The 49,541-nt window shown below is 66.0% G+C and carries 46 protein-coding genes; 28 read left to right on the top strand and 18 right to left on the bottom strand.

All coding sequences use genetic code 11. The annotated features are described in order from the left end of the window. The first annotated feature begins 438 nt into the window (after nucleotides 1-438). Nucleotides 439-594, top strand: coding sequence for a hypothetical protein (locus CXY79_RS15865; protein ID WP_158250211.1), 156 nt, complete (start codon nucleotides 439-441; stop codon nucleotides 592-594). 574 nt (nucleotides 595-1,168) lie between these two features. Here the strand turns inward: CXY79_RS15865 and CXY79_RS02720 are convergent. The 4 genes from CXY79_RS02720 to CXY79_RS02705 all read right to left on the bottom strand — a co-directional run bounded on the left by CXY79_RS02720 (nucleotide 1,169) and on the right by CXY79_RS02705 (nucleotide 5,725). Continuing rightward, nucleotides 1,169-1,900 (bottom strand): YqjF family protein, encoded by a 732-nt coding sequence (locus CXY79_RS02720; RefSeq protein ID WP_104099625.1) that lies wholly within the window; start codon nucleotides 1,898-1,900, stop codon nucleotides 1,169-1,171. A gap of 152 nt (nucleotides 1,901-2,052) precedes the next feature. Beyond that, entirely contained in the window at nucleotides 2,053-3,498 is a 1,446-nt protein-coding gene (locus CXY79_RS02715; protein WP_158250210.1) for a flotillin family protein, read from the bottom strand. Between the two features lie 132 nt (nucleotides 3,499-3,630). Further along, nucleotides 3,631-5,019 carry a LuxR C-terminal-related transcriptional regulator gene (locus CXY79_RS02710; protein WP_199186712.1) on the bottom strand — a complete coding sequence of 463 codons (1,389 nt, stop codon included), beginning with the start codon at nucleotides 5,017-5,019 and terminating at the stop codon, nucleotides 3,631-3,633. 439 nt (nucleotides 5,020-5,458) lie between these two features. Then, nucleotides 5,459-5,725, bottom strand: a complete 267-nt coding sequence (locus CXY79_RS02705; protein WP_104099622.1) for a hypothetical protein — start codon at nucleotides 5,723-5,725, stop codon at nucleotides 5,459-5,461. 566 nt (nucleotides 5,726-6,291) lie between these two features. On the opposite strand from CXY79_RS02705, the gene CXY79_RS16345 reads away from it, so the two are divergent. Then, on the top strand, nucleotides 6,292-6,435 hold the full coding sequence (locus tag CXY79_RS16345) for an SHOCT domain-containing protein (protein WP_134342495.1): 144 nt from the start codon (nucleotides 6,292-6,294) through the stop codon (nucleotides 6,433-6,435). Between the two features lie 48 nt (nucleotides 6,436-6,483). On the opposite strand, the gene CXY79_RS02700 is transcribed toward CXY79_RS16345, so the two are convergent. Both CXY79_RS02700 and zapE read right to left on the bottom strand, forming a co-directional pair. Continuing rightward, nucleotides 6,484-7,755 carry an ammonium transporter gene (locus CXY79_RS02700; protein WP_104099621.1) on the bottom strand — a complete coding sequence of 424 codons (1,272 nt, stop codon included), beginning with the start codon at nucleotides 7,753-7,755 and terminating at the stop codon, nucleotides 6,484-6,486. Between the two features lie 213 nt (nucleotides 7,756-7,968). After that, nucleotides 7,969-9,018, bottom strand: coding sequence for a cell division protein ZapE (gene zapE, locus CXY79_RS02695; protein ID WP_104099620.1), 1,050 nt, complete (start codon nucleotides 9,016-9,018; stop codon nucleotides 7,969-7,971). A 181-nt stretch (nucleotides 9,019-9,199) separates the two neighbouring features. On the opposite strand from zapE, the gene CXY79_RS02690 reads away from it, so the two are divergent. The 3 genes from CXY79_RS02690 to CXY79_RS02680 are packed head-to-tail and all read left to right on the top strand — an operon-like array spanning nucleotide 9,200 to nucleotide 11,385. Continuing rightward, a complete protein-coding gene (locus tag CXY79_RS02690) occupies nucleotides 9,200-10,102 on the top strand; it encodes a sulfurtransferase (protein WP_104099619.1) in 903 nt (300 codons plus the stop codon). Between the two features lie 60 nt (nucleotides 10,103-10,162). Continuing rightward, entirely contained in the window at nucleotides 10,163-10,600 is a 438-nt protein-coding gene (locus tag CXY79_RS02685) for a SufE family protein (protein WP_104099618.1), read from the top strand. Further along, nucleotides 10,597-11,385, top strand: a complete 789-nt coding sequence (locus CXY79_RS02680; RefSeq protein WP_104099617.1) for a dihydrofolate reductase family protein — start codon at nucleotides 10,597-10,599, stop codon at nucleotides 11,383-11,385. Before CXY79_RS02685 ends, CXY79_RS02680 begins: the two co-directional genes overlap by 4 nt. On the opposite strand, the gene CXY79_RS02675 is transcribed toward CXY79_RS02680, so the two are convergent. Continuing rightward, nucleotides 11,306-12,490, bottom strand: a complete 1,185-nt coding sequence (locus tag CXY79_RS02675; protein WP_158250209.1) for a S9 family peptidase — start codon at nucleotides 12,488-12,490, stop codon at nucleotides 11,306-11,308. The genes CXY79_RS02680 and CXY79_RS02675 overlap by 80 nt on opposite strands. A 111-nt stretch (nucleotides 12,491-12,601) precedes the next feature. Here CXY79_RS02675 and CXY79_RS02670 point away from each other — a divergent pair, with 111 nt between their 5' ends. The 4 genes from CXY79_RS02670 to CXY79_RS02655 all read left to right on the top strand — a co-directional run bounded on the left by CXY79_RS02670 (nucleotide 12,602) and on the right by CXY79_RS02655 (nucleotide 17,830). Further along, nucleotides 12,602-13,192: a DUF3000 domain-containing protein gene (locus CXY79_RS02670; protein WP_104099615.1), complete on the top strand. Its 591-nt coding sequence runs from the start codon at nucleotides 12,602-12,604 to the stop codon at nucleotides 13,190-13,192. Further along, nucleotides 13,185-14,381, top strand: a complete 1,197-nt coding sequence (locus CXY79_RS02665) for a ribonuclease D (RefSeq protein WP_104099614.1) — start codon at nucleotides 13,185-13,187, stop codon at nucleotides 14,379-14,381. Before CXY79_RS02670 ends, CXY79_RS02665 begins: the two co-directional genes overlap by 8 nt. A gap of 75 nt (nucleotides 14,382-14,456) precedes the next feature. Further along, complete coding sequence (locus CXY79_RS02660; RefSeq protein ID WP_104099613.1) at nucleotides 14,457-15,662, top strand: thiolase family protein; 1,206 nt, start codon at nucleotides 14,457-14,459, stop codon at nucleotides 15,660-15,662. Further along, nucleotides 15,659-17,830 (top strand): 3-hydroxyacyl-CoA dehydrogenase NAD-binding domain-containing protein, encoded by a 2,172-nt coding sequence (locus CXY79_RS02655; protein WP_104099612.1) that lies wholly within the window; start codon nucleotides 15,659-15,661, stop codon nucleotides 17,828-17,830. The genes CXY79_RS02660 and CXY79_RS02655 overlap by 4 nt, the downstream gene beginning before the upstream one ends. Before the next feature lie 482 nt (nucleotides 17,831-18,312). Here the strand turns inward: CXY79_RS02655 and dxs are convergent, their stop codons facing one another. From dxs to dut, 5 genes are all read right to left on the bottom strand, one after another. Then, a complete protein-coding gene (gene dxs, locus CXY79_RS02650) occupies nucleotides 18,313-20,265 on the bottom strand; it encodes a 1-deoxy-D-xylulose-5-phosphate synthase (RefSeq protein WP_104099611.1) in 1,953 nt (650 codons plus the stop codon). A 110-nt stretch (nucleotides 20,266-20,375) separates the two neighbouring features. Beyond that, nucleotides 20,376-23,225, bottom strand: a complete 2,850-nt coding sequence (gene acnA, locus CXY79_RS02645) for an aconitate hydratase AcnA (RefSeq protein ID WP_104099628.1) — start codon at nucleotides 23,223-23,225, stop codon at nucleotides 20,376-20,378. 217 nt (nucleotides 23,226-23,442) lie between these two features. After that, a complete protein-coding gene (locus CXY79_RS02640; protein WP_104099610.1) occupies nucleotides 23,443-24,240 on the bottom strand; it encodes a DUF3159 domain-containing protein in 798 nt (265 codons plus the stop codon). Nucleotides 24,241-24,251: 11 nt separating this feature from the next. Beyond that, complete coding sequence (locus CXY79_RS02635) at nucleotides 24,252-24,881, bottom strand: DUF3710 domain-containing protein (RefSeq protein ID WP_104099609.1); 630 nt, start codon at nucleotides 24,879-24,881, stop codon at nucleotides 24,252-24,254. Further along, the gene (gene dut, locus CXY79_RS02630; RefSeq protein ID WP_104099608.1) at nucleotides 24,878-25,354 is read right to left on the bottom strand and encodes a dUTP diphosphatase; all 477 of its coding nucleotides are present in this window, start codon (nucleotides 25,352-25,354) and stop codon (nucleotides 24,878-24,880) included. The genes CXY79_RS02635 and dut overlap by 4 nt, the downstream gene beginning before the upstream one ends. 38 nt (nucleotides 25,355-25,392) lie before the next feature. Between dut and CXY79_RS02625 the strand changes: the two genes are divergently transcribed. Continuing rightward, nucleotides 25,393-25,848: a DUF3093 domain-containing protein gene (locus CXY79_RS02625; RefSeq protein ID WP_104099607.1), complete on the top strand. Its 456-nt coding sequence runs from the start codon at nucleotides 25,393-25,395 to the stop codon at nucleotides 25,846-25,848. 6 nt (nucleotides 25,849-25,854) lie between these two features. Here the strand turns inward: CXY79_RS02625 and CXY79_RS02620 are convergent, their stop codons facing one another. Continuing rightward, a complete protein-coding gene (locus tag CXY79_RS02620) occupies nucleotides 25,855-26,148 on the bottom strand; it encodes a DUF4193 domain-containing protein (RefSeq protein WP_104099606.1) in 294 nt (97 codons plus the stop codon). 196 nt (nucleotides 26,149-26,344) lie between these two features. Between CXY79_RS02620 and sepH the strand changes: the two genes are divergently transcribed. Both sepH and CXY79_RS02610 read left to right on the top strand, forming a co-directional pair. Beyond that, nucleotides 26,345-27,496 (top strand): septation protein SepH, encoded by a 1,152-nt coding sequence (gene sepH / locus CXY79_RS02615; protein WP_104099605.1) that lies wholly within the window; start codon nucleotides 26,345-26,347, stop codon nucleotides 27,494-27,496. Between the two features lie 88 nt (nucleotides 27,497-27,584). After that, nucleotides 27,585-28,625: an aromatic acid exporter family protein gene (locus CXY79_RS02610; protein WP_199186711.1), complete on the top strand. Its 1,041-nt coding sequence runs from the start codon at nucleotides 27,585-27,587 to the stop codon at nucleotides 28,623-28,625. 247 nt (nucleotides 28,626-28,872) lie between these two features. Here CXY79_RS02610 and CXY79_RS02605 read toward each other — a convergent pair whose 3' ends face one another. Next, complete coding sequence (locus CXY79_RS02605) at nucleotides 28,873-29,436, bottom strand: YceI family protein (RefSeq protein ID WP_104099603.1); 564 nt, start codon at nucleotides 29,434-29,436, stop codon at nucleotides 28,873-28,875. 201 nt (nucleotides 29,437-29,637) lie between these two features. Between CXY79_RS02605 and CXY79_RS02600 the strand changes: the two genes are divergently transcribed. Next, nucleotides 29,638-30,300 carry a hypothetical protein gene (locus CXY79_RS02600; protein ID WP_134342492.1) on the top strand — a complete coding sequence of 221 codons (663 nt, stop codon included), beginning with the start codon at nucleotides 29,638-29,640 and terminating at the stop codon, nucleotides 30,298-30,300. A gap of 269 nt (nucleotides 30,301-30,569) precedes the next feature. Here CXY79_RS02600 and CXY79_RS02595 read toward each other — a convergent pair whose 3' ends face one another. After that, nucleotides 30,570-31,667 carry a glycoside hydrolase family 3 N-terminal domain-containing protein gene (locus CXY79_RS02595; RefSeq protein ID WP_104099601.1) on the bottom strand — a complete coding sequence of 366 codons (1,098 nt, stop codon included), beginning with the start codon at nucleotides 31,665-31,667 and terminating at the stop codon, nucleotides 30,570-30,572. A gap of 96 nt (nucleotides 31,668-31,763) precedes the next feature. Between CXY79_RS02595 and CXY79_RS02590 the strand changes: the two genes are divergently transcribed. From CXY79_RS02590 to CXY79_RS16835, 7 genes are all read left to right on the top strand, one after another. Then, nucleotides 31,764-32,525, top strand: a complete 762-nt coding sequence (locus CXY79_RS02590) for an oxygenase MpaB family protein (RefSeq protein WP_233191175.1) — start codon at nucleotides 31,764-31,766, stop codon at nucleotides 32,523-32,525. Nucleotides 32,526-32,574: 49 nt separating this feature from the next. Further along, nucleotides 32,575-33,078: an Lrp/AsnC family transcriptional regulator gene (locus CXY79_RS02585; protein ID WP_104099599.1), complete on the top strand. Its 504-nt coding sequence runs from the start codon at nucleotides 32,575-32,577 to the stop codon at nucleotides 33,076-33,078. Between the two features lie 110 nt (nucleotides 33,079-33,188). Further along, on the top strand, nucleotides 33,189-34,361 hold the full coding sequence (pdhA, locus tag CXY79_RS02580) for a pyruvate dehydrogenase (acetyl-transferring) E1 component subunit alpha (protein ID WP_104099598.1): 1,173 nt from the start codon (nucleotides 33,189-33,191) through the stop codon (nucleotides 34,359-34,361). Further along, nucleotides 34,358-35,371, top strand: coding sequence for an alpha-ketoacid dehydrogenase subunit beta (locus tag CXY79_RS02575; RefSeq protein WP_104099597.1), 1,014 nt, complete (start codon nucleotides 34,358-34,360; stop codon nucleotides 35,369-35,371). The genes pdhA and CXY79_RS02575 overlap by 4 nt, the downstream gene beginning before the upstream one ends. Then, a complete protein-coding gene (locus CXY79_RS02570; protein WP_104099627.1) occupies nucleotides 35,371-36,810 on the top strand; it encodes a dihydrolipoamide acetyltransferase family protein in 1,440 nt (479 codons plus the stop codon). The genes CXY79_RS02575 and CXY79_RS02570 overlap by 1 nt, the downstream gene beginning before the upstream one ends. An 805-nt stretch (nucleotides 36,811-37,615) precedes the next feature. After that, nucleotides 37,616-38,458, top strand: a complete 843-nt coding sequence (locus CXY79_RS02565) for a phosphatidylinositol-specific phospholipase C/glycerophosphodiester phosphodiesterase family protein (RefSeq protein WP_104099596.1) — start codon at nucleotides 37,616-37,618, stop codon at nucleotides 38,456-38,458. A 1,529-nt stretch (nucleotides 38,459-39,987) separates the two neighbouring features. Continuing rightward, nucleotides 39,988-40,242 carry a GNAT family N-acetyltransferase gene (locus tag CXY79_RS16835; protein ID WP_369827926.1) on the top strand — a complete coding sequence of 85 codons (255 nt, stop codon included), beginning with the start codon at nucleotides 39,988-39,990 and terminating at the stop codon, nucleotides 40,240-40,242. On the opposite strand, the gene CXY79_RS02545 is transcribed toward CXY79_RS16835, so the two are convergent. Both CXY79_RS02545 and CXY79_RS02540 read right to left on the bottom strand, forming a co-directional pair. Next, nucleotides 40,197-41,393 (bottom strand): Fic family protein, encoded by a 1,197-nt coding sequence (locus CXY79_RS02545; RefSeq protein ID WP_104099592.1) that lies wholly within the window; start codon nucleotides 41,391-41,393, stop codon nucleotides 40,197-40,199. The two genes, CXY79_RS16835 and CXY79_RS02545, sit on opposite strands and share 46 nt — an antisense overlap. 567 nt (nucleotides 41,394-41,960) lie before the next feature. Next, entirely contained in the window at nucleotides 41,961-44,189 is a 2,229-nt protein-coding gene (locus CXY79_RS02540) for a malate synthase G (RefSeq protein ID WP_104099591.1), read from the bottom strand. Nucleotides 44,190-44,377: 188 nt separating this feature from the next. Here CXY79_RS02540 and CXY79_RS02535 point away from each other — a divergent pair, with 188 nt between their 5' ends. The 7 genes from CXY79_RS02535 (at nucleotide 44,378) to CXY79_RS15860 (ending at nucleotide 48,312) form a co-directional block, all read left to right on the top strand. Further along, the gene (locus tag CXY79_RS02535; RefSeq protein ID WP_104099590.1) at nucleotides 44,378-45,730 is read left to right on the top strand and encodes an MFS transporter; all 1,353 of its coding nucleotides are present in this window, start codon (nucleotides 44,378-44,380) and stop codon (nucleotides 45,728-45,730) included. A 364-nt stretch (nucleotides 45,731-46,094) separates the two neighbouring features. Next, complete coding sequence (locus CXY79_RS16130; protein WP_199186713.1) at nucleotides 46,095-46,469, top strand: alcohol dehydrogenase catalytic domain-containing protein; 375 nt, start codon at nucleotides 46,095-46,097, stop codon at nucleotides 46,467-46,469. Then, nucleotides 46,459-46,779, top strand: coding sequence for a zinc-binding dehydrogenase (locus CXY79_RS16125; RefSeq protein ID WP_198411570.1), 321 nt, complete (start codon nucleotides 46,459-46,461; stop codon nucleotides 46,777-46,779). Before CXY79_RS16130 ends, CXY79_RS16125 begins: the two co-directional genes overlap by 11 nt. A gap of 65 nt (nucleotides 46,780-46,844) precedes the next feature. Beyond that, nucleotides 46,845-47,078, top strand: a complete 234-nt coding sequence (locus tag CXY79_RS16830) for a helix-turn-helix domain-containing protein (protein WP_369827925.1) — start codon at nucleotides 46,845-46,847, stop codon at nucleotides 47,076-47,078. Further along, nucleotides 47,075-47,446, top strand: coding sequence for a cupin domain-containing protein (locus tag CXY79_RS16825; protein ID WP_369827924.1), 372 nt, complete (start codon nucleotides 47,075-47,077; stop codon nucleotides 47,444-47,446). Before CXY79_RS16830 ends, CXY79_RS16825 begins: the two co-directional genes overlap by 4 nt. Next, complete coding sequence (locus tag CXY79_RS02515; protein ID WP_104099588.1) at nucleotides 47,439-48,176, top strand: B3/4 domain-containing protein; 738 nt, start codon at nucleotides 47,439-47,441, stop codon at nucleotides 48,174-48,176. The genes CXY79_RS16825 and CXY79_RS02515 overlap by 8 nt, the downstream gene beginning before the upstream one ends. Beyond that, nucleotides 48,169-48,312 (top strand): hypothetical protein, encoded by a 144-nt coding sequence (locus CXY79_RS15860; RefSeq protein ID WP_158250208.1) that lies wholly within the window; start codon nucleotides 48,169-48,171, stop codon nucleotides 48,310-48,312. The genes CXY79_RS02515 and CXY79_RS15860 overlap by 8 nt, the downstream gene beginning before the upstream one ends. A 115-nt stretch (nucleotides 48,313-48,427) precedes the next feature. Here the strand turns inward: CXY79_RS15860 and CXY79_RS15855 are convergent, their stop codons facing one another. After that, entirely contained in the window at nucleotides 48,428-48,595 is a 168-nt protein-coding gene (locus CXY79_RS15855) for a hypothetical protein (RefSeq protein ID WP_158250207.1), read from the bottom strand. A 399-nt stretch (nucleotides 48,596-48,994) separates the two neighbouring features. Here CXY79_RS15855 and CXY79_RS02510 point away from each other — a divergent pair, with 399 nt between their 5' ends. Further along, nucleotides 48,995-49,294 carry a hypothetical protein gene (locus CXY79_RS02510; RefSeq protein WP_134401591.1) on the top strand — a complete coding sequence of 100 codons (300 nt, stop codon included), beginning with the start codon at nucleotides 48,995-48,997 and terminating at the stop codon, nucleotides 49,292-49,294. Nucleotides 49,295-49,541 lie beyond the last annotated feature (247 nt).

The raw sequence follows: 49,541 nt of genomic DNA, 5'->3' as shown, positions 1-49,541 counted from the left end.
CAGCCCCAGCCCCAGCCCCAGCCCCAGCCCCAGCCCATGATTGTGCCACTGGGGTCTCGCTGGGTGAGCAGCCGGAACCAATTCGACGGAGATTCTCCGGAAAAACGGGATTTCCAAACGATTTAGGGCCGATTTTGACAAAATCTCCGTCGAATTCGTTCGGGAGAGCCTGCCGCTCTCACGCTGCCGACGACAACGCTCATGAAGTCCGCGCTGTGTCAGACCGCGTTGAGTCCGCGTAACGCGGCTTGACGGTTGCGGTCGACTCCATGCGCGAGCATGCGCACGAGATGTCGATCGTGGGGCTGCACCCGGGAGAGTGCGACCCAGGCGACATCCTCGGCGCAGGTGGTCGGGCCGGGGGCTTCCCCGATCGGACCGGCCCCCTCCGATCAGGGCCGCGCCGATGACCAGCAGCACTACGCTCATGATCGTGGCATGGTGGCGCACCAGGAGGTCGACGGTTCGGTCGGAGCCGAGCGGATGACCCTGGCAGGCTCGCTCACGAGCCTGCGCCCCGTCGGCGACGTCCACTCACGTAAGCCGCCGCCGCGGTGCAACACCCGCCAACCGGTCTCGCTCGTCAGCGCATGACAGCCCGCAGACAGACGTGCCAGATTGTCGTGCGCGGTCAGCCCATCGAACTATCAATCCAGGGAATGCTCGATATCGCAGTTTGCGACCGACCGTTTGCAGCCTGGAAACCGGCAGGTTTGACCCACACCCGCAGGAACCGTTTCGGGTCTTACGGCACCATCTACCGGTCGCGGCCGACCAAGAGCACCGCCCCCGCCTCCGGACGCACCAGAATCCGGGTGAAGCTCGGCACCCGACCGCGATCCGCCGGGCCGTCTCCGCGGCGATCGGACCGCAGCGCCACCTTCTCAGCACGGTCGTAGAGCGTCCGCGACGCCATGCCGCGGGGCCTGGTACGTCAACTTCGACGCCGGCAACCTGCCTGCCGAACGCAGAACCTCCACCTCGAACGCCGGCCTCACCTCGTCGGCACCGACCACGCCTGAACGATCACCACCCTCGCATGCTGACAACTGATCTCACCCGACTCCAACGCGGCGCGGGCCAGCCCGAAGCGACGCGCGCCTCGACCGGTTCCGCCCGCCGAGCGAACGCCCCGTCCTACCTTGCCTCGATAGCGTCGGCCCGCGACTCAGCCGGCGGCGCCGAACCAGGTGGTGACCCCGGGCGAATACAGCACGGAATCCGGCTCGCGTCCGGCCAGCCCGGGGAACCCCGCCACGGCGAGCAGGGTGTCGTCAAGGCTCACCAGTTCGGCCTCGAAGAGCTCCCACGGCTCATGGTGGTTGCGCAGGTGCACCGTGCGGCCACGCGTACGGGTGAATAGAGCCCAGCGGGCGGTCAGGAAATCGGCGAGCGGGTCGCCGACGACCGGGCGGGCAGTCGGCCGCACCACGATCTCGGTGTGCGCCCCGGCGGCCAGGTGTCGGCGCGCGGTGTAGCGGTATTCCCCCGCCCCGACCTCAAGCTTGGTGCGGGACCACATGTACGGGATCGAGAACAATGCCCGGGCCGCCAGCACAGCCGCCAGCCGGGAGGCCTCCAGCGAGACGAAGACCACGCCGCGGTGCCCGTTCGCATCCACCGCGTACAGGCGCACGTTCACCTCAACGAAGGTGCCGAAGTAGGGAATGGGCGGACTGCCGAAGACGGTGGCCCGGTCCAGCACGAACGGGATCAGCCCAACCCAGCTAGCGCCGTCGAATTCGTCGGGCACGAGACCGTCCGGCAGCAGCGGAGCCACGAGAGCGGCGTCCACGCGCCAGTGCACGAATATCAGATTCGACCAGCGCTGGCTCGAGGACGCTCGCCCGGCCAGCAGGGGCGCAACGGCCGAGACCGGGTCCATCGCGGCATCCGTCATCTGGAAATCTCCCCTTGTTCCCGAGCCCATGCGGACCGGACTGCGGCATTCTGTGAACATCAACGCTACTCGCACCGGGACCAGGTCGACGCCCTCGAAATGCGAGCGATCCAGGCGCGAAGGCCTGAATCAGCGTCCGACCTGACTGCGTGCTATGCCTCGACGGCCGGCGCGGCCAGAGCGCTGTCGACGTCGGCCTGCTGGGCGGTCGTGAGTGAGGCCTGTGGCTTGGCGGTTTTGGTCGCGGCCGCTCCGACAGCGGCTCCACCGACGAGGTTGCCGAGCAGTTCCCGGATGCCGATACCCATGGTCGACTTGAGCACGCCGTCGACCTCGGTGATACCGGAAGCGACATTCTTGGTCAGTTGGCTGGCGCCATCCGTGGAGATGACCGTCAGGTTGTCGATGTTCGACATCGGAGCGGCCAGCTCGCGGGCGATCTCGGGCAGCATTTCCACCATGCGAAGCTGGATCAGCGCCTCACTCTGCTCGGCGACGGCCTCGGCGGACAGCCGGGTAGCGGTCGCCTCAGCGGTACCGCGGGCGAGGATGGCGTCGGCCTCGGCCTGCCCCTCCGCGCGGAGGGCCTCGGCGTTGGCGATGCGGCTGTCGCGGTCGGCGTTCGCGCCGGCCACGGCGGCCTCCGCCGCCGCGATGGCGGTCACCCGGATGCGGTACGCCTCGGCGTCGGCGATCGCGTTGACCTCGGACTCAAGCTCGGCCTTGCGGAGAGATGCGCGCCGCTGGGCGGTGAGCTCCTGCTCCTGAACGATGGCCTGCTGGGCCTTGGCCTCGGCCAGCGGCTTGGCCGCGGCGGCTTCGGCGGCGGCCTTGTCGGTGTCCAGCTGCAGCGCCGCTTTTCGAAGTGCGAGCGTGTTCTGGGCCTCGGCGATGGCCTGCTCGGCCAGAATGGCGGCCTCCTGTGCCTCCCGGTTGGCCGCGTGCTCGGCAACCTCGGCCTGGCGCCGCACCTTGGCCTGCTCGGCGCGTCCGAGGTCCCGGATGTAGTCGTTCTCGTCAGTGATGCCCTTAATCTCGAACGAGTCCACGTCGACGCCCTGGTTGGCCAGGGACTCCCGGGCGGTCGCCAGCACCGAGGAGCCGAGCTCGTCGCGCTTCTGGATGATGGTCATCACGTTCGTGCCACCGATCGACGACCGCAGGGATCCCGACAGTACTTCCTGTGCGAAGCCGTCGATGTTCTTGTCCTGGCCGAGAAACCTCTGCGCGGCGGCACGAATGGCGGCCGGGTCGTCGCCGACCTTCACAATGGCGACTGCTTCCACGGTGAGGGTGACGCCGTTCTGGTCCTGGGCGACGGCCGTGATCTCGATCGCCCGGCTGCGCAGGCTGATCTTGAACGCCTTCTGGAAGAACGGGGTGATGAACACGCCCTGGCCGTGCACGACGCGTTGCCCGGATTCCTCCAGCGTGGCGCCGTCGACGATGGTCTTCTTCGATTTCTTGCCGGTGATGATCAGGGCTTCGTCCGGCCCGGCGTTCTTGTAGACGCTCTTGGCATAGAACAGGCCGATCAGGAAGACGACGATACCCAGCATGATGAGACCGGGGATGGGGCTGAGCAGGAATTCAAACATGGGGTCCTTCCGTTCCGCCGGCACGAAGATCATGCACGTGGCCTGGCACTTCGCGCGGCGCGCGCGGGCACGAGACCCTCGAAGCCTAGTGGTCTGGGTCAGGCGGAACCATTCCCATTCGGGGGGTGCAGGTCAGAGCAGGCCGCGCTCCTGAGCAATAGTCACGGCCCGGGTGCGGTCGGTGTCCTCAAGCTTCTGATAGATGTTGCGCAGATAAGTTTTGACGGTGTTCGGGCTCACATTGTGCTTGCGGTCGATGTCCGCCACGGATTGATGGAAGGGCAGCTCGCGCAGCAGCACCCGCTCCCGCTCGGTGAGCGGTGCGACCGGGGCCGGGGCCGGGGCTGGGGCTGGGGCTGGGGCTGGGCAATTCTCCCCCGGCGCCTGAGCGGACCGAGTCACAATCCGGCTTGCGAAACCGTCGAGGTCCCGCAGCTGCTCAGCCAGGCGCGGCGCCCGAGCCAGACGGGCATCCGCTTCGGCAGATCGTTCACTCTCCTCAGCGATGCCGGCGAGCACGATCCAGGCGCTCACGAGCGTGGACCCGCGCCAACACCGGGCGGCCGGCGTTGCGGCGGCTTCCAGCCGCCCACCGGCGCCGTGGCGGCCCGGGGCCGGCGGGTACGCCAGGGAGCGGAGCAGCACGGCCTCCAACGAGTCCGTACCCAGCACGTTCTCCACCAGGAGCGTGACACGTCGGGCCTCGGCCCGCCCGTCCAGCACACCGGTCAGCTCGAACCAGGGGATGCAGCACAGGCTCGGCACACGCGGGTGGGCGTCCGCATTCTCCCGCATCAAGCCGTTCAGATTCTCGAGCACCGATCGCCGCCTCGGGTCCGCCGCCGGTGCCGACAGGGACAGGAAGGTCTGGGCGGGCACGATCAGTCCGGAATCGCACACCAGAGGGTCGGCCGCGACAAGCCGTTCCAGCACGCCCTGATCGATCGGCTCGCAGCGTTCGTACCGGCGGATCTGGAGCGAGACCGAGGCGCGGGCCGCTGCACGGTCGAACGCCGCCCCCGCCACGGATGCCACGGCACCCGTGGCCGGGCGCCCTGCGGCATCCGTCGCCCGAGCGAGTTGATCGTCGATGAGACCGGCGCGGGCCCAGTCGCCCCGGCGGGAGGCCGACACGGCGGCGAGGTCGCCGGCAAGAAGGAACAGCCATTGGTTACCGGCATTCCGCGCGGTCACAGCGACCATTCGCAGTCCCGCTTCGGCTCGCTCCGCCTCGCCCAGACCGGCGCGGCACCAGGTCTCCGCGGTGGCGGCCAGCAGGTCGACACCGAGGTCTCGCCGCCCCGGTGCGGCGCGGACGGCGCCCAGCCTGGCCAGACGGTCCCGGATTTCGTCAGGCGTCGCTGCGAAGAAGGCGGCAAGCGCGTCGATCACGACGGTCCAGATCTCCGCACTGCCGCCGGACGCGAGCCCCACCGCCTCGAGCTCCGCCAGCAGGTGGTCGGCCTGCCCCCGGTCGGGAAAGTACGGCGCGTCCAGGAGCAGCCTCAGGGACGCCGCCACGGATGCACCTGGGTTCCGGCGCGCACGGCCGGCTCTGCCAGGGCACGGAGGACGAGGTCGGGCGTTCCCCTGAGCACGAGATCGAGACCGAAGCATCGAGCATCTCGGCGGCGAGGACGGGCAGCCCGGCAGCAAGCGCCTGCTCGAGAGCGTTTTGACCGTCGGCGCGGCGCGCGAACCACCGGGCCGCGGTCTCGTGAGCCGCCGCCGCCACGAAGTCACGTCGCCGCACCTCGCCCTGCAGATAGGCCAGCAGGATCGAGTGGATCAGATACGCCCTGGTGTCGTCGCCGCTCTCCCTGGTGATAAGTGCGCTGGGCCCGGCCAGCCGGTCCAGCCCAGCCCCGGCATCCGCTCGCTTCGTCACCTCGACGGCCAGGTTGACCGAGAGGACAGGCCTGACGGCGGCGCGCAGCTTCGTGTTCTCGTCACCGTCAGCTCAGCCGGCGATGATCTCCGACCGGAGGAAACCGGCCACCGCCGGATCGTCACCGTCGAAATCCACCACCAGCCGTGCGGAATCGTCCCTCCCGTGCAGGAACGGCACGATCAGCAGCAGCTCGCTCCGATCGAACGCCAGGTCCGCCGGCGGCACGTCGACCATGGAGCCGTCGCCGCGCAGTCGCGTCGGCCCTGCGCACGGCCGAGTGCGCCCGGCGACCACGAGACGGATGCCCTCGGGCGCCGACGCGACCAGCTCGCCCACCAGCCCGGCCGATCCGCTTCGACACGGTCCAACCCACCGATGAACACGTACCGGGTGTCCCCGTCGTCTGACACCCCCGAGCGCCGCCCGACCTGCCGCCAGACGTCAGCGGGACGGAACCGGCCCGGCTGCGCGCGTACCCAAGTGACCGACTCCCCGTTCCGGTGAAAACGGCCAGCCCAGGACGCCAGCAGGGTCATCTTCCCGGAGCCTGCCGCAGCCCACACGCAGACGCAGCGCGCTTCGCCGGCGATGAGCCGATGAAATGCACCATCAAGCCGCGGCCGTTTCACCTCAGCGGTCGACGGAGCCGGGATCGGCGTGCCGACCCCCGGTGACGGTGCAGCCGGTGACGACGCTGCAGGTGTCACGGCTCCCGGTGTCAGGGCTGCTCCCGGAAGCGCCATCTGAGCCGGTACCCGATGCGAGGTCATAGAGACGCGTCCTCCATTCGCGGCCCCGAGTGGTCGTTCAGCCTCGTCACCGTGGCTCTCGGCCTGCCCCACGGCTAGGGTGCACGCAGTTCCACGGAGTCGAGGGAGTACCAGGCGCAGACCGATCAGTGCATCCGCAGTGTCGCCGGAACCAGTGCCGGGCCCACGGAGGAGATCGGCCGGGCGAAGGCTCTGCACGATGCGGGCGCGATCACCCCGGCCGAGTTCGACGCCCTGAAGTCCCAGGCGCTGTCGAGGTCGTCCTACACCGAATAGGACAGCCACCGAATAGGACAGCACGCACAGGGCGGTGCTGCTTCATGGTTAGACGGCGTCGAGCGCGTAGCCCTCTTCACCGTGCACGATGGTGTCCACTCCGGCCACCTCGTCTTCGTTGTTGATTCGGAAGCCGATCGTCTTCTGAATGATCACGCCGATGCCGTAGGCCATCACGAAGGAGAAGATCGCGATGCCGAAGGCTGCGACGAGCTGCACCCAAAGCTGGTTGAGGCTGCCGGTGTCGAGCAGGCCGATGCCCGACCCGAAGATACCGATGTAGAGCGTTCCGATCATGCCACCGATGAGGTGGATGCCCACCACGTCGAGCGAGTCGTCGAAGCCCCACTTGAACTTCAGGTCGATGGCAACCGCGCATACCGCTCCGACGAGGACTCCGAGGACGATCGCCCAGAACGGGGTGAGGATGTTACAGGCAGGGGTGACGGCGACGAGCCCGGCGACGGCACCCGAGGCGGCACCGATCGAGGTGGGCTTGCCGTCCTTGATCTTCTCGACGATCAGCCAGCCGAGAATACCGGCGGCGGGAGCGACGAGCGTGTTGATCCAGGCGAGGGCGGCGACACCGTCGACGGCGGCTTCGGAGCCGGCATTGAAACCGAACCAGCCGAACCACAGGAGCGAGGCACCGAGGAGGGTGAGCGGAACGTTGTGGGGCTTGGAGATGCCTTTCTTGAAACCCACCCGCTTGCCGAGCACCAAGGCGAGAGCCAGACCGGCTGCACCGGCGTTGATGTGCACAGCGGTGCCACCGGCGAAGTCGTTGACCCCGAGAGCGGCGGGAGCCCAGCCGTCGGCGAGGTTGAAGACCCAGTAGGCGACCGGGAAATACACCAGGGTCGACCACACGGCGGCGAAGATCAACCAGGCGCCGAACTTGGCACGGTCGGCGATCGCACCAGAGATCAGTGCGACGGTGATGATGGCGAAGGTGGCCTGGAAGCCGGCGAACGCCAGCCCGTTCAGGTCGGGAGAGAGGGATCCGTCTTCCCCGGCGCCGAGCAGCCCACTCAGGCCGAGCAGCCCGGACGGGTTGCCGAGGAAACCGGGGATCAGCGGCGGGCCGAAGACGAGCCCGTAGCCGTAGAGCACCCACAGCACACCGACAACGCCCATCGCGCCGAAGCTCATCATCATCATGCTGATGACGCTCTTCGCCTTCACCATTCCGCCGTAGAAGAAGGCAACACCGGGAGTCATCAGAAGCACGAGGGCGGCCGCGACGAGGAGCCACAAAGAATTGAGATTCAGGGCTATTTCATCAGTTGTGGCGTCCAACAGGACTGACAGTTGAACCATGGATATGGTTACCTCTCGCTAACTAACAGTGGTTGCCGTCGACGTGCACAGGGTGAGCGGTTGATCGTGTCTCGGCGGGTACAGAGTCAGTTTGAAGTTGTGAGGTTTCGGTGAGTGCGCGCGGATGTTTCGCCCGCGTTACGCGCCGAGTGATGGTGTTAACATCGCGTTTCCGGCGGGCAGAGCGGTGGCCCGGCCTCGATCAGTCGTGGATCAGTCGTGCGGTGGAAGCTCACCTGTGGTCAGCGCCACGAGACGGGACTGGGACCGCTGGTACTTCTTTCGGTAACCGCCGGAGAGCATCTCCTCGTCGAAGACCTCGTTCAGGGGCTGCCCGTTGGCGATGATCGGAATCTCCGCGTCGTAGACCCGGTCGATGAAGGCGACCAGCCTGAGGGCATCCGTCTGGTCGGTCAGTAGGTACACATCGGTCAGGGCGATGACGTCGATGCCGTGGATCAACTTGATGTACTTCGACGGATGCACCGTGCTGAGATGTCGGATCAGGTCGCCGAAGTCGTCCCGGGTCACCGTGGAGCCGCGTTCGACCAGGGCGGGCACCAGCTGGTCCACTTCGTCCCGGGACACGGCGATGGCGTGGCCCTCGATGTCGCGCCTGCGGAAGTCGAGGCCGTCGATACGCACGATCTCGAAGTTCGCGGACATCGCCTGGATCTCGCGAAGGAAGTCGATCGCGGCGAAACGCCCCTCGCCCAGCGAATTCGGCGGCGTGTTCGACGTGGCGGCGACGCGGGTACCCGAGGCCACGAGCTCGCCCAGAAGCCGGGTCATCAGCATGGTGTCGCCCGGGTCGTCGAGTTCGAACTCGTCGATGCAGATCAGGCGGGCGCCGGAGAGCTGCCTGACGGTGGCTGCGTAGCCGAGTGCTCCCACCAGTGCGGTGTACTCGATGAAGGTGCCGAAGTATTTCGGTCCCGGGGCGGCATGCCAGAGCGCGGCCAGCAGGTGGGTTTTGCCGACGCCGAAACCACCGTCCAGGTAGATGCCCGGCAGCTCCGGCTTGGGCTTGCGGGTGCGGGAGAAGAAGCCGCTGGGCCGCTGGGCCAGCCAGGCTCCGGCAAAGGTGCCCAGCCGTTCCACGGCCTCGAGCTGCGAGGGGAAGTTCAGGTCAGGTCGGTACGACGCGAAGGTGGCGTGCTCGAACTGGGGCGGCGGAACCAACTCGGCCACGATCTCCGGCCCGGTGATGCTCGGAGAGCGATCGGCCAAACGTTGCACCTGGCTGAGAGCTCGTGGAGCCATGCTGTAGTACCCGGTTTCTGTGTCGAACTGATAGTCCCGGTCTGAGCACCATCGTTGAAGAACGACCGCGGATGCGATCAGGACCCATACCGCGTAGATTCGAAAACGCGGACCGGTAACCAGCCTAAACCGCGCCCATTTGATTCCAGTGTCCATCGGACGCCACCAGGAGGTTCCCCCCATGTCTGTTGATCTCGATCCGGCACCGAAGTTCATGGCCTACGCCCACCCCGAACGTCTGGTCAGCACCGAGTGGCTGCAGGCGCATCTCGAAACCCCCGGTCTTGTTGTCGTCGAATCGGATGAAGACGTTCTGCTCTACGAAACCGGCCACATTCCGGGAGCCGTGAAAATCGACTGGCATACCGACCTCAATGATCCGGTCGAGCGCGACTTCGTCGACGGTGCCGCCTTCGCCGCAATGCTCGGTGCCAAGGGCATCTCCCGCGACACCACCGTGGTCATCTACGGCGACAAGAACAACTGGTGGGCGGCCTACGCCCTGTGGGTGTTCACCCTATTCGGCCACGAAGACGTCCGCCTGCTCGACGGCGGCCGTGACAAGTGGGTGGCCGAGGAACGAGGCCTCACCCGGGACAAGCCCGTTATCACCCCGACCGTGTACCCGGTCGCCCCGCGCAACGATTCCGCCATCCGCGCATTCCGCGAGGATGTCTTCGCGCACTTCGGGAACCCGCTGATCGACGTGCGCTCCCCCGAGGAGTACACCGGCGAACGCACCCACATGCCGGCCTACCCGGAGGAGGGCGCCCTGCGCGGCGGCCACATCCCGTCGGCGGCGTCGGTGCCGTGGGCGCGCGCCGCTGCCCCGGACGCCACCTTCCGCACCCGAAGCGAGCTGGACGCCATCTACCGTGACGAGGCCGGCCTCTCCGACGGCGACAACGTCATCGCCTACTGCCGGATCGGCGAGCGGTCCAGCCACACCTGGTTCGTCCTGACCCACCTTCTCGGCTTCGAAGGCGTGCGCAACTACGACGGGTCCTGGACCGAATGGGGTAACGCCGTGCACGTGCCGATCGTGATGGGCACGGAGCCGGGCGCCGCACCTCAGCCCCGCTGAGCCGGCCAGCCCACTCGGATTCTGGGGCCTCACGGCCCGCGCATGGCAGAATGAGTGTCGATGACCGCTACCGAACTTCCCGCCAAACTGGCCGAGATCCGCGATGACTTCCTCGAACTCGAGGAGTCCGACCGGCTGCTGCTGCTGCTTGAGTTCGCCGACGAGCTGCCGGCGCTCCCGCCGCGCTACGCGGAGCACCCGGACCTGCTCGAGCGAGTCGTTGAATGCCAGTCTCCCGTCTTCATGTTCGTCGAGGTGGACGGCGAGTCCGCGGTGCACCTCTACGCGACCGCTCCCCGGGAGTCGCCGACGACCCGGGGCTTCGCCTCGATCCTGGCCCAGGGTCTGGATGGGCTCAGCGCCCAGGAGGTGCTCGATGTGCCGGATGACTATCCGAACACGATCGGATTGACGAAAGCGGTGTCTCCCCTGCGCATCCGCGGCATGTCAGCCATGCTCGCCCGCACCAAGCGCCGCCTGCGCGAGGGCGCTGCGTGACCCTGACCCGGGTGTTTCCGGAGCCGGACGCGGGCGGCGATACGGTCGACCTGCCGCGGAGCGTCGACGGGCTCGACCCGGTCAGCCGGGATTGGCTGTTGCGGCGCTACGCCCCGGCGCCGGGCGCGTACCTGCGGGTCAACATGATCGCCAGCCTGAACGGCGGCGTGGCCGGGTCCGATGGCACCTCGGATTCCCTCTCGAGCCGCCTCGACCGCCGGATCCTTGGTGTGATCAGGGAACTTGCCGACGTCGTCCTGATCGGCGCCGGCAGTGTCCGTGCGGAGGGGTACGTCGTGCCGGCCCGGGCGGCCCTCGCGGTCGTCACCTCCAGCGGAAACCTGGCCGGTCATCGGCTCGAGCACTTTACGCACCGGGACTCCGCACACCCGGAATCCGCGCATCGGCAGCCGGTGTTCATCCTCTGTCCGCGCTTCGCAGTCGGCCGGGTGGAGGCCGCCACGGTCGGGGCCCGCACGACCGTCGTGCCGCTCGACGATGAGAACGGCGTCCTCACTCCGTCCACGATTCTCGCGGCCCTCTGCGCCCTCGGCCTCCCGCGCATCGTCTGCGAGGGAGGTCCGGTGCTGGCCGGGCGATTCTTCGCGGCCGACCTGGTCGACGAATTCTGCCTGTCCACGAGCCCCCAGGTAGTGCTCGGCGGCCGCGGGTTGCTCGAATCGGCCACGGCCGGATCCACCGGATTCAGGTTGCGGCAACTTCTTCTGGACGACCAGGGAGCGACATACGCTCGGTGGGAGCGATCTCGACCAGCCAGTTCGTGATGGCCTGATTCCAACCCTCGCGGTCGTAGTTCCACAGCTTCGTGTGCCGCGCCACCGCGAACGGCAGAAAGGTCACAATGTCGGGTCGGCGCCCGGCCAGGGCGCGGGAGCCGGTCGCGGGCACGAATCCGTCGTCGTCGCTGTGCATCAGGAGCACCGGTAGGTCGAGCTCGGCGGCGCGCGTGACGAAATCGAGGCGTCCGAAGTCGATCGGTTGGGTCTGACCGGTGACGATCTTGCCCCAACGCCGTCCCAGGACCTCCAGAGCACCGCTGGCGATGACCGCGGGCAGGCCGAGCAGACCGCCGTGGAAGCGCGCGACATCCGCCCAGTCGATCACGGGCGAGTCGAGCACGATGCCGACGATCCGGTCGCGCAGCGTTGATCGCGTCGCGCTCTGCAGCACGATCGCGCCGCCCATGGACCACCCCATCAACACGATCTCCGTCGCACCGCGGTGCACCGCGAACGCGATCGCCGCATCGACATCCTGCCATTCGGCGTCTCCGAGGGAATACCGGCCGCCGCCGCTCCGCGGTGCCTCCCCGTCGTTGCGGTACGACACAAGCAGGGACGTGAAGCCCGCATCCCGGAAGACCGGCGCCGCTCGCAGCGTCTCCTGCCGCTGCACCCCGCGCCCGTGCACCTGGATCACCCAGCGGCCGTCCGGCTCCTCGGCCGGGATCAGCCAGGCCGGGGCATCACCGACGTCGGTGGAAACGAGCACGTCCTCGAAGGCGAAGTCGAGGTCCCAGGGCCCGAGGTACGAGTAGCCGCCGAGCCGGCCGCGCTCAGCTCGGGCCAGATCCCCGTGATCGACGCGCAGGATGCGCCGCGTCACCTTCGTGGGCGTGAGACGGAGGATCTCGCCCAGGTGGGCGTGTCCTGTATCGCCCGAGAACCAGAAGCTGTAATCGCCCTGCAGTACGGAATCCGCCGTGGACTGCAGCGTAATCGTTCCCGCCACGAGGTCGACGGAGTGGATCCGCACGTCGTCGGAGCGCGTGGTCGAGGGCGTCACAATCCGACGTGCCATCACGGCCGCCAAAACACCGCCCGCGATCCCCAGCAACACCGTTGCCCCGGCGACTGCGATCCCGCTCACCGCCAGAAAACGCCTCGGGTACCGCCCTGAGCCCGCCCGCTCACGCATGACTACCTTCCCTGTCCGGCGTGCCTGTCCGACTCCGCTCGAAAAAAACTCTAGTCTGCACACGTGCCCGAAACACAAGAAACGCCTTCGCCGGAGTTCGCCGCCGCCCGCGCATCCTTCGCACGTGCCCGCATCCGTACGGAGCTTGTGGTCAATGAGATTTCCGCACCCGGAAACCTCGCTCCGCACTCCATCGCCTTCTCGGCCGACGTGACCCCGGTACGTCACGGGAGCGACTCCGATCTCGGGACCGGACGCTTCATCCTGCTGTATGACCCGGCCGAGCCCGAGGAGTGGGGCGGCGCCTTCCGCGTCGTCTGCTTCGCCCAGGCTCCCCTGGAAACCGACATCGGCCTCGACCCGTTCGTCGCGGGGGTCACCTGGTCGTGGCTCGTCGATGCTCTCGACGCCCACGGGGCACGGTATACAGCGGCCTCGGGGACCGCTACTAAGATTATCTCGTCCGGCTTTGGCGAACTTGCCAAGCAGGGCGATGGCGCGCAGATCGAACTGCGGGCCTCGTGGACGCCGCTGGACCACAATCTCGCCGCCCACGTCGAAGGATGGGGCGAGCTGCTCTGCATGCTCGCAGGTCTTCCACCCACTGGCGAAGGAGTCAGCATGTTGTCCACACGCCGAACCGGTCGTGCTTGATCACCAGGTGATCGATACGCGGGACGCCTACCTCGCGGCGACCGCAGCCCTCAGCGCGGGCACGGGCCCGATCGGCATCGACGCTGAACGAGCCTCCGGCTTCACCTACTCCCAGCGCGCCTACCTGATCCAGATCTATCGGCGCGACGCTGGCACATTCCTGTTTGACCCGCCCGCGATCGGCGACTTCCACGAGCTCAACCAGGCTCTGCGCGATGACGAGTGGATTTTCCACGCCGCGAGCCAGGACCTGGCCTGCCTGCGCGAGGTCGGACTTGACCCCCGACACATCTTCGACACTGAACTGGCCGCCCGCCTGCTCGGAATCCCCCGGGTCGGCCTCGGCACGGTGGTGGAAGAGCTGCTCGGCATCCATCTTGCCAAGGAACACTCCGCCGCCAACTGGTCGACCCGCCCACTGCCGGAGGCCTGGCTGGTCTACGGCGCGCTCGACGTGGAACTGCTTCCCGACCTGCGTGACCGTATGGTCGACATGCTCGCCACCGATTCCAAGACCGACATCGCCGCGCAGGAATTCGCCGCCGTGCTGGCGCGTGAGGCGAAGCCCGTCGGCCCCGAACCCTGGCGCCGCCTTTCCGGCGTGCACTCCATCCGGGGACAGCGTGGCCTGGCCGTGGCCCGGGAATTGTGGCTGGCTCGCGACGCTCTGGCACAGGAGCTGGATGTGTCCCCCGGCCGGCTCGTGCCCGATGCGTCGCTGACGGCGGCAGCACGGGCCATGCCGGCGAACCGGCAGGCCCTGGCTGATCTGAGGGAGTTCAGCGGCCGTGCGAGCCGCAGCGAACTCGACCGCTGGTGGCGTGCCATCCAGAAGGGCCTGGCGTCAACCGACCTGCCGTCGCTTCGGGGCAACGGCGACCTGCTCCCGCCCCCGCGCGCCTGGTCCGACCGCAATCCCGAGGCTGACCTGCGCTACAAGGCCGCTCGCGCAGCCCTCACCGAGGTCTCCGAGGAGCTCGCCATCCCGCTGGAGAACCTCGTCACCCCGGACTATGTCCGCCGGGTGGCGTGGACGCCGCCCGTCAACGTCGATCCCGCATCCGTCGGTGAGGCGCTCGCGCACCTGGGTGCGCGCACCTGGCAAATTGAAGTGACCGCACAACGGATCGCCGATGCCTTTGTGGATGTCCACCAATCGATCGAGCTCTCTTCGGAAGCGGATTCGTAGGATCCGTCCAAGGATTCGACCCTCCACGGGAGCCCCTTTAGGATCGACCGACACCTGATCGATGATGGAGGCAAAGTGGCCGATAGAACAGAAGTCGTGTTTGTGGACGGGGTTCGTACCCCGTTCGGACGCGCCGGTGAAAAGGGCATTTACTGGAACACCCGGGCGGATGATCTCGTGGTCAAGGCCATGATCGGACTGCTGGAACGCAACCCGTCGGTCCCTGGGGAACGCATCGACGAGGTGGCGATTGCCGCCACCACCCAGACCGGCGATCAGGGCCTCACGCTCGGTCGCACGGCGGCACTGCTTTCGGGGTTGCCGAAGTCGGTACCCGGATTCGCCATTGACCGGATGTGCGCCGGCGCCATGACCGCCGTGACCACTCTCGGAGCCGGGATCGGATTTGGCGCCTACGACCTGGCCATCGCCGGCGGCGTCGAGCACATGGGACGCCACCCGATGGGTTCGGGCGTCGACCCGAATCCGCGTTTCCTGTCCGAGCGCCTGGTCAGCGAGGACGCCCTCAATATGGGCGCCACGGCCGAGCGCATCCACGACCGGTTCCCGGCGTACACCAAGGAGCGGTCCGACCGGTTCGCCCTGCGCAGCCAACAGAAGGTCGCCGCGGCCTATGCCGCCGAGAAGATACAGCCCGACCTGGTGTCGGTTGCGATCCGCAGCGATTCCGGCTGGGGTCTGGCGACCCGCGACGAGGCTCCCCGCCCCGAAACCACGATGGAGGGCCTCGCGACTCTCAAGACCCCCTTCCGTCCCCACGGACGGGTCACTGCCGGCAACGCTTCCGGGCTCAACGACGGTGCCAGCGCCTGCCTCCTCGCCAGCGGCAAGGCCGCCAAGGACCTCGGTCTCACCGTCAAAATGAAGATGGTCAGCTTCGCCTTCGCCGGCGTTGAGCCGGAGGTCATGGGACTCGGTCCGGTCCCCTCCACCGAGAAGGCCCTGCGCAAGGCCGGCCTCAGCATCACGGACATCGGCCTGTTCGAACTCAATGAGGCTTTCGCCGTGCAGGTCATCTCGTTCCTCGACCACTTCGGCATCGACGACGAGGACCCACGGGTGAACGAGTACGGCGGCGCGATCGCCATCGGACATCCGCTCGCTTCCTCCGGCGTGCGCCTGATGAACCAGCTCGCCCGTCAGTTCAGCGAGCACCCGGAGGTGCGCTACGGCCTCACCGCCATGTGCATCGGTCTCGGCCAGGGCGGCACCGTGATTTGGGAGAACCCGAACTTCAACCGGAAGGCAAGCAAGCGATGAGCAACTACTCCGAACTCGATTTCACCCCGCTGGTCGAGCTGTCGGCCGACGAGGTCGTCACCCACTGCTACGTACACGATGTGCCTCTGTCCGGTGGAAGGACCCTGGCGCTGGTCACGCTCGACAACGGCCGGGACCACACCCGCCCGAACACGCTCGGCCCGAACACCCTGCTCGAGTTCGCCATGGCGATGGACCTTCTCCGGGAACGCGCCGCCCTCGGCGACATCCACGGCGTCGCCGTCACCGGCAAACCGTTCATCCTCGCCGCCGGCGCCGACCTGAGCAAGGTCAGCGAGATCCCATCGCTCGCGACGGGCAAGCTGCTGGCCCAGTTGGGCCACTATGCGCTGGGCAAGCAGGCCGAACTGGGTGTGCCCTCCTTCGTGTTCATCAACGGGCTCGCACTGGGGGGCGGGCTGGAGATCGCCCTCAACGCCGACTACCGCACCGTCGACGCGACCGTGCCCGCGATCGCGCTGCCCGAGGTCTCCCTTGGGCTGATCCCGGGCTGGGGCGGCTCCTACCTGCTGCCCAACCTGATCGGCATCGAGAACGCGCTGAAGGTGATCATCGAGAATCCGCTCAAGCACCGCACGCTCAAAGCGGCGGATGCTCTCGAGCTGGGCATCGCCGACGTGCAGTTCGCCTCGGCCAGGTTCCTTGAACAGTCCATCGAGTGGGCCGATGGCGTGATCGCCGGAAAGACAAAGGTCGCCCGGCCCAATACGCCCGGCAAGGTCGAACGGCTCGTGAAATGGGATGTGGCCGTGGGCGTGGCCCGTAAGATGCTGGAAAACCGCATCGGAACCGTCGCCCGGTCGCCGTACATCGCCCTCAACCTGCTCAAAGCAGCCAAGAGCGGATCTCGCCAGGAAGGGTTCGAGCGGGAAGACGACTCCTTGGCCGAACTCATCGCCGGAGACCAGCTGCAGGCCAGTATTTACGCTTTCAACCTGGTGCAGAAGCGAGCCAAGCGGCCGGCCGGTGCGCCGGACAAGGCCCTCGCCCGCCCGATCAACAAGGTAGGCGTCATCGGCGCCGGCCTGATGGCCAGCCAGTTCGCCCTTCTCTTCGTGCGTCGCCTGCGCGTGCCCGTAGTCATCACAGACCTCGACCAGGCCCGCGTCGAGAAGGGCGTCGCGTACATCCACGGCGAGATCCTCACCCTGGAGACCAAGAACCGTATCTCCCCCGACGAGGCCAACCGGCTCCGCGCTCTGGTCACGGGAACGACAGACAAGGCACAGTTCGCCGACGCCGACTGGGTGATCGAGGCCGTCTTCGAGGAACTCGGCGTGAAGCAGGATGTCTTCGCCGAAATCGAGAAGCACATCTCTCCCGACGCCATCCTCGCCACCAACACCTCGTCCCTCTCGGTCGAACAGATCGGTGCGAAGCTGGCCCACCCCGAGCGCCTGGTCGGTTTCCACTTCTTCAACCCGGTGGCGATCATGCCGCTGATCGAGGTCGTGAACACCCCGCGGACCAACGACGCCACTCTCTCCACGGCGATGGTCGTGGCAGCCAAACTGCGAAAGAACGCGGTCATCACCCGGGACACCTCCGGGTTCGTCGTGAACCGCCTCCTGGCGAAGCTCTTGGGTGAGGCCATGCACGCCGTCGACACCGGAACCCCGTTCGAGGTCGTCGATGGGTCACTCGCTCCGTTCGGGATGCCGATGACCCCGTTCGAGCTGCTCGAGCTGGTCGGCCTCAAGGTCGGCGCACACGTTCTGGACACCCACCATGCCGCATTCCCGGACCGGTTTTTCGAGAGCGCGAACCTGCATAAGCTGGCCGAGCACGGAACCATTCTGGAGCGCGACGCCAAGGGCAGGATCAAGGGCTTCGACAAGGGCGCCGTCAAGATCGTCGCGGGCGGGCAGACCCCGATGACAGCCGAGCAGATCCTACGCCGGATCGAGGACGGCCTCGCCGATGAAATCAAGCGGATGCTGGACGACGGCGTCGTGCACGCCGCGGAGGACATCGACCTGTGCATGATCCTCGGGGCCAACTGGCCGTTCCAGATGGGCGGGATCACGCCCTACCTCGACCGCGTCGGCGCGAGCGAACGGGTCTTCCAGGGCACGTTCCACACCCCACCGATCCGCGGCGTCGCTGCCGCGGCCCTGCCTGCCACCCGCACGAGCGTAAGCAACTGACCGCAGGCGACTGACTGCATCCACTCCGCCGACCCGTAACCTCGGCTCCTTTCTCTTCACGGAAGGGGAGCCGAGGTCGTGGCTCGGCGCGGTGGTCGGCGGTATTTTTCTGCGGCCGGCGGGGCCGGAAGGGTGAGGCCCGCCAAGTGTGGGCGTTGGGGGTCGCACGGGCCGGGGTTTCCGAACCGGGCGTTTCCCTTGCCGACGTAGACGATCAGGGGACCTCGATGTGGGCAGAACGTGCATTCCACGCCCTATCCGAGTCCGGGCCCGGCCCGGCCAGCAACTCTGCCCTGAACGAATTCGACGGAGATTCTGCCGGATTTGGCCCCACAAACCCCCGAGAAAGCGGTTTTCCCCCAGAATCTCCGTCGAATTGGCTCGACGCCGGGCACGGCACCCCGCCTGTGATGAACAGCGATCACGCAGTGATCTCAGCCCCAGCCTTCCGGAAACGACACAACCATTCGATCGGGAATCGCCTAATCCTGCTGAAGGTTTGCCGGGATACTGGCGGTGTCGGCGCGGTCCGCCGGCAGTGGCCGCGCATGCGGGATCTTGCTGCCGAGCACCATTGCGACGACATCGCGGGCGATGCGCTGCGGGGTCAGCCCAACACGGTCGAGGATCTCGGCGCGGGTGCCGTGGTCGAGGAATTCGTCGGGCAGCCCCAGTTCGGTGACCGCCGTGTCCACGCCGGCTTCACGCAGATCTTGACGGACACGGGTGCCGACGCCGCCGACCCGGACGCCGTCCTCGATGGTCACGACGATGCGGTACTCCGCGGCCAGGGCCACGATGCTCCGCGGTACCGGGACGACCCAGCGCGGGTCGACGACGGTGGCTCCGATGCCCTGGGCTGCGAGCCGGTCCGCCACATCGAGACCGATCGTGGCCATCGGCCCGACGGTGACGATCAGCACGTCTTTCTGGGCTGATTCCAAGAGCACGTCTACGCCGTCGCCCAGGCGGCGCACGGCGTCGATTGGGGCGCTCACGCTGCCCTTGGGAAAGCGCAGCACAGTGGGCGCGTCGTCGACGGCCACGGCCTCTTCGAGCTCCTCTGCCAGGCGCACCGAGTCCCGAGGTGCCGCGAGGCGGATCCCGGGGACGACCTGAAGGATCGCCAGGTCCCAGATGCCGTGATGGCTGGGACCGTCGGGCCCGGTCACCCCGGCCCGGTCGAGCACGAATGTGACGCCGGCCTTGTGCAGGGCGACATCCATCAGGACTTGGTCGAACGCTCGGTTGATGAAGGTGGCGTAGAGCGCGACGACCGGGTGCAGGCCGCCGAAGGCGAGGCCGGCGGCACTGGTGACGGCGTGCTGCTCGGCGATGCCCACGTCGTGCACCCGGGCGGGGAATCTCTCGGCCATCTTGTGCAGGCCGGTGGGACGGAGCATGGCCGCGGTGATGCCCACGATCTTCGGATCGAGTGTGGCAAGGCGCAGCAGCTCGTCGGCGAACACCGACGTCCAGGAGGGTGCGCCGGCGGATTCGGTGGACTCCCCTGTTTCCGGGTCGATCTGGCCGACCGCATGGAACTGGTCGGCGGTGTCCTGAACGGCCGGGTCGTATCCCTTACCCTTCTGGGTGATCGCGTGCACGATCACCGGCGCGCCGTAGCCCTTGGCCTGATGGAGCGCCTCGACCATCGCCGCCATGTCGTGGCCGTCGATCGGACCGATGTACTTGATGTCGAGGTTGGAGTAGAGCGCCTCGTTGTTGGAGAACCGGGCGAGGAAGCCGTGCATGCCGCCGCGCACGCCGCGGAAGAACGCCCGGGCGGGCGCGCCCATCCGTTCGAAGGCCTGACGGCTGGTCAGATAGGCACTGTGGTACGCCTGTCGGGTGCGCACGGTGTTCAGGAAGCGGGCCATGCCGCCGATGGTGGGCGCGTAGGAGCGGCCGTTGTCATTCACGATGATGATCAGGCGACGGGTGTTGTCGTCGCTGATGTTGTTGAGGGCTTCCCAGGTCATGCCCCCGGTCAGGGAGCCGTCGCCGACGACCGCGATCACATGGCGGTCGCTCTGCCCGGTCATCTCGAAGGCTCGGGAGATGCCGTCAGCCCAGGACAACGAGCTGGAGGCGTGGGAACTCTCCACGATGTCGTGCTCGGACTCGCGCCGCTGCGGGTAGCCGGCCAGGCCGCCGGCCTGGCGGAGGAGGCTGAAGTCCTGGCGCCCGGTGAGCAGCTTGTGCACGTAGGCCTGATGTCCGGTATCGAAGACAATGGCGTCACGCGGGGATTCGAAGACCCGGTGCAAAGCGATGGTCAGCTCGACCACGCCGAGGTTGGGACCAAGGTGCCCGCCGGTCTTGGAGACTTCCCGAACGAGGAACGCCCGCACCTCGGCCGCGAGCTGGACGAGCTGTTCCATCGAGAGGCGATCCAGATCTCTCGGCCCGAAGATCGTGTCCAGTAGCGCCATCGATAACACCTTTCACGTTGCGCTATCCGCCACCAGAAAACCGGCGCATAGATTCGGTCAAGCCGAGTCTACGCGCCGGTTTCGGTAGCTGGCCTAAAGGCTCCTGCGTGCTAGGCGACCAGCGAACGCAGGACGTACTGCAGGATGCCGCCGTTGCGGTAGTAATCGGCCTCACCCGGGGTGTCGATGCGGACGACCGCGTCGAACTCGACTGTGGCCTTGCCGGCGGCAGACTGCGCACTCGGCGCCGCCGTGACGCGCACCGTCTTCGGGGTGACCCCGCTGTTCAGCTCGACGAGACCCTCGATTGTGACGACCTCCGTGCCGTCCAGTCCAAGTGACGCCCAGCTCTGACCGGCCGGGAACTGCAGAGGCACGACGCCCATCCCGATCAGGTTCGAACGGTGGATGCGTTCGAAGCTCTCCGTGATGACGGCCTTCACCCCGAGGAGGCTGGTGCCCTTCGCGGCCCAGTCGCGGGACGAACCCGAACCGTATTCCTTGCCACCGAAGATGACCAGCGGCGTGCCGGCGGCCTGGTAGTTCTGCGAAGCGTCATAGATGAACGCCTGCGGAGCCCCGTCAACGGTGAAGTCGCGGGTGTAGCCACCCTCGACTCCGTCCAGCAGCTGGTTGCGGAGACGGATGTTCGCGAATGTGCCGCGGATCATGATCTCGTGGTTGCCGCGGCGCGAGCCGTAGGAGTTGAAGTCGCCCCGTTCGACGCCGTGCTCCAGCAGGTAGGCGCCGGCCGGGCTATCGGCCTTGATCGAACCAGCAGGGCTGATGTGGTCGGTCGTGACCGAGTCGCCCAGTTTGGCCAGCACACGGGCACCGACAATGTCGACCACCGGGGTGGTCTCCATGGTCATGCCGTCGAAGTATGGGGGCTTCCGCACATACGTGGACTCAGGGTCCCACTCGAAGACCTCGCTGTCCGGTGTCGGCAGGCCGCGCCAGCGCTCGTCGCCCTCGAAGACATGGCCGTACTGCTTCGTGAACATGCCGGTGTCGATCGAGCCGTCGATCGTGGACTGCACCTCGGCGGAGTCGGGCCAGATGTCCTTGAGGAACACCTCGTTGCCGTCGCTGCCGATGCCGAGCGCATCCGTCTCGAAGTCGAAGTTCATCGAGCCTGCGAGGGCGTAAGCGATGACCAGCGGCGGGCTGGCCAAGTAGTTCATCTTGACGTCGGGGCTGATCCGACCCTCGAAGTTGCGGTTGCCTGAGAGCACCGCGGTGACGGCCAGGTCGTTGTCGTTGATCGCGGTCGTGACCTCGTCGATGAGCGGGCCGGTGTTGCCGATGCAGACCGTGCAGCCGTAGCCGACGGTGTAGAAGCCGAGGGCCTCGAGGTCGCCGGTGAGGCCGGCCTTCTCGTAGTAGTCGGTGACGACCTTCGAGCCCGGAGCCAGGGTGGTCTTGACCCACGGCTTGCTCGTGAGGCCCTTCCTGACGGCGTTTCGGGCGAGCAGGCCCGCGGCGAGCATGACACTCGGATTGGACGTGTTCGTGCACGAGGTGATGGCCGCGACAGCGACCGCTCCGTGGTCGAGCGTGTAGTTCGCGCCGTCTTGCGTGGTGATCGCGACGGGCCTGGACACGCTGATCGGAGCGTGGCTCACGTGGTTGTGTGAGGCCTTGTGGTCAAGGTTCTCGTCCTCGGCGGTGAAGCCGATCGGGTCTGAAGCAGGGAAAGAGGCCTCGACGGCCGCGTCCACAACAGTCCAGTCCTGCGTCGCGTAGCTCTGCAGGTCAAGTTCGAACTGCGACTTCGCCTCGGTGAGGATGACGCGGTCTTGCGGGCGCTTCGGGCCGGCAATCGACGGCACGACGGTGCCCAGGTCGAGCTCGAGGTACTCGCTGAAGACGGGCTCCTTGTCGGCATCGTGCCACAGGCCCTGCAGCTTCGAGTAGGCCTCGACGAGTGCAACCTGCTCGTCGCTGCGACCCGTCAGGCGCAGGTAGTCGAGGGTGACGTCGTCGATCGGGAACATCGCGGCCGTGGATCCGAACTCCGGGCTCATGTTGCCGATCGTGGCCCGGTTGGCCAGCGGAACCTGCGAGACACCCGCGCCGTAGAACTCGACGAACTTACCGACCACGCCGTGCTTGCGCAGAATCTGGGTGATGGTGAGCACGACATCCGTCGCGGTGACGCCGGTCGGGATGGAGCCGTTGAGCTTGAAGCCGACCACCTTGGGAATGAGCATCGAGATGGACTGGCCGAGCATGGCTGCCTCGGCTTCGATGCCGCCCACACCCCAGGCGAGCACGCCGAGGCCGTTGACCATGGTCGTGTGCGAGTCGGTTCCCACGCAGGTGTCGGGGTAGGCCTGAAGCACGTCGTTGCCCTCCGCGTCCGGCACGGTGCGGGTCATCGTGACGCGGGCCAGATACTCCAGGTTGACCTGGTGCACAATGCCGGTTCCGGGCGGCACGACCTTGAAATCGTTGAACGCGGTCTGGCCCCAGCGCAGGAACTGGTACCGCTCACCATTGCGCTCGTACTCGATCTCCACGTTGCGCTCGAGGGCGTCCGCGGTTCCGAACAGGTCGGCGATGACGGAGTGGTCGATGACCAGCTCGGCCGGAGCCAGCGGGTTGATCTTCTTCGGGTCGCCGCCGAGTTCGGCGACGGCCTCGCGCATGGTGGCGAGGTCGACGATGCACGGCACGCCGGTGAAGTCCTGCATAACGACGCGGCCAGGGGTGAACTGGATCTCGGTGTCGGGTTCCGCCGTTGGGACCCACTCACCCAGGGCGCGAATGTGGGCCTCGGTGATGTTGGCGCCGTCCTCGGTGCGAAGGAGGTTCTCCAGCAGCACTTTCAGGCTGAACGGAAGCCTCTCGTAGCCCGTTACCGCGTCGAGACGAAAGACCTCGTAGTCCGTCGACCCGACCCGCAGGGTGTCCTTGGCTCCAAAACTGTTTACGACCGCATTATTAAGCGCCGACACGATGCCCTCTCCTTCGTGGAAACCGACGGCGAAACCGTCCGCAATCCTCAATCCTGACGACCAGACGCCTGCCCCTGCCAGCAAGGGTAACCTAACCGGCGGATGCCACGTGCGGACGATGTCCAACGCCGAACTATCTTGACGTAGAGATAACTCTAGCGGTGCCACCGCGTTTCCCGCGCCTATTTCCGGCGGGTGTCGCGGAATCGCGGTGAATTTATTCGGGCCGGCGACCCGCTGCGTCGTCGGTCTCCCGGTCGTCGGCGCGGTAGACCGCCCGGACCACCAGCCACGAGATCACCAGGAGTGGCGCGTAGAGCGGAATCCCCATCAGGAGCTTGACGGCGCCGAGCCACTCCACGTTTCCGGAGTAGTAGAGGGGAAGCTGAACAGCCAGGCGCAGGGCGAACAAGCCCGCCCAGCAGAGCGTGAGAATGGTCAGCACCCGACGCCTGGACCGGTTCGACCGCCAGGCGATTCCCTCGCCCATCAGGAATCCGACAGCCAGCCCGATCAGCGGCCAGCCGACGACCGCCGAGATGAAGAGGGCTCCGCCGTACAGTCCATTGGTCCAGAATCCGGGCAAAAAGAAGTCTTCGGCGCGGCCAGTGAACAGAGCGAGCACGGCGCTGACGATCAGTGCCACCAGGCCGCCGACGGCAGGCGTCACCGTTTGGCGGCTAATCCGGCGCAGAACGATGAAAACGACGCCGATCAGCACCGGCACAACAAGGGACAGCACCAGCGACTGCTCGGGAAAAAACTGCCGGGTGAAGGTGTAGGTGATCAGGAAGACGAGTCCGGGCAGCAGGGCCTCGACCAGTCCACGGATGCCGCCCATCGCGGCCAGCAGGGCGCGCCCGCTGATCGGATCACCCTCGGCCGCCGGCGTGAAGCCGGCCCGCCGGGCCGCCGCCGCCATGCCGTCGGCGAACGCGGCCGGCACGGGCGAGTCAGGCGCGTTCTCTGATGCGTCGGGCTCGCGGGCCTCATCGGGGAGTGGTGCGTCCGTCATTCCGGCGTTCTTCAGGACTGGCCCGGCTCGGCCGCAGTGGCGGGAGTGGCCGGCATCCGCAGCGGAATGAGGTCACGCGGCGGCATCGGGGCGGATCCGCGCACCACGACGATGCTGCGGAACAGGTTTTCGATCTCGGTCGCGGCGTCGGTGTTGATGGCACCCTCGCCGGCAATCACGCCGCGCAGGAACCAGCGCGGGCCGTCGACTCCGATGAAGCGGGCCAGCCTGCTCGTTCCGTCGGATCCCTGACCCGCGGCCACGGGGATCTCGGCCACCAATTCGGGGCCGAACGGGCCTTCGCGCAGAGTCGTCGTTCCGCCCTGCTTGCCGATCTGATCGGCGATCTGGGCGCGGATTTCGTTCCACAGGCCACTTGAGCGGGGCGCGGCGAACGGCTGTACCTGGAGGGTGGAGCCGGCGTAGTCGAGCCCGATCGCCACGACCCGCTTGCTGCCCTCTTCGATCTCCAACCGTAGGTGAAGCCCCTCACGCGGGAGGATCTTGACCCCGCCGAGGTCCACGTAGGGCCGCACCGGGTTGGCTTCGGCTTCGTCGAGGGGACCCTCGGTCGCACGATCGCCCGGCGCCGACTTGGCCGTCTCGTCCGGGTTCTCCTCCGGGTTCGCGGTGTCGCTCACTGGTTGTCTCCTGACGTTGAGGTGCCCGTGCTGATGTTCCGGCTCAGGCCGGTGGACCCGAATCCGCCAACCCCGCGCTGGCTGCCGGGCAGCCGATCCACGGGAATAAACGTGGCCCGACTGACGGGCATGATGATGATCTGGGCGATGCGGTCGCCGATCGCGATCGCATGGGGCGTGGTCTGGTCGGTGTTAAGCAGCGTCACCTTGATCTCGCCACGATACCCGGCGTCGACGGTGCCCGGCGCGTTCACGATCGTGATGCCGTGCTTGGACGCGAGACCGCTGCGGGGCACGACGAATGCCGCGAAACCGTCGGGCAGGGCGATCGCCACGCCCGTGCCGACCAGTGCTCGTTCGCCGGGGGCCAAGACTAGAGCCTGGGAGGAATGAAGGTCCGCTCCCGCGTCACCCGGGTGCGCGTAGCTCGGGAGGATGGACGCGGTAATCAGGACTTCGACGCTTTCTGCCACGTGTCGAGGCTAGTGCAGAAGTCTGATCGAATAGACCCATGCCTGAATATCGCGAAAAACTCTGGGCCTCTCCCGCACCTTATGTGGCGACTGCGCTCATCATTCCTGCCAGCATCCTCGTGTTCGCACCGATTTCGATGCTGGCCGGGGTGCTGCTGGCCGCCGGTCTGTACGCCGCTTGCGTTCTGGCGCTGCTCTTGTCGGCACCGGTGGTGCAGGTGCGGGGCGGTGAGCTCACCGCCGGGCGCGCGAGCATATCGATCGATCTGGTCGGCGAGGTTTTGCCCTTCGACGGAGATGAGGCCGCCCTGGAACGTGGCCAACGGCTCGACGCCCGGGCCTGGCTGCTCATCCGCGGGTGGATTCGGCCCGTCGTGCGAATCCCGATCGTGGATGCGACGGATCCGGCGCCGTATTGGCTGGTGTCGACGCGGCGCCCACAGAAATTGGCCGCCGCGATCAATGGATCGCGACGGCCAGCATCACATGATTGAGCGCGTTTAGGAGTCGCACTCCAGGCATACCAGGCCGAGCTTGGTCTCGTGCGACATCTGCGAACGGTGCTTCACCAGGAAGCACTCCACGCAGGTGAACTCGTCCGCCTGCGGAGGCAGAACGACGACATCGAGGTCGAGGTCGGACAGATCAGCGCCGGGAAGGTCGAAACCACCGGGGTTGTCCGAGTCGTCGACATCTACGACACCGGACATCTTGTCGGGTACGCGCTCCTTGAGGGCCTCAATCGACTCTGAGTCGTCTTCGGTCTTCCGTGGTGCGTCGTAATCGGTTGCCATACCCATCCATTCAGTTACGCCGAGAAAGGATTTCGGCGGCCATAGTTTCCAACAATCCGGGCGGAATAGCAAACTACACGCCGCGTCATTTGCTCGGCACAGTCATCAACTTGCGGCACGCCCGGCGTATTCCCCGAAGATTCACTCTTTACATGGCAGTCTTAGGCGCACAAGTGATGGCGAAAGGGCTTTCAACATGCAGGAATTGAAAGTTATTGGAGTCGAGAGCGGTGCGTTGCTCGCAGCGTCTGAAGAGGGAGACCGATTCAGGATCCCCATCGACGAAGTTCTCCAGTCCCGGCTTCGCCAGGCCCAGGTGGAACCAGCGTCGGGGCCGAAGCTGAGTCCCCGGGAAGTGCAGGCGCACATCCGTGCCGGCATGTCCGCCGAGGACGTCGCCGCGGTCACGGGTGCGTCCCTCGATTTTGTGCGCCGCTTCGAGGGCCCGGTCGTCGCCGAACGCGACTACATGGTCTCCTGCGCGCTGAGCGTGCCGGTGCACACCGCCATCGACCTCGACCCGATCGAGGGCGGCGCCACCTTCGGCACCGTCATCCGTGAGCGTCTGGCCTCGCTCGGCGCCACGAACGAGCGCTGGGCCAGCTGGAAGGAACCCGGCGCCGGCTGGATCGTCAAACTGGCCTTCACCGCCGATGACATCGACCACGACGCCCGGTGGGGCTTCGAACCCAAGAAGAACTCGCTCTCTCCGGTCGGCAGTGAAGCCATCGCCTTGTCGCAGCAGGGTGAACTGAAGGGTGCCCTGATCCCGCGGCTGCGGGCCGTCGGCGCCGAGACCAGCCTCGCCGATGTGTCCCGCTTCGACAGCGGCGCCTTCACCTTCAAGGAATCACTGTCCGAGGAGACGTTGCACGATACGGCGCCGATTCTGGACCCGGTGCCGTATTCCCGGTCGGCCGGCACGACGGATGCCGTGTCCCGTGCAGCCATCAAGCGCGCCGACGAACCGCCGCAGAGCCTGAGCGAGACGGCCGACCTGCTGGCGTCACTGCGCCGCCGCCGCGGGGAGCGCGAAGCCGCCGCTTTCGAAAGCAACCAGGTCGAGAGCCACTCCAGCCACAGCAACCCCGCCAGCACCAGCCCGGCCCCGGGCATCCGTCTGGTGAACCAGCCGGTCGAGGCCGCCGCGGAACCCCACGCCGCTCCCTCGGCTCTCGCCGCCCCGCCGACCGAGGCCCCCCGCAACGCCTGGTCTGCCCAGGCCGCCGGGGGTCAATCACCGGCCGCGACTCCGCGAGCGTCGGGTCATGGCAAGCGCGGGCGGGCCTCGATGCCCAGCTGGGACGAAATCGTGTTCGGTGCCCGCACCGACGACGACCTGCCCTAGCACGCAGGGTTTCAATGGCGCCGGCACCGGCACCGGTCCGACGAGCCTGTGCATACGACTCGCCCACGCATTCGACTACCCTAGGCAAGTGAGAATCAACACCCGGCTGCGATCCACAAGCCGGATTCCTCTGCTCCAGGCAGTGAAGACATCCGTGGCCGTCGCCCTCGGCTGGATCCTGTCGCAACTGCTACTGGACACGGAGCAGCTGCCCGTCTTCGCCGCGATCGCCGCCCTGCTGGTGGTGCAGCCGAACATCAACCAGACCCTCGGTCGCGCGGTCGAACGCAGCCTGGGTGTTATCGGCGGGGTCATCATCGCCTATGGCGTCGGTGTCGCATTCGGCCAGTCCAGCTGGGTCGTTCTCCTGGCCATCGTGTTCTGCATCATGCTGGCGTGGGCGCTTCGGCTGGCCCCCAGCTCGGCGAGCCAAATTCCGATCAGCGCCATGCTCCTACTCACAATCGGCACGGCGACGGCTGAGTACGCGCGGGACCGCATCGTCGAAACCATCATCGGGGCGGCGGCCGCACTCCTCGTCAACGCCCTGATCGTGCCGCCAGTGCTTCTTCGTCCGGCGCACGCGGCTGTGATCCGACTTGCGTACGAGATCGCGGACACCCTCGACCGGATCGTCGACGCCCTGCGGTTTCCGCAGAAGGCCAGCCAGATCGAAGAGATGATGATTAAGGTGCGTCTGCTGCGCCCCATGCTCGCCAAGGCGGATCAGGCGCTCAAGCAGGCCGAGGAGAGCCTCACGCTCAACCCGCGGCACGCGGTGAACCGGCGTCTCCTCGACATCGACGAGGAGCTCTTCGCCCGGCTGACCTCGCTCGTCGCACGCGCGATCGGCATGACCCGGTCCCTGCGCGACCACTACGACCATTCCCTGCACCTCGAGCCCACGGTGCTCGCGATCACTGTCGAGCTGAGCCGTGCCGCCCATGACCTGAGGCTCCTCGCCGAACAGGTGGACCACCCCGGCGTCCAGCAGGTCAGCCTGCCGCAGGAACCACCCACCCTGACCGCCCCCCTGATCATTGCGACGCCTCATCCGCGGCACTGGATCCTGATCGGATCCCTGATGGAGGACCTACGACGGGTGCGTGAGGAGATCAAGGGCGAATAGCCGATGATGTCCGAGGTGCACAATATGCCCGTCGGATCGAAAGGGAGCGCCCGCGTATCTGGCCCCGAACGCCTGCGCTCGGCCCGAGCAGCGTGGTCTCTCATTCACGACCAATACCCCGGGGTGTAGAGGATCGGAGCGGCCGCGTCGGTACCCTGACCAAAGGTCGACACGAGAGGGACCTCACTCTCGTGGGGTCCCTCTCGTGTTTGTTGTCCACCCTGCGCAGACCTCTGCGCGGGGACGACTACGCCTGGTTGAGCGCGGCCTGAAGTTCGATGGTGATGATTACCTTTTCGCCGAGCAGCATTCCGCCGGTCTCAAGGGCCGCGTTATAGGTGAGGCCGAAGTCGGCGCGGGTGACCTCGGTCTTCGCCGTGGCGCCGGCCTTGTAGTTGCCGTACGGGTCGGTGCCGAAGCCGCCGAACTCGAAGTCGAAGGTTACGGGCTTGGTGACGCCCTTGATGGTGAGGTTGCCGTCGACGAGGAAGTCGTCCTCGACCTGACGCACGCCGGTAGAGACGAAGCTGATGGTCGGATAGGTCTCGGCGTCGAAGAAATCGCCGGTGCGCAGGTGGCCGTCGCGGTCCGCCTGGTTGGTGTCGATCGTCACGACCTGGGCCGTGGCCGTGACGGAGGAGTCGAGCGGGTTCTCGCCGGTAACGAAGGTCGCGTCGAACTTCTCGAACGTGCCCTTGACCTTGCTGATCATGAGGTGGCGGATGCTGAAACCGACCTCACTGTGGGTCGGGTCGATGGTCCAGGTTCCGGCCTTGTAGCCGGGTATGCTCGCTGCGGTGGTCTGAGTCATGGGTTCTCCTCAATTCGCGGAACGGTGGATTCTCGTCCTCACATTCATGCAAGCGCATAGGAAAGTGAAATATTCCGAATCGGGGAGAGTTCTTTTCGACAGTGGTCCGGCCACTCCTGCCGGAATCCCTTGACTGCCTCCGGGGCCGAGGGTACCGTCGGTCGCTCAGGGGCTGGTGCATGGGTGGAACGGAGGGCTGAAATGCGCTCACGGTTTTTGCTCCCCCTGGGTCTGCTGATCGCCCTGCTCGCCGGATGCGCGTCCCCGGCCCCTTCGTCGCCCTCCTCTGCTTCGGCAACGGCAACCGAGAGCGTGGTAATGCGCCCCATCACCGAGGGCGGTCTGCCTGCCGCGGGCTTCACCGTCACCGAGGAGACGACCGTCACGCTCGACTGTGGCAGCGCGTCGTTCGATGATCGGCCGTCCGCAGTCGCCGTCGACGACAACATCCACGCCTGCACACCGTCGAGCGCGTTCGCCGTAGCGTGCTGGCAGGATGCGGCGCCCGGCTTTGTGGCCTGCTACCGCGACCCGTGGACCACGGCGGTGGTGCGCCTGCCGAGCACCGGGAGCCTGCCGGCGGCCACCGCGCCCGAGCAGGCGCGACCGCTCGGGCTGTTGCTCAGCGACGGGGACCGCTGCCTGATTCGCAGCGGTGGCGTTTGGAACGACCTGACCGAGCACCCCGCCTGGTACGGCACCTACTCGTGCACGGAAGATGGGGCGGTCTGGGCGGAGAGCGCAGACGGCATCGATCGGTCAGGCCCCCGATGGACGGTGCGCGTCGCGCCCATTTCGGGGGGAGATCCGCTCACCACCCGCGAAGTCGTCACGGCGTACTTCGTCGGCACGGCAGAGGGCTAGCGGACTGAGAGCTGACCGGGCGCCCGACGGACTGGGTCATGACTTTGGTGACACCCAGCTGAGGACACTCCGGTGCCTCCGACGAAGACGAGAATGCGTGATTAGAGTGTGCCGGCATCCATGAGGTCCTACTCGGTGCGGTTCGCTGCACAATCTGGATTTGGGGTTCACTCCTGGGATGCGCTGAGGGCGGCCCGGCCGCGCAGCACCAGGAGCTTGTAGGCAGCATCATCGATCTGCTCCAGCGTGAGCCGCCCGGTATCGACCGCTTAGACGATTCTGCCGATCAGAACTGTGACATCGGTGCCGTACCGCGCGGGATTCGCCGGCAGAACGGAGAGCAGCATGGTGTTGCCCGCTGCCAGGGCGGCGATCCCGTTCTCGGCCGGGTCGGCGTACTCCGGCAGGCCGAAGTCCTGGAGCATCAGCAGATCGTCGGTAATCGTGACGCCGTCGAAACCGAGTTCGGTGCGGAGGATCTCGTGCCAGGCCGGCGACAGGCTCGCCGGACGCGGATCGACGCTCGGGTAGGCCAGGTGGCCGAACATGATCAGCGCCGCGCCAGCCTCGATTCCGGACTGAAACGAAGGCGCCTCACGGGTCAGCCAGTCCTGATAGCCAAGTGGAGTCGACGGGATGCTTCGGTGCGAGTCCCCCGGCGCCGCCCCGTGACCGGGGAAGTGCTTGAGCGTGCTCAGAACCCGCGCACGCTCACCGTTGACCGCCGCAGCCACCCGGGCGGATGCCGACGCCGGGTCGGTGCCGAGCACCCGGCCGGCCAGGAACGAGCTCGGGTCGGCCGTGACGTCGGCGACGATGCCGAAGTTGACACTCACGCCGACGGACTGGAGCAGGGTCGACCGACTGCGGAAGGCATCCTCTGTGGCCGGTGCGGGGAGCGTCTGCAGCTGGGCAGCCCCGGGCGCCAGGTCGGCGGGCAGCGGGGAGACCTCGCCGCCCGCCTGATCGATGCCGATGAGCAGCGGGAGTTCCGGGTCGGGACTGAGGGCATCCGTCATTGCCCGCATTTCTTCCGGGGAGACCGGCACGTTGTCATCCATCAGGATGAGTCCACCGAGGCCGTTCGCCCCGGCGAAGGTGCGCAGCTCGGCCGCATCTGTTCCCGGCTGGTGCAGCATCAGTAGGCTGGCGACCTTCTCGGTCAGGGACATGGCGGCCAGGCGGCGAGTGGCGTCTTCGGCAACGGGGCCGGCCGACCAGCCGGGCCCGAGCGGGGCGGCAGTGCCGCTTTTCGCGTCTGTTCCGCGCGCCGCGGTGCAGCCGGAGGGGGTGAGGGCCAGCAGGGCCATGGCGGCGAGCGCCGCCAGGCGGCGGGCTGGGGCCGGGTGTCGTCGGCCGGAGATCACCGATCCAGGCTAACCTGCCGGCAGCTACCGCGGCGAAGCGCCCATCCGCTTCACCGCTGGCGGCGTTACAATCGGTCTTCGAGCGGGGAGGCGCGCATGCAGATGAGGGACATGGCCGGCGAGGCCGTGCTGATCGCCGCCGGCGGGCGGTCCATCCTCCTGCAGATCGCCGACCCGGCGATCGGCCACGGAATTGCGCACCACAGCGACTTCGCCTCCCGACCGCTCGATCGGCTGCGCGGCACCCTGACCTACGTGTACGCGGTCATGTTCGGAACGCCGGAGGAGGCTGCCCGGGCACGACGCCGGGTCGACCACGCCCACGCCTCGGTGTCGGGCTTGGCCACCGAGGCTCGTCCGGCTTACACCGCCTTCACCCCAGAACTGCAGCTCTGGGTGGCGGCGACCCTGTATGACTCCGCCATGACCATGCGGGAGCTGGTCTACGGCCCGCTCGACGGAGCCACGGCGGACGCGCTCTACCGGGAGTACGCCGTGCTGGGCACGGCGTTGCAGATGCCCGCGGAGCTGTGGCCGCCCAACCGGGCCGCCTTCGCCGCCTACTGGGACCGACGCGTCGGCGAGTTGCAGACGGATGCCGCCACGCGCGCCGTGGCACGCCAGCTACTGCATCCCCGCACCGGGCCGCTCTGGCTGCGGCTGATGATGCCACTGGGCCGGTTCGTGACCGTCGGACTGCTCCCCTGCTCGGTGCGGGAACTGTTCGACCTGCCCTGGACCGTGGGGGCGCAGCGCCGCTTCGACCGGCTGATCCGGCTGACCATACGTGTCTATCCCCGGCTTCCGCGCCGGCTGCGCCATTGGCCCAAGAACCACTACCTGCGCGCGATGCGGTAGTCGCCTGAGCTCGCGGTAGTCTGAGGGTTTCCCCAGCCTGAGGATTCCAATGACGCAGCACTCGGCCCCCGCCGCCCCGGGCACGCCCGACGGTCTCGACGCGATCGACCGGCAGATCGTGGCCGAACTCAGTCGCGACGGCCGCCTGTCGATGCGCCAGCTGGCCGTGCTCGTGCACATTTCCCGCACCACCGCGCACACCCGGATGCAGAATCTCGTGCGTCACGGTGTGGTCACTGGATTCGGAGCACAGATCGACCGCCGGGCGCTCGGGCTCAGGGTCTCCGCCCTCGTGATCGTCAAGATCGGCGATGTCTCCTGGGCCGAGATGGCCCGGCGCCTGAGTGAACTGCCCTTCGTCGAAAAAGCTCAGGCCGTGAGCGGCGACATCGACATCATCCTCACCGTCAGCGCTCCGGACCACGAGCAGCTGAGCCAAGCCATCCTGCGCGATATCCACAGCATGCCCGGCGTGATCTCCACCCGGTCCCACCTCATCCTCGAGGAAATCACCGGCCTGCCCCCGGCCCGCGCTGCGGACAGCTGGCGCTGAACGGTCGTTTTCCGCGGACGAATGGCCCGGCGCGACGCCGCTTCGGACCAATCGTTCGTATCCGTCGCCGGGGCACCGTCGACGGCGCGGAGATGCCCCACCATTGCGACATGAGCCTCAATGTCGAGAGCCTGGTTGAGAGCCCCCTCGCCGCGCCGCGTCCCCTCCGCCTGATCGATGACACCGGTCGCGCCGCGCCACTCGATGAGGCAGGCGGGTTTGCCCTGCCGGACCCGGCCACACTGCTCAATCTCTACCGGCGCATGGTCGTCGCCCGCCGGTTCGACGTGCAGGTCACCGCGCTGACCCGGCAGGGACGCCTGGCGACGTACCCGTCAGCTCTCGGCCAGGAGGCCTGCGAGATCGCCGCGGTCGCCGCCCTCGGCGCCGAGGACTGGCTCTTCCCCACCTACCGGGACAGCATCGCCCTACTGACCCGCGGCGTGCCGCCCGAGCACATCCTGGCCTCGTTCCGCGGGGACTGGCACAGCGGCTACGACCAGAACGCCCACCGGATCGCCCCGCAGGCCACCCCTCTGGCTACCCAGGCGCTGCACGCCGTGGGGCTCGCGACCGCGTCCAAGCTCAAACGGGAGCGCACCGTCGCACTGACTCTGCTCGGCGACGGCGCCACCAGCGAGGGCGACGCCCACGAGGCGTTCAACTTTGCTGCCGTCTGGCAGGCCCCGGTCGTCTTCGTGGTGCAGAACAACCAGTACGCGATCAGCGTGCCGCTGGACAAGCAGATGCGCTGCCGCACCATCGCCGACAAGGCCATCGGCTACGGGATGCCCGGCTACTTCGTTGACGGCAACGACGTCGCCGCAATGTACGCGGTCACCTCGTCGGCAGTGGAGAACGCCCGCGCCGGCCACGGCCCGACCCTGATCGAGGGTCTGACCTATCGGATGGAGGCACACACGAACTCCGACGACCCGAGCCGCTACCGCGATCCCGGGGATCTGGAGATCTGGCGACGCCGCGACCCGATCACCCGCCTGGACACCTACCTGTGCGAGATCGGTGCGCTGAGCGACGCGGAGCGTGCGGACATCCGTGCCGAGGCCGAGGATCTGGCGGCGGACACCCGCGAATGCATGACCCGGTCCGCCCCAGTGGATCCGCTGGAGCTGTTCGACCACGTCTACTCGACCCCGCGCGCCGCCCTGGCGGAACAACGAGCCTTCCTCGCAGCTGAGCTTGACGAGCACGCCGAGCACGCCGAACACGCCGAACACGCCGTCGCAGCATCCGTCGCCGCTCACTCAGGAGTCAACTCATGACGCTCCCCGACACCGCACCGACGCCCCTGCGCGCACCGGTCACTCTCACCATGGCAGCGGCGTTGAACGCCGCGATCCAGGACGCGATGCGCAACGATCCGACGGTCGTCCTGTTCGGTGAGGATGTCGGCCCGCTCGGCGGCGTCTTCCGTGTGACCGACGGGCTGTACGCCGAATTCGGGGAGAGCCGCGTGAGCGACTCGCCGCTGGCCGAATCGGGGATTGTGGGCACCGCGATCGGCATGGCCATGTACGGCCTGCGCCCGGTGGTCGAGATGCAGTTCGACGCGTTCAGCTACCCGGCGTTCGAGCAGATCGTTTCGCACGTGGCCAAGATGCGCAACCGCACCCGTGGGCGCATCCAGCTGCCCCTTGTGATCCGGATCCCCTACGCCGGCGACATCGGGGGTGTGGAACACCACTCCGATTCCTCCGAGGCCTACTGGACGGCCACGCCCGGCCTCACAGTGGTCTCGCCATCGAATCCGGCGGATGCCTACTCAATGCTCCGCGAGGCCATTGCTTGTGACGACCCGGTCATTTTCCTCGAACCCAAGAGCCGGTACTGGGCCAAAGCCGAGCTCAGCCTGCCTGTGCGCACCGCGCCGATGACCACTGCGGTCGTGCTGCGGGAGGGCACCGATGTCACGCTGATCGCCTACGGTCCGACCGTGAAAACGGCCCTCGCGACGGCCGAGCTGGCCGTCGCCGAGGGGCTCTCGATCGAGGTGATCGACCTGCGCAGCCTCTCCCCGTTCGACGACGAGACGGTGGGCGCCTCCCTGCGGAAGACCTCCCGCGCCGCTGTGCTGCACGAGGCGGCGCAGTTCGGCGGCTACGGGGCCGAGGTCGCCGCCCGGCTGACCGAGCGCAACTTCTACCACCTGGCAGCGCCGATCCTGCGGATCACGGGTTTCGATATCCCCTATCCCTCCCCCAAGCTCGAGCAATACTTTCTGCCCACTCCCGACCGCATCCTGACCGCCCTCGGAACCTGGGAGTGGAACTGATGGATCAGAATTTCATCCTGCCCGACCTCGGCGAAGGACTCACCGAAGCCGAAATCGTCTCCTGGCTGGTCGCCGTGGGCGACACCATCACCATCGACCAGCCCGTGGTGGAGGTCGAATCGGCCAAGTCCATCGTGGAGTTGCCGTCGCCGTTCGGCGGTGTGGTCGAGGCCCTGAACGGGGTCGCCGGCCAGATCATTCACGCCGGGCAGGTGCTGCTGACAGTGACGGATGCCGCCGAGGCCGAGGCCGCACGGCCGACCGCTCGGACTGCTGTTAAGCCCGCAGCGATGGCAGCCGGGGTTCCGGTCGCGGAGGTCGACGGGTCGGCATCCGGTGCTGTGCTCATCGGCTACGGCACGAGGGAGAACACGGGTCCCGTGCGGCGCCCTGCCACTGCGCGCTTCGGCGTGCGACCCGGCTCAGCGGCTCCGGTCGTCGCGGCAATCGTCGAACCGGTCTCCGAGGTGACTACGGCCACCCCGGTAACGGCTCCGACCTCTCCGTCTTACCCGGCCGGCCGCTCCCCGGTGGTCTCACCGCTGGTGCGGCGTCTGGCCCGCGAAAACGGCCTCGACGCGACCCTGCTAATCGGCAGTGGGAGCAACGCGCTGGTGCTGCGCCGGGACGTGGAATCGGCAATCCGGGAACGGGCCGCAGCGGTTGAGTCCACACCGGTGGTCGAGCCCGCGGCACAGGCCCAACCTGCACCCGTGGCGGAGCCGGTCGGAACCCGGGCCGCGCCCACCGACGACATCCGGATCCCGATCACCGGCCTACGCAGGGTGGTGTCGGAGCGGATGACCACCTCGCGCCGGGAAATCCCCGAGGCAACCGTCTGGCTCGATGTGGACGCCACCGAGCTCTTCGCCGCGCGGGACCGTCTCTTCGACGCCACAGGCGAACGCTTCAGCGTGACCGCGCTGATCGCCCGGTTCACGGTCGCCGGACTGCGCCGGTTTCCGCTGTTGAACTCCTCAGTCGACACGGCCAGCCAGGAGATCCTCCAACGCGGTGCCATCAACCTCGGGCTTGCCGCTCAGACCCCGCGGGGGCTGATGGTGCCGGTCGTTCACGACGCCCACTCACTGACCACCCGCGAACTCCGGGATGCGATCGCCGGTATCGTGACCCAGGCAACGGATGGCTCGTTTCCCCCATCTCGACTCAGCGGCGGCACCTTCACCCTGAACAACTTCGGTGCTCTGGGTGTCGACGGGTCAGCCGCGATCATCAACCACCCCGAGGCCGCCATTCTGGGCATCGGACGGATGATTGAGCGCCCCTGGGTGGTCGATCACACCCTCGCGGTGCGCACTGTGGTCGAGCTGTCGCTGGTCTTCGACCACCGGGTCTGTGACGGAGGCACCGCCGCCGGTTTCCTCACCTACATCGCACGCTGCATCGAGAACCCTGTGAGCATGCTCGCCGACCTTTGACCGAGCCGCAAACGGCCTCGACCCTGCTGTGGTGCCGCCTGGGGTCGAGGCGTGCGCCAGGTCGTCTACGACACGCCAGGACATCTCGTGGCAGGGGTTTCCTGCCGCTGGGGTTTGTTGCGGTCGACGCCCTCAAGTGCGAATCCTCACCGGGCGGACTATCCGGGCGCTCCGCCCGGATGCGTTTGCTTCTGGCCCCGAATTCCGGGCCCGAGTGCGCTTAAGGTCCGGCTTGCGGGCAGCCTGGCGGACCGTGCCGTTCGCAGGCGAGCGCGCTCGACTGCGCGCAGTTCGGCGCGACACGACTATCGAGCGAGTCACTCGATATAACTCCGAGGCTGTGATCTGTATCGGAGTGCCATTCGGACACAGCAGACCCAGTGGATCGTCCCGCACGGCAATACGATCCGGCTCGATGGCAGAGCCCGCACAGTCAGCGCTGACAACACCTGAAGTCAGCGCGGCAAGCATGACAAGGTATGCCAGCGCTGCGACTATTCGACTGTTAGAACCAACCCGGTGGCCCTCCAGTGAATACCGAATCTGCCAGCGCGACGCGAGGACGGACTGGTGGAGCTAGGAGCGTGATTCTTACGCGAGCAGAAGGTCACGCAGGCCCAGACCGTTCATGGTGCGTTGGTTCGACCGGCGCCAGCACTTAACCCGACGGCGATAGAACTGTAGCCGTTGCGCATTCGAAACCGAACCAGCTTGTGCACTGGAACACGCGTGGAGCCGATAACGCGGTCAATCTTATTTCGACGGGACTTTCTCGGCGGAACACACTTCGTAGAAATGGACTTCCATGATCGTCAAAAATTCCGCTTTGGTTCTCGTTACCCTCGTCGGCCTCGCTACCGTCACCGGCGCGGCCGCACCATCACAGGCCGACATCGTGCCCGGCGAACCGCAGGATGCCGCCCACGCGCACAATGACTATGAGCATGAGCGTCCGTTATTTGATGCCCTCGAGCACGGATTCACCAGTGTGGAAGCCGATGTTTGGCTCGTAGATGGCGAGCTTCTCGTCGCTCACGATCTCGAGGATGTCCAGGCGGGGGTTACTCTCGAAAGCCTCTACCTGGATCCGCTCGACCGCCTCGTGGACGGCCGTGCTGGCAGTGTCTACTCTGGCTGGGATGGCAGCTTCCAACTTCTGATCGACATAAAGAGTGACGGCGAGAGTACCTACGCTGCGATCGAGGAAGACCTGGCTGAGCATCGCTCGATCATGACCAAGTACACGAACGGCAAAATCAAATCCGGACCGGTTGTCGCCGTGGTCAGCGGCAACCGCCCTCTAAAATCCATGCAAAATCTTGACTCACGATTGGCTTTCTATGACGGCCGCTCCGGCGACTTGACATCTGGAATACCAGCCGATCTCATGCCGCTGGTCAGTGAGAATTGGAACAAGCTATTCGTGTGGCAGGGCGTCGGTCCGATGCCGGAAAGCGAAAAGGTCAAGCTGCGCGAATACGTGCAGTCGGCGCACTCTCAGGGCTACCGCGTCCGTTTCTGGGGGACCCTCGATGTTCCGAGCGAAGCCCGCGAAGCGATCTGGACTGAGCTGCACGAGGCCGGCGTTGACCACATAAATACCGATGACCTCGCCGCGCTGGAGAAGTTCCTGGGGAGCCGGAGCTAGCGGAAATCGCCATCCACTCGCCTGGACCTGAAAGAAGTACTGTGAACACAGTAGAAATCGATCGGTGTCCCCAGTTCGCGAACGAATTCCGCGGTTAACGGCACTGGCCTCCACGGCAAAATCTCTCAACGGGCTGCTGGGAGATTCATGCGGAGACCGTTTCCAAAGGCCCTTTCCCCGAGACGTCGAAACGGTCCTTGTTGCCCGAAGTTGGGCGAGGCCTGTAGCTTTCGGAAATGACGACCGACCGTGTAAGGCCGACAGGGAACCACCGCCTACCCTCCTGGGCCGCGGGGTCGATGGGCGCCTACCTAGTGTCAGTCGCCGGGCTCATTGCGGCAGTGTCCGTGATGCGCGCCTTCGAACTGGGCGGCGGGACGGCCGCACCCGAAGCGATGGTTCTGCTCATCGTGGTACTGACGTTGCCGTTATCTACTGCGTACTATGTCGTCGGTTCACTGGGTTCATCGCAAGTGTCGGGGCCAGAAGATTTCGCCGTCGGAGCATTGACCATGAGCGCGGCGTTGTACTACTTGGGATTCTTTCTCTTGGCTGCCATTAACGCTGCCGTCTTCAGATGGATAGTTTTTAGCACTCGACGACGGCGGGCGAAAGCTCAGTCTGATCCCTAACGGTCAACCGACGCGCTAGGGCCCGCGGAGCCAGCGCGAAGCAGTGGCCTGGCGAGGACAAGCCCGCAAACCAGGCCAGCGAGGGCAACAGGGAAAGCCACCAAAGCGCTGAGGTGTGGGAACAGAGAACCTCCGAAAAACAAGGTGAGGCCGCCGACAAGGACAGCCGGGGCTGCGACGAGGGCGCAGGACCAGATGGGAGCGTGCATCGACCGAGCCCAGACCGCGGCAGCGAAGAGGGCGACCGAACCAACAAGAATGAGATTCTTCCCCACACGATCGCGTTCGAGAGCCCCACCGGTTGGCTCAAAAAAGAACGTTCTATCGAGACCTGTCCCCAACAGGACCAGCCCGACGAGGATGAGCGCGGACCATGCGACCAGGGCGGCAACCCAGAGTGAGAGGCGGACCCAGCTGGCTGTCATCGCTGCACTCATCTCTATTGCAGTCATGTGCGGAACCTGAAATCCGCCTTTTCGAAAGCCGCCGGTCGTCGAGTGTCACCTCGTCAGGTTCCCGCCCAACTGGACGCGTCAACCGCGGCCCCAAGGCCCGACCCTACTGTTCAGAATCGCTATCCGCACCGCCCAATTCGGGGAAGAAGCCTCGGCGTTGTCCGACGCTTTGATCTGACGATCCCGTGCAGAAGTTTCGCCCATGGGACGAATCTGACACCGGGCACCTGCTTCGCGCCTTCGGTGCCAACGATGACCTCGCAACCCAGGTCGGCGACACCGACCTGTCAACGCTCGAGCGCTGCCAGGAATTCATCGCACTTCAGCTCGCCCCGTCCAGCCCGTCCGTGCGCAACTTCGCAATCAGCGTCGACGGCAAGGCTGTCGGCAATGTGGGCATCGAAAACATGGAGCATCGACACGCCACCGGTAGGGTCTACTACTGGGTGTCCGCCGAGGCCAAGGCCAAGGCCTTGCCTCATGCTCTCTCGCCTCGGCTACCCGCTGGGCATTTGAAAGGCGCGACTTGCTCCGGCTCGAGCTCGGCCACAGGGTCAACAACCCGGCGTCCTGCATCGTCGCACTGAAAGTGGGATTCAATATCGCAATCTCCCAGCGGGCTGCTGGCAGGTTGATGCGGAGACCGTTCTGCTATCGGTGTCTCTTTGCTCGGGCGGCGAACTCGTCAAGGACCTGAACGACGTCCTTGGCTAGCCAAATTCGATTTCGTCGTCCGTCTGTGATTTGGGTCAAAATGTTGGCGTCAACAAGGCGGTCGATAGCGACCTGGGCATTGACGCTCGAAATACCGAGCTGAGCTGCGGCTGCGGCTGCGCCGATCACGGGTTGCCGAAGCAGAATACCCACGAGCCGGTGTACCGCTGAATCTCGTCTCGCGCTGATGCGCCCGCGCCACTCCACCTGCACGCTTTCCAGGTCAGCCACGAGGATTCGACCATTGTGCACCGCCGCGAACGACGCCTCCGCGATGGAACGGATGATCGGGGCGACATCCCCGGACCGGTATGCGCTCAGGGCATCGAAATATCGACCGGTGTCGTGAAGCAGCCCCGCGGAGACCGGAACAGTAACGTTTCGAGTGAGCCCTCCAGAACGCAGCATCGCTTGGATGAGTGCGCGACCGACCCTTCCATTTCCGTCGGGGAACGGGTGGATTGTTTCAAATTGCGCATGAGCGATCGCGGTCTGGGCAAGCACGGGAAGATCAGCTCGATTGGCGAAGGCAACAAGGTCCTCCATGAGCGCGGGGACGCGGTCCTGATGGGGCGGGACAAGCTGTGCGGTGTGCGGCCCAAAACTCCCGCCACCGATCCAGACCTGCTGGTCACGCCAGTGACCGACGATGTCAGGATTGCTTTGCTCTAGGAGGGCGCGATGCATCTCCAGGATGGCGTTGCCGTCGATCGACTCAGACAGGGCAAGTGCCGCTTGCATCGCTCGGACGTTGCCGACGATGAGCTGCGCATTCTTCGAGGCGTGCTCACCGAGCTCCGCCAAGGCGATCTGCCGAGCGCCGCTCGTGAGGTTCTCAATTTCGGAGCTGGAGGCACTCTCGGCTCGAAGGAGAATGGACGCAAATGGTGCAGCGATTTGCCCCACTTCTGCATCGAAGCGGGCAAGCTCGCTGGCGGCCTCTTCAGTCAGCGCATGCAACTCGCTGTCGAACGGTATGTCGAGATCAGAGATCAACGCGGGCACCGACGCCAAGTATGGACCTGACGCCAGACGCTTCTGGGCTCGTGAGCCATACTCATCCTGGACGCTTCGCCACGGCCGTTCTTCACAGCCGATCAACGGCCAGACCGACTCCTTCTCAGACATGGACATGTGTTGAGTATACCAATGCTTATTAGCATATCCATAGTTACGGATTCACTCTATCCTGACTGATTCCATTCGACTGCTCCGAAACCCTGCGAAACGCACTTTCCAAAGCCAAAGAAAAGTCAGTGAAGTGCAGCGCTAGCTGGCGGTGAATTCGCATCGCTCAATGGCGTGAATGAACGGGTGAGCACATAGGGGTTCTCGATCCGATCAACAGATCATTCTGACTGGCGTGTAATTCGTGACCTGCGCTCGGAGATGATTCGCGAGACGCCGACCGGTTGATTCTCCCTGTGCACAAGGGCGCGCGCGCGCGACGGGCGAACTGAAAACTCATCAGGGGAAGTGCGCTCACCTCGTTCCATCGTCACCTCAGCGCTCGAGGCAGTGGACGTGTTCGTCCGTTCGGAGGGGCCCGCCCCAAGCGCCTATGCCGAATTTCGGGACGACGTCGCGAGGTTCACCAGCAACCTGCTCGATGGACGCCCAACCGGCGGCATCAAGTAGGTCCCGCCGGGAAGGTATGCCACCGGCGGCTGCCGCACTGCAACCCGCCCGCATGAGGTTCCGTTAGAGCAAATGACGCGCGGGAGCCTGACGCTTCTTTGCCCTCCGGACCTGGTGGAGGATCGGCTCGGTGTATCCGTTGGGTGAGGATGCACCGTCGATGATGAGTTGGCGGGCGGCCAGAAACGCGAGCCCAGGCCCGGTTCTGCCGATCAGCGCTTCATAGGTCGGGTCATCGGAATTCTGTGCATCGACGACCGCCGCCAGTCGCCCGAGGCTGGCGTCGACATCCGTCTTGCTGATGACGCCGTGGGTGAGCCAGTTCGCGAGGAGTTGACTGGAAATGCGCAGCGTCGCACGGTCCTCCATGAGCCCCACGCCGTGGATGTCCGGAACCTTGGAACACCCGACCCCTTGATCGACCCATCGAACGACGTAGCCGAGGATCGACTGAACGTTGTTGTTCAGCTCGGTCAGGCGCTCCTCATCGCTGAGGTCTCGCTCGGAGAGAGGGAGGACGAGAATCGGGTCCAGGGCCTGGCGTGTCCGTCCGGCCAGTTCGTGTTGACGGGCGGCCACGTTGACCTCGTGATAGTGGATCGCATGCAGCGTCGCCGCTGTGGGAGACGGGACCCAGGCTGTGGTTGCACCGGAACGGGGGTGCGCAATCTTCTGCTCGAGCATGTCGTGCATGAGATCGGGCATGGCCCACATGCCCTTGCCGATCTGGGCACGGCCGGGAAAGCCCGCCGCGAGACCGGCGTCGACATTCGCGTTCTCGTAGGCAGCCATGAAGGGCATGGAACGTATCAAGCCCTTGGTGGCCACTGGCCCGGCGTGCATGGAGGTGTGGATCTCGTCGCCCGTGCGATCGAGGAATCCCGTGTTGATGAAGACGATTCGCTCGGCGGCAACGGCGATACAGGCCCGCAAGTTGAGCGTCGTTCGCCGTTCTTCGTCCATGATCCCGATCTTCACGGTGAGTGGGGGCAGGCCGAGGAGCTGCTCCACCCGGGCGAACAGGTCGACGGTGAACGCGACCTCGTGGGGGCCGTGCATTTTCGGCTTGACGATGTAGACCGAGCCGGTGCGTGAGTTGCCGCCGCGGGCCTCGCCGACGAGGTCGGGGAACGAACCGAGAACGGTCAGCACCGCGTCGAGGATTCCTTCGAACACCTCGGCGCCGGACGCATCCCGCACGGTGTCGGTCTGCATCAGGTGCCCGACGTTGCGCACCAGCAGCAGGCTTCGGCCGTGCAGCGTCAACTCGCCGCCGGTAGGAACGGTGTAGACGCGGTCGCCGTTCATGGTGCGCGTGAAGACGCCGGCGCCCTTCCTGACGGTCTCATTCAGTCTGCCGCGCATGAGTTCGCGCCAGTTGCGGTAGCCGAGTACCTTGTCGTCGGCGTCGACTGCGGCAACCGAGTCTTCGAGGTCCATGATCGTGGTGACAGCGGACTCGAGCACGATGTCCTGGATGCCCGCGCTGTCCGTGGCCCCGATAGGTGCGCTGCGATCAATGGTCACGTCGAGGTGCAGTCCGTGATGTCGGAAGAGCACGGACGACGGTTCCAAAGCCTCTCCCCTGTAGCCGACCAGCGCCGAGGGCGACGCCAGGACAGCGGATGATCCGTCTTTCAAAGCCACGATCAGCGCACCGTTCTCGACTCGGTAAGCGACGGCATCAGCGTGCGAGCCCCGTTCGAGTGGGATGGCCTGGTCAAGCAGAGCCCGTCCGCGCGCGATCACCCGTCCGCCGCGGACGGCGTTGTAGGAATCCGCCCGGGACGCACCGCCGTCATCGGATATCGCGTCAGTGCCGTACAGCGCGTCGTAAAGCGAACCCCAGCGGGCGTTCGCCGCGTTGACAGCGAACCGCGCGTTGAGCAGCGGAACGACAAGCTGGGGTCCCGCCTGCGACGCGATCTCCACATCGACGTTCGAGGTGGTGATGGTGAAGTCCCCGGGTTCGGGCGCGAGGTACCCGATCCTGGTGAGGAAAGCACGGTACTCACCGGGGTCAGGCTGGCCGGGGTTAGCCCGGTGGAAGGCATCGATCTGGGCCTGCAGGTCATCCCTGATGCCGAGCAACTCAGTGTTCCGGGGAGTGAGGTCGCTGATCAGCGTGCTCAGCCCAAGCCAAAAGGCGTCCGCGGTGATGCCGGTTCCCTGCAGCGCCTCGTTCTCGACGAACGCGGCGAATGAAGAGGCGACATCGAGATCTGCTCGTTCGACGCGGGCGGAGAGGCCAGCAGTAGGCGCTGGGACGGATGCTGTGGTGGGTGTGTTCATCGTTGAACTCCTTGGGCTAGTGCGGGTACGCCCGCTCGGCCGACTGTGTCTGGCCAGTCTCGCACCCCGGCGCCGCCGCTCCTTGACACACTCACGTCGGGCAGGTCTCGTGCAATAGGGTTCAATTATCCGGCAGACGCTTCACCCTCAGTTCGCCGCCTGGTCACAAACGCTGAATTGGGAACCTGATGCCTGAAGTTCGCGCACGCCCCAGTCGATCCGAGCGATTGGATGCGCTGCCGTTCACCCGGGAGCACCGCCGTGTGCTTGTGGGTTCCGGCCTGGGCTGGGCTCTTGATGCGATGGACGTTGGACTCATTTCTTTCGTTCTGGCACAATTGGCGGTGCAATGGCAAGTCTCCGACGTGGAGCTGTCCTGGATCGCATCCGCCGGGTTCGTCGGTATGGCCATTGGTGCAGTTCTCGGTGGTTTGCTGGCCGACCGTATCGGCCGACGCCAGGTTTTCGCTCTCACCCTTCTCGTTTACGGTCTCGCGACGGGAGCGTCGGCACTGTCCGAGACTGTGGCCGTACTCATTGCATGGCGATTTATCGTGGGGCTCGGTCTTGGCGGTGAGCTCCCGGTCGCTTCGACGCTCGTGAGCGAGTTCGCGCCTCCACGAATTCGCGGCCGCATCATCGTCATCCTCGAATCCTTCTGGGCCATTGGCTGGACCGTTTCCGCGGTCATCGGGTACCTGGTCGTACCGTCATCGGCCGACGGCTGGCGCTGGGCACTGGCTGTCGGAGCGGTTCCGGCCGTGTACGCGGTGGTCGTGCGCCTTCGGCTGCCGGAATCGGTTCGCTTCCTCGAGTCGCGTGGCCGCCTCTCTGAGGCGGAGTCGACCGTCCGACGTTTCGAAAAGTCCGCCGGAATCACCGCCGGACCCTATGATTCTGCGCGCCCCGCAAAGACAGGTGAGGGGCCGAACAAAACCGGTTCCCGGACACGCGTCACCGCGCTGTGGTCGCGCGGCCTGCGTCGCCGAACCGGTGCGCTGTGGCTGGTCTGGTTCTGCGTGAACTTCTCCTACTATGGCGCCTTCATCTGGCTTCCGACCATCCTGGTCGCGTCGGGATACTCGCTCGTTCGCTCCTTCGCGTACACGCTGATCATCACCGTGGCCCAACTGCCGGGTTATGCCGCTTCGGCGTACCTCATCGAGCGTTGGGGACGGCGCAGGACACTGGCCGTATTCCTTGCCGGCTCGGCACTTGCAGCGGCGTTATTCGCGGTAGCCGGCGATGCCACCCAGGTGATCGGTGCCGGCATGCTGCTTTCCTTTTTTAACCTGGGTGCGTGGGGAGCGCTCTACGCAGTGACCCCGGAGCTGTACCCGACCCGCATCCGTGCCACCGGGGCCGGCTGGGCAGCCGGCGTTGGACGGATCGCCGCGATCCTGGCTCCGCTGGCCGTGCCGATGCTGCGCGAGATGGGCGGGACCGCAATTCTTTTCACGGTCTTCGCAATGTTCTTCGTGGTCGCTGCACTCGGCGCTCTTGGACTCCCCGAGAAACGGGGCGAGGCTCTGGAGGACTGAAACGGCAGGAACGGTTGCGCGAGACACTGGGGTATGCCCGATCTGACTTTGCACGACGGCGGCGGTCGGTTTCCGTCTCCTCCTCGGCATTAAAGTGGTAGAGGTTGCCGAAGAAAGCGTCGAACCCGTGCACGGTGGGCAGGAACTCGTTCGGTGAAGGCGATGCCCTCGTTGGCAACCCGAAATATGGATGAGATTCGGTGGCCCCGAAGCATTGGAATTGCACCACGATTGGCTCCGGCCGCGGCCGCAGGACCATCAGGTTCTGGTGAAAGTAACAGCGGCTGCCGTCAACAACACAGACATTTGGACGCGCCAGGGAGCATATGGGTTGCCGGAAAATCCCACGGCGCAGGCCGGCTGACTGGGTGCGTTTGATTTTCCGCGCATTCAGGGTGGGGATATCACCGGCATTATCGTCGAGGTGGGTCATGGTGTGACCGAAGAACTGTTGAGTCGCCGGGTGCTCGTGGTCCCGGCTATCTACGGATGCGAAAGCGAAAATGCGTCTCCGGTGGGGTACAAGGGTAGCGAGGCCGATGGCGGGTTCGCGCAGTACGTCTCCGTGGATGCCATCCATGCTCATGACGTACAGGATTCCCCGCTATCGGATGAGCAGCTGGCGTGCCTGCCTGTGGCATTCGGCACCGCAATCGGAATTCTCGAACGTGCCAACGTGCGAGGCGGCGAAACCGTGCTCGTGACGGGAGCATCCGGCGGGGTTGGACGTGGTTGCTGACATCGCCGGTGGACCGGGGGTCTCCACCATGATGCCGATGCTTCGGGACAACGGGCGCTGGGTGATCGCGGGTGCTGTGGCGGGGCCGGTGATCGACTTCGACCTCCGCCGCCTCTATCTTCACAATGCGCAGCTGATCGGATCCTCGATGCACACCCGGGTTCATTTTCGTCGGCTCGTCGAGCTTGCACGCGGCGGGCAGGTCAGTCCTCAGGTCAGCAGCACGTTTGCCCTGACCGAGATCGCCAAAGCCCAAACGGAGTTCTCCGAGCGACGACACATCGGCAAGATCGTCATCCTCCCCCACTGAGACCAACTGTTGGTACCCGAGGGAAAACTCTGATTGATGTACCAATAGTGCACTATCGTGCACTTATGGAGAAAAGTGCTGCGGAACTTGCAACCGCCATCGGTGTACGCGTCAAACACGAACGTCAACAACGTCGGTGGACTCTTGACCAGCTGGCGGAAGGCACCGGGGTGAGTCGCCGAATGCTGGTCAACATCGAGCAGGGTGCCGCGAACCCGAGCGTAGGGACACTGCTCCGGATCAGTGGCGCCCTCGGCGTGGGCCTCCCCGATCTGGTCGAACCGCCCCGAAGCGGATGAAAGTTACCCGAAGGGGCGAGGGCACGGTGCTGTGGACCGGCGCGCACGGCGGGCGCGGAGTGCTCGTCGCGGGGACTATACCGCCGAACGTCGTCGAACTGTGGGACTGGACCCTCGAAGCAGGCGATCGACATGTGAGTGAACCGCATACGGCCGGTACGAGAAAACTCGTGCAGGTACACCTGGGAACGATCTCGATTTCGTCGGGAGAAGAGACGATCACGCTCAACGATCGCGACGCGCTCTCCTTCCCCGGCGACGTAGCCCATTCCTACGTCAACGCCGGCCCGCACGCAGCACGATTCTCACTGACAGTGTTTGACCCGGGCGTCGGCTCGGCTACCCGAACGGAACGCGTTGATGCCTGAGCAGACGGCCTTGAACACGTTCCTCGACGCCGCCCGAGTCGACGATGACGTCTTTGCGTTACGGCCCGATTACCGGGCGGTGTTGGTCGCTGTCGATGGACTCGAGCCCGGCCCGAGTGATGAGGCAAGCGAGGCGCTGCTCCTCGCGGCGGAAGAGGCAGCCCGCTCCACTCTCCAGCAACAGGCTGTCGAGGAGGTTCCGCACATTGCCGCGTGGCGCCAGGCGTACCGGGCGTTCGGTGCGAAGCCGCAGCGCACCCGCAACAGTCTGGAGGCGCTTATGCGCCGCGCGGCATCCGGGCTGCCCCGCGTGAATCGACTCACGGACCTGTACAACGCAATCTCGATTCTGCACGTGGTACCGCTCGGCGGGGAGGACCTAGCGCACTACGTCGGAGCACCACGCCTGATCCGCGCAACCGGGTCGGAACCTTTCGAGATCATGTCCGAGGGCGCATCCGTGACTGAGTATCCCGACGCCGGGGAGGTCGTGTGGACCGACGCGGGCGGTGTGACGTGTCGACGCTGGAACTGGCGTCAAGCACGTCGCACCCAGCTCACCGACACCACCACCAGCGCCCTGTTCATCCTCGACGCACTCGAACCGCTCGACGACGACGCACTATTGGCAGCAGCTCGGGAGCTCGAGCGGGAGCTCACTCGTCTCGGCTCGAACGTCCAGGTCGCGCAGCGCCGGCTCGGAGCAAACGCACTGTCCGGAAATGCCTGACATGAGCCAACGCAGCATCCCGATTCCCGCCTCGGCGCTTGGTGTCACGGCCATGCTGTCTGTTCGGCTCGGCTCGGCACTCTCCGTCGACCTGATCACGACAGTCGGTGCTGCCGGAACGGAGGACTTGCTCTGAGGTACTGGCCTCACCCAACCCTGACGCGTAAGCGTTCGGCGATCAGGCACCGGAGGGATGGGTCCGGGTGAGCGATTTTCTCATCATGAGTCCTAATGCGGACCACGCGTCAACCTCACCGGTTTTTTGGGTGCCCGGGCAAGTCCGTGAGTAGTCTCAACGCATGATTGTGCTGGGTGAGTTCGTCATCGGCTTGCTCGCCCTGATCGGCGTCACGGTGGTCGCGGTCGGTACCATTTCTGCCGACGATCGTCGGCGCATCCGCTCTGATGTTGATCTTCACCGGGGATGGGCTACTCACGCGGCTCGACGGTGGAATCCTGCTACTCGTCGGCGTCGTCTACACCGTGCTCATAGTGCCTGCCGCTCGCCGTGAGGCCGCTGTCGTTCGCACCGAGTCCGCCCGCGAGTCCGGCATCACGAAACGAGAGATATCTCCACTGCACAGCTGGGGCGCGACGTGCTCTGCTCGTCGTTCGGACCTGACAAGACGACGGGATGACCCGGTCTGTCACGCCCGACCAACAAGCGTGTGGACAGGCCAGCGGCCGACTCGTGGGACGATGCCGTTGTGCGGATTGATGAGGCTCAGGCGGACGTTCGACGTGTCTACCGCGGCGGCTTCGTCGGTCAATTGGTTTCAGGCACACTGTGGCTGATCGCGGCGGCCGTGGCGACTTGATTGTCGCCAGGCGCATCGATCGCAACGCTGTTCCTGGGTGGGATGCTGATTTTTCCCCTGACGACGCTCACGCTTCGAACCGCCGGCGGGCCAGCGGCATTGCCCAAGGGCCATCCGATGGCGGCGCTCGCGACGCAGATCGCATTCACCGTCCCTTCGGGCATGCTCGTGGCCGTTGCCCTGGGACTGACCGAACCGAACCTGTTCTTCCCGGCAAGCATGATCATCGTCGGTGCGCATTATCTGCCGTTCGTTTTCCTTTACGGGATGCGTCTCTTCGCCGTGCTCGCCGGATACTGATCCTGGTCGGAACAGTGCTTCTCCTGTAACTACCGGTCGGCGCTCCGCTTGGCGGATGGTTCGCGGGTGCACTCCTGGTCGGTTTCGCGTATCTGCCGCGCGCGTCCTCAGAACGGCGTGGGCTCCCCTGACTGGGCATCCCGACCGGGTGCGGCGGGCGACGGCGCAGGCGACGCCGAGCGGATGACCGTGGCCGGCTCACTCACGAACGTGCGCCCGGTCGGCGACGTCCACTCAAGCGTGCCGT

This window comes from Cryobacterium sp. M96, assembly GCF_002929845.1.
GTDB classification, from domain to species: Bacteria; Actinomycetota; Actinomycetes; order Actinomycetales; family Microbacteriaceae; genus Cryobacterium; species Cryobacterium sandaracinum.
This window is presented reverse-complemented; position numbering and strand designations above follow the sequence as displayed.

Excerpts from the sequence above, each read along its gene's own strand:
- CXY79_RS15865 (WP_158250211.1), top strand. The coding sequence starts at position 439 with ATGGTGGCGCACCAGGAGGTCGACGGTTCGGTCGGAGCCGAGCGGATG.
- CXY79_RS02720 (WP_104099625.1), bottom strand. The coding sequence starts at position 1,900 with ATGACGGATGCCGCGATGGACCCGGTCTCGGCCGTTGCGCCCCTGCTG.
- CXY79_RS02715 (WP_158250210.1), bottom strand. The coding sequence starts at position 3,498 with ATGTTTGAATTCCTGCTCAGCCCCATCCCCGGTCTCATCATGCTGGGT.
- CXY79_RS02700 (WP_104099621.1), bottom strand. The coding sequence starts at position 7,755 with ATGGTTCAACTGTCAGTCCTGTTGGACGCCACAACTGATGAAATAGCC.
- zapE (WP_104099620.1), bottom strand. The coding sequence starts at position 9,018 with ATGGCTCCACGAGCTCTCAGCCAGGTGCAACGTTTGGCCGATCGCTCT.
- CXY79_RS02690 (WP_104099619.1), top strand. The coding sequence starts at position 9,200 with ATGTCTGTTGATCTCGATCCGGCACCGAAGTTCATGGCCTACGCCCAC.
- CXY79_RS02685 (WP_104099618.1), top strand. The coding sequence starts at position 10,163 with ATGACCGCTACCGAACTTCCCGCCAAACTGGCCGAGATCCGCGATGAC.
- CXY79_RS02655 (WP_104099612.1), top strand. The coding sequence starts at position 15,659 with ATGAGCAACTACTCCGAACTCGATTTCACCCCGCTGGTCGAGCTGTCG.
- dxs (WP_104099611.1), bottom strand. The coding sequence starts at position 20,265 with ATGGCGCTACTGGACACGATCTTCGGGCCGAGAGATCTGGATCGCCTC.
- CXY79_RS02640 (WP_104099610.1), bottom strand. The coding sequence starts at position 24,240 with ATGACGGACGCACCACTCCCCGATGAGGCCCGCGAGCCCGACGCATCA.
- CXY79_RS02625 (WP_104099607.1), top strand. The coding sequence starts at position 25,393 with ATGCCTGAATATCGCGAAAAACTCTGGGCCTCTCCCGCACCTTATGTG.
- CXY79_RS02620 (WP_104099606.1), bottom strand. The coding sequence starts at position 26,148 with ATGGCAACCGATTACGACGCACCACGGAAGACCGAAGACGACTCAGAG.
- sepH (WP_104099605.1), top strand. The coding sequence starts at position 26,345 with ATGCAGGAATTGAAAGTTATTGGAGTCGAGAGCGGTGCGTTGCTCGCA.
- CXY79_RS02605 (WP_104099603.1), bottom strand. The coding sequence starts at position 29,436 with ATGACTCAGACCACCGCAGCGAGCATACCCGGCTACAAGGCCGGAACC.
- CXY79_RS02600 (WP_134342492.1), top strand. The coding sequence starts at position 29,638 with ATGCGCTCACGGTTTTTGCTCCCCCTGGGTCTGCTGATCGCCCTGCTC.
- CXY79_RS02590 (WP_233191175.1), top strand. The coding sequence starts at position 31,764 with ATGCAGATGAGGGACATGGCCGGCGAGGCCGTGCTGATCGCCGCCGGC.
- CXY79_RS02585 (WP_104099599.1), top strand. The coding sequence starts at position 32,575 with ATGACGCAGCACTCGGCCCCCGCCGCCCCGGGCACGCCCGACGGTCTC.
- pdhA (WP_104099598.1), top strand. The coding sequence starts at position 33,189 with ATGAGCCTCAATGTCGAGAGCCTGGTTGAGAGCCCCCTCGCCGCGCCG.
- CXY79_RS02575 (WP_104099597.1), top strand. The coding sequence starts at position 34,358 with ATGACGCTCCCCGACACCGCACCGACGCCCCTGCGCGCACCGGTCACT.
- CXY79_RS02570 (WP_104099627.1), top strand. The coding sequence starts at position 35,371 with ATGGATCAGAATTTCATCCTGCCCGACCTCGGCGAAGGACTCACCGAA.
- CXY79_RS02565 (WP_104099596.1), top strand. The coding sequence starts at position 37,616 with ATGATCGTCAAAAATTCCGCTTTGGTTCTCGTTACCCTCGTCGGCCTC.
- CXY79_RS02545 (WP_104099592.1), bottom strand. The coding sequence starts at position 41,393 with ATGTCCATGTCTGAGAAGGAGTCGGTCTGGCCGTTGATCGGCTGTGAA.
- CXY79_RS02540 (WP_104099591.1), bottom strand. The coding sequence starts at position 44,189 with ATGAACACACCCACCACAGCATCCGTCCCAGCGCCTACTGCTGGCCTC.
- CXY79_RS02535 (WP_104099590.1), top strand. The coding sequence starts at position 44,378 with ATGCCTGAAGTTCGCGCACGCCCCAGTCGATCCGAGCGATTGGATGCG.
- CXY79_RS16830 (WP_369827925.1), top strand. The coding sequence starts at position 46,845 with ATGGAGAAAAGTGCTGCGGAACTTGCAACCGCCATCGGTGTACGCGTC.
- CXY79_RS16825 (WP_369827924.1), top strand. The coding sequence starts at position 47,075 with ATGAAAGTTACCCGAAGGGGCGAGGGCACGGTGCTGTGGACCGGCGCG.
- CXY79_RS02515 (WP_104099588.1), top strand. The coding sequence starts at position 47,439 with ATGCCTGAGCAGACGGCCTTGAACACGTTCCTCGACGCCGCCCGAGTC.
- CXY79_RS15860 (WP_158250208.1), top strand. The coding sequence starts at position 48,169 with ATGCCTGACATGAGCCAACGCAGCATCCCGATTCCCGCCTCGGCGCTT.